Origin of the sequence: Zunongwangia sp. HGR-M22 (assembly GCF_027594425.1) — a bacterium.
Lineage (GTDB): Bacteria > Bacteroidota > Bacteroidia > Flavobacteriales > Flavobacteriaceae > Zunongwangia.
Genome location: NZ_CP115159.1, coordinates 288,358 through 346,028, shown reverse-complemented (window position 1 = coordinate 346,028; position 57,671 = coordinate 288,358). Strand labels below are relative to the sequence as shown.

Genomic DNA, 57,671 nt, shown 5'->3' with positions numbered 1-57,671 from the left:
ACATGGAAATTGGCTAAGTGGCATAACACCAATTGACGAATGGCACTTAGGGCCGCAGGATAATCTACCTGATGATGTTAAAGACAACCCGGCTAGAAATACCTATTATTTTCTACCATTTTTACTTGGTTTTATTGGTTTCTTTTTTCATTTAAACCGTGATAAAAAGAACTTCTGGGTATTACTTGTATTTTTCTTATTTACAGGTATAGCGCTTAAGATTTATCTGAATGAAAGACCATTTGAACCTCGAGAGAGAGATTACGCATTAGTAGGTTCGTTCTATGTATTTGCGATGTGGATAGGTTTTGGGGTTTATGCGATTTATGACAAACTGAAGCATTATCTATCACCAAAAATTGTGGCTCCGATTGTCATTTCTGCTTCGTTGATTGTACCCGTTATAATGGCAGCCCAAAACTGGGATGATCACGATCGTTCTGATAAATATTCGGCATTAGCGATGGCCAAAATGTATCTGGATTCTGTAGACGAAAACGGAATAATATTTACCATTGGTGATAACGACACCTTTGCGCTTTGGTATGCACAGCAGGTGGAGCGATACAGGATGGACGTTAGAGTTGTAAACACAAGTTTATTTGCGACCGATTGGTATATCGACCAGATGAAGCGAAAAGCTTTTGATAGCGACCCGATACCTTCGCAATTAGAACATGATTTCTATTCTGGGCAAAATGATATTGTGATCGGCAGAGAAATTACTCAGGATACGCTCAATATTAAACAATGGATGAATTACATTGAAAGCGACGATGCCAGAACCAAATTAGAATATTCTGAAAACGAAACTTTTAACACCTACCCTTCTAAACATGTTAGAATTCCGGTAAATAAACAAACTGTTATTGATAGCGGAATCGTAGATCCTAGCGAAGCCGACCAGGTTGTTGATCATATAGATATAGAAATAGGCTCCAACCTTATCTATAAAAACAGATTGCTAATGTTAGACATTATTGCTAACAACAATTGGGAACGTCCAATCTATTTTACAGGCGGAAGTTATGGCGATGACGATTATTTATGGATGAAAGACTACCTTCAACTAGAAGGAGTAGCTTACAAACTTGTACCGATTAAAACACCGGTTAATCCTAGAAACCCATTTGATATGGGAAGGGTAAATACCGATAAGATGTACAACTTGGTAAAAAACTGGGATTGGGGTAATATGGGAGATCCAAATATCTACCACGATCCAGAAACACGTAAAAACTCCATCACCTATAGAAGCAATCTTGCAAGACTAATAGAGAATCTTCTTAACGAAGGCGACCAGGAACGTGCAAAAGAAATTTTAGATTTAGGAATGGAAAATATGCCGGTAGATTATTACGGTTATTATACGCTTTTAGAACCGTTTATCAATGGCTACTATAAAGTTGGAGAAGACGAAAAAGCAAGAGATCTTTGGAATAAAGTTGCTGAAAAATATAAGCAAAATCTGGATTGGTACAGCACCTGGGATTTCCAGAGACAGCGAAGATATGCTGAAGATATTTTTACAGACGTAGAACGTTACCGCGGTCTGGTTGACATTTTGGTTAGAAATCAGGATGAAAAAATAATGAAAGAGAAAGCTGAAGAATTCAATAATTACCTAAAGAAATTCCAGCATTTCTATGCTGAGGATGAAGGTATCGAACCTGAAGCATCTCCGGCAAATCAATTACGCCAGCAAGAATTAGAGCAAGAATTAGAGCAGGAACTTAACCAGGGACAAGCAGCACAAGATTCCCTGCGGATTGATGCTGTCGAATAAACAAATAAAAAGGTCTTAAAATATCTAAATTCGATATTTTGAGACCTTCTTTTTATGAATCGTTTTATACTTAAATATCCCTGGATTCTAAAAAAGCTTTATCCAAAAAGACTTTCCAGAATTCCTTCGGAAAAAACACTATACCTAAGTTTCGATGACGGCCCTATTCCTGAAGTTACTCCGTGGGTACTAGAACAACTTGAAAAGTATGCCGCAAAGGCTACTTTTTTCTGTATAGGAGACAATGTTAGAAAACATCCTGAAGTTTTTCGCCAAATTGAAGCTAAGGGACATACCATAGGAAATCATACATTTAACCATTTGGATGGCTGGAAAACATCCACTTCAGATTATTTGGAGAATTTCAAAAAAGCAGAACAAATTATACAATCTCAGCTTCACAATTTATTTCCTTCCGAAGAAAAATTGTTTCGACCTCCCTACGGAAAGATTAAAAATAAACAAGCTTCTGAAATTACGAAACTTGGTTACAAAATTGTAATGTGGGATGTGATCACGGGAGATTTTGATGCCAAATATGATGAAGAAAAATGCCTTAAAAATGCAAAAAAACTAATACGTCCAGGCAGCATAGTTGTATTTCACGACAGTTTAAAAGCTGAAAAAAACCTGAAATACGTACTACCAAGACTATTGGAAGAATACACTAAAAAAGGCTGGAAATTTAAAGCGATCTATTAAGAATATTCTTCTAAGCGTGAAAGAATAGCCTCTGCCTTTTGTTCTCCACTTTTTCGCCACATCATTTCTCCATTTTTATAAATCATAAGTGTTGGCAGACCTTTTACACGAAGTGCCTCTGCCAATTGTGTATTTTTATCTACATCGATCTTAATCACTTTTGCTTTATCCCCAACAGCGGAAGCAACATCCCTCAAAATAGGATGCATATTTACAGAAGCTTCATTCCATTCCGTATAAAAATCGATAAGTACAGGTATATTAGACCCTACTAGTTCTCCAAATTTTGACATAAAATTGCGCTTTACTCGATAAACCGAGATATTATTTTTTTCAACATTCACCTTATTTCAAGGTGATTTCTTTAAACACTACTCCCAGACGCTAACCAAATATAATAATTAATCCTTATTATGAAGGCGCCTCTCCTTTTCGTAATTCTATTACACTAATCTCTGGCCATATCCCTACTCTACCGGGAAAAGCCAAATAACCAAATCCACGATTCACATTAATATACCGCTGATTCTCTTGGTATATCCCCGCCCAGTTTTTATAACGATATTTCGCCGGGCTCCACTTTATAAAACCGGGAATCTCTATTCCAAATTGCATACCATGGGTATGACCACTTAGCGTTAAGTGATAAAATTTATTATGATTCTTCACTTTTTCCTGCCAGTGCGAAGGATCATGACTAAGCAATATTTTGAAATCTTTATCAGCAACATTTTTACCCGCAAGATCTAAATCTCCGGCTTTTTTAAAATGTCCACCTCCCCAATTTTCCACACCTACAACGGCGATTTTCTCCCCGTTTTTTTCTAAATATCGATGTTCGTTAAGTAGCAGATCCCAACCCATTTCAGCATGCGTAGCTTTTAATTTTTCAAGATTTTGCGCTTTTGCATCCGCACTACTCCAATCTACATAATCGCCATAATCATGATTTCCTAATATGGAGTAAACGCCATCTTTCGCTTTTATTGTGCTGAAAAGTGATTTCCAATCATTCATTTCAGTAGCCATATTATTTACTAAATCTCCCGTAAAGAAGACCACATCGGTTTTTTGTTTATTAAGTAAATCTATTCCATAGGAAACCTTTTCATGATTATCAAAACTACCGCTATGTACATCACTAATCTGGGCTATTCGGTAACCGTCGAAAGCATCGGGAAGATCTTCAAAATGCAATGTGTAGTTTAATACTCTGAAATCGTATTTCCCTTTAAACATTCCATACAAAACAGAAACAAAAGGAATCGCAGCTAGACCAAGCGCGAGCTGACTCACAAATTTTCGCCTGCCGGGCGCGCTGTAACCACTTCCAGAAAATGCTTTAAAAACTCCAATAAAAAATCTAATAATATCCTCTCCAAAAAGAAAAAGTACGATAACAATTTTAGCCAATAAAAAAGCAAGAACGATCCCAAAAGCAAATCCAATTGCACTAAAAAAACCACCGCCTGCACTTTTCCATTGATAGATAAAATTACCAATCACAGCGACACTAACAAGGATATATATTATAGTAACCCACCAAGAACGGTTCAAACTTCTTAAAGCTTGGTAAGCATAAATATCAATAAGCAAATAGAAAGCAATAAATAGCAACCACCGCATAATTCTAGGAGATTTTCAACGAAGGTACTTTTAATCAATTCTTTATTATCCTTCTTTAAAATTAATTTAACGTAATAAGCCTTGTAAACACTAGCCTTAAAATCAAAATTCCTTAAAATTAACAGCGCTAACATTGTAAATTTACCCCGTAAAGTCTACCTTTCCAGCCTAATTCTCAGCTAAAACCTTATAGCTACGCACTATGAAACGTAGAAATTTTATAAAAAAGGCAGGAATCACGGGAGCTGCGATAAGTGCCACCCCTTCTATTTTCGCCCAGAATATTTCTGAAATCAAAACATCAAGAGAAGCATCTCTTCCCATTGCTATTGCAACATGGAATTTCCATGAAGCAACAAAAAAAGCCGGAGAACTTTTAAACAAAGGAACATCTGCACTTGACGCTGTAGAACAAGGCGTAATGGTTGAAGAAGCTAACTTAAAGAATACAACCGTAGGCAATGGAGGTGCTCCAGACCGTGACGGAAATGTAACTTTAGACGCCTGCATCATGGATCCAGAAGGAAATGCTGGATCTGTGGTTTATCTTAAAAATATTGAACACCCTGTCTCTGTAGCAAGAAAGGTTATGGAACAAACTCCGCATGTTATGCTAGCAGGAGAAGGTGCTCTACAGTTTGCTATCCAAAACGGATTTAAAAAGAAAAACTTACTAACTAAAAATTCTGAAAAAGCCTGGAAAGAATGGCTTAAGGAAAAAGAGTATAAACCAATCATCAACATCGAGAATCACGATACCATAGGCATGCTATGCATGGATAAAGATGGTGATATCGCAGGTGCATGCACCACTTCTGGCTTAGCTTATAAAATGAATGGCCGTGTTGGAGATTCCCCAATTATAGGCTCTGGTTTATTTGTAGATAACGAAGTTGGCGGCGCAGCTGCTACCGGTATGGGAGAAGCTATCATGAAAAGCGTAGGTAGCTTTTTAGTGGTAGAGTTAATGAGAAACGGTAGATCTCCACAACAAGCATGTAAGGAAGCTGTAGAGCGAATTGTAAAAAAGAATGCCAATCATAAAGATTTCCAGGCTTGCTTTATTGCTATAAACAAAAATGGAGAGGTTGGCGGATATGCCATTCACGACGGTTTTTCTTACGCCAAGTATCAGGACAATAAAAATGAAAATGTAAAATGTAAAAGCTTTCTTTAAAGGAAAGTCTTAATTAACTATGAGTAACAATACAAACAAGTCGCATCGTACCGCATTTATTTTCTTAACTATTTTATTTTTCCTTTGGGGATTTATTACAGTATTAGTAGACTCCTTAATTCCTAGATTAAAAGAAGTATTTACTTTAAGCTACTTTCAGGCAGGCATGGTGCAGTTTGCTTTTTTTGGAGCCTTCTTTTTGCTTTCTATCCCTGCAGGTTATATTCTATCCAAAATTGGTTATAAAAAGGGAATAATCTTAGGTCTAAGCACTATGGCCGCTGGTTGTTTGTTGTTTTGGCCGGCAGCGTCGTTTAGAGTTTTCTGGGTCTTTATGGTAGGTTACTTTGTTTTGGCAGGAGGAATTACGATTCTTCAAGTAGCAGCTAATCCATACGTAACTATTTTGGGTCCCGAAAAATCAGCGTCAAGTAGATTGAATCTTTCCCAGGCATTTAATGCCTTAGGAACTGCAATAGCTCCTGCAATTGGCGCATTATTTATTCTGAAAGATAAAGTAATGACCACTGCCGAAATTGAAGCATTATCTGCTACTCAGCAAAAAGCTTATTATATTTCTGAAGCGGGTGCTGTACAAAAACCATTTGTTGGCATTGCTATTTTTATAGCAGTAATCGCTTTAGTTTTTGCGTTTGTCAATCTACCCAAAGTAGGAGATAAAGCAGCTTCTAATGATTACAGAAATGTTCTAAAAAATAGAAATCTGGTGATGGGAGCTTTCGGGATATTTTTCTACGTAGGTGCCGAGGTAGCTCTGGGAAGCTATATGGTAAATTACTTTTTAAATCTGGAGTTATCTGAAATTATAAAATCCACTCCTTTTTTACGTAATATCGCTCAATGGATATTAGATTCTGGTCTAGAAGAGGCCAGCAATATGGCCGTAGTTGGTGTATTCGTCACATTCTACTGGACAGCCGCTATGATTGGCCGATTTATAGGGTCGTATCTAACCAAGAAATTTAATCCAGCATTAGTTTTATGTGCATTCGCACTTTGTGCTTTTTTAATGATTAATATTTCTAACCTTTCTGTTGGTATAGTTGCCATGGTTACGATAATATCTGTAGGATTATTTAATTCTATCATGTTCCCAACAATATTTAGTTTAGCACTAGATGGCCTGGGAGACGATAAACCACAAGGATCGGGTGTTTTATGTACCATGATCGTTGGTGGCGCAGTATTACCGCCTTCTTTCGGGTTTTTGACTGATAGATTTGGATTTGGTATCGCTTTCTTTTTAGTAATGATTGCGTATGCTTATATCTTCTTTTATGGTTTTATAAACCGCAAAAGACAAGTAGAAGTTTAAGACAAATAAGATCAACAACATATATAAAAACCGTTCATAAAAATGAACGGTTTTCTTTTTGTATAATATTATCTTCGTAGTTTTGGGAAGATACAGATAAATTTTTCAGTAAATATGGCTGCTCAAAAAAGACTTTTCTTAGTAGATGCATACGCATTAATCTTCCGCGGATACTATGCTTTTATAAAAAACCCCAGGATAAATTCTAAAGGATTCGACACTTCAGCAATAATGGGATTTATGAATTCTCTTTTTGATGTTATAAGAAGAGAAAAACCAGACCACCTGGCGGTGTGCTTCGACAAAGAAGGAAGCGAACTAAGAACCGAACTTTTTTCAGATTATAAAGCCAATAGAGATGCTACACCAGAGCCGATTCAAGAAGCTATTCCCATAATTCAGGATATTCTGAAAGCCATGCATATCCCCGTTGTAGAACTTCCCGGATGCGAAGCCGATGATATTATAGGTACTTTGGCAAAACAAGCCGAAAAAGAGGATTACCAGGTTTTTATGGTTACTCCCGATAAGGATTTTGCACAGTTAGTTTCAGAAAATATTTTCATGTATCGCCCGGCTAGAATGGGCAACGGTATCGAAATTTGGGGAATTCCAGAAGTTCAGAAAAAATTTGAAGTCGAGCGACCAGAACAGGTAATCGACTTTTTAGGAATGATGGGCGATGCTGTAGATAACATTCCTGGTCTTCCTGGTGTTGGTGAGAAAACCGCTAAAAAATTCCTGAAACAGTTTGGTTCTATGGAAGAACTTTTAGCGAATACCGATAAGCTAAAAGGCAAGATGAAAGAGAAAGTTGAAGCGAATGCTGAACAAGGAATTTTATCAAAGAAACTTGCCCGAATAATTATAGATTGTGATGTGAAATTTCATGCTGAAGACTACGAACTTTCAATGCCAGATTCAGAAAAAGTACAGTCAATTTTTGACGAACTGGAATTTAGAAGACTTAAAGATCAGTTTATAAAATTATTTAGCGGAGAAACCGAAAGCAACCAAACTCAGGTTACTAATTCTCCATCAGCCAAGAAAAATGCTAAAGTCGCAGGTGCGGGACAATTTTCTTTATTCGGAGGCGATAATTCAGAAAAAATAGAGGATAGCAATAGCAGAAAAACGCTAAAGGATACAGCGCACGTTTACCAAAAAGTAGACACCGGTTTGGCAATCCGATTGTTTCTTCAGAAATTAATGAAGCAAAAATCGGTTTGTTTTGATACTGAAACTACCAGTCTTAATCCGCTTGAAGCACAGCTAGTAGGAATTGCGTTTTCTTGGGAAGCCGGGAAAGGATATTATCTTCCGTTTGAAGAAGACACCGAAAAAGCACAACAACTTATTGAACTTTTACGCCCGTTCTTTGAAGATCCTGAAATTGAAAAAATAGGCCAAAACCTAAAATATGATATCAAAGTTCTAGATAAATATGGCATAAAGATTAAAGGAAAGACTTTCGACACCATGATCGCCCACTACCTAATTAATCCTGATATGCGCCATAATATGGATATTTTAGCCGAAACCTATCTAAATTATACTCCGCAACCTATTTCAGAATTGATTGGAAAAAAAGGCAAAAATCAAAAAAGCATGCGTGATGTTCCTTTAGCTGAACAAACGGAATATGCTTCTGAAGATGCCGATATCACCTTTCAGCTTAAAGAATTTTTTGAAAAAGAATTAGCTGAAGCGAATACTCGCAAATTATTTGACGAGATTGAAATGCCGCTAGTCGAGGTGCTTTCTGATATGGAAATTGAAGGAATAAACCTAGATTTAGATTTTCTGAACTCACTTTCTGAAGCTTTAGATCATGATATTAAAGAATTAGAGACTAAAATTTATGAAGAAGCAGGGGAAGAATTCAAAATAAGTTCTCCCAAGCAATTAGGGATTATCCTTTTTGAAAAATTAGCTTTAGTTAAGAAACCGAAGAAAACAAAAACCGGGCAATATTCTACCAGCGAAGATGTTCTTTCTTATTTAGCCGCAGAACACGATATTGTTCAATATGTTTTAGATTACCGCGGACTCGTAAAACTACAAAACACTTACGTTGATGCTTTACCTGGGCAGGTTGAAAAAACCGGCAGAGTGCATACCGATTACGTCCAAACTATCGCAGCTACCGGAAGACTAAGCTCCAATAATCCTAATTTGCAAAATATCCCAATTCGTACCGAACGCGGTAGACAGGTTAGAAAAGCTTTTGTTCCCAGAAACGAAGATTATATATTATTAGCTGCCGATTATTCTCAAATTGAACTACGCATTATCGCTGCACTTAGCGAAGAAGAAACCATGATCAAAGCATTTAAAGATGGCGAAGACATTCATGCTTCAACTGCATCGCAGGTTTTTAATGTTCCCTTAGATGAAGTTACACGAGAACAACGTAGTAACGCAAAAACCGTAAATTTTGGGATTATATATGGTGTTTCTGCTTTTGGTTTAAGCAATCAAACAAGTTTAAGCAGAGCCGAATCTAAAGACCTAATAGACACTTACTACAAAACCTACCCAAAACTTAGCAATTACATTGGAGATCAGGTAGCTTTTGCCAGGGAAAATGGATATGTTTCTACAATATTAGGCAGAAGAAGATATTTAAAGGATATCAACTCTCAAAATGCAGTAGTTAGAGGCGCTGCTGAACGTAATGCTGTGAACGCTCCTATCCAGGGAAGTGCTGCTGATATTATCAAAATAGCAATGATCAATATTCACAAAAAACTAAAAGAAGAAAAATTTGAAACAAAAATGCTTCTTCAAGTACATGATGAATTGGTTTTTGATGTCTATAAACCTGAATTGGAAAAAATAAAAACGCTTATTAAATCTGAAATGGAAAATGCCTATCAACTTGAAGTTCCTTTAGATGTTGATTTAGGAGTGGGGCAAGATTGGCTAGAAGCGCATTAAACAGCATTTAGAATTTATACAAGCATAGGTGTCTGGAACAAAACTTAAAGTTATTATCCGGCTATTGATGTCTTAAAATTAAGCATTCGTTAAGATAGTTGAGCCAAAACTTTGATAACTTGGAAGAAATTTCAATTCCAGACCAAAAAAAATGCCAGCCAACAAACCATCAGAACCACACTATTCTTTCGTTAAGAAAGTTTGGATTGTTGGTCTAATATTTTCTTTAATTGCTATTATCCTTCTTCTTTTAGAAGCAACATTCGACATCCTTATCTTAATACTTGCAGGAAGTCTTATCGCTTGCTTTTTCAGAGGTTTGGGAGACTTAATACATAAAAAAACTTCCTGGAGTTCTAAAATTTCGCTTTTAACAGCAGTTATTGGCGTGATTCTAATTGTCGCTGGCTTATCTTGGCTTATTGGAGCCACCGTTTCTTCTGAAATTGCAAAAATGGAAGAAACTTTCCCAAAGCTATTAGAAAATGCCCAAAATTCACTCAACGGAAGTAGGTTGGGACGCGAAGCTTCTCAGCAACTGGAACAAATTCAATCTTCAGAAAAAGTACCTGAATTTCTTTCCAGGTTTTTTATGACCACTTTTGGAGGGATTGGTGATATCTATATCATAATATTAATAGGTATCTTTTTTACGGTTTCTCCATACATTTATAAAGAAGGAGTAATTAAATTAATCCCTCCTTCACAAAGGGAAAGAGCAAATGACATCCTAGAACGGCTGGTAAACGGACTAACAAAATGGCTAGCTGGCAAATTTATTGCCATGTTTGCGGTATTTGTATTAACAGCAATTGGTCTGGCCATTTTGGGGATGCCTATGTGGCTAACTTTAGCGATTATAGCCGGAGTTCTAAATTTCATACCTAATTTTGGTCCTCTAGCAGCCATGATTCCTGCAGTGCTAGTTGCACTTACTGAAGACCCTACTACAGCACTTATCGTCGTGATTATGTATTCAGCAATACAATTGTTTGAAAGTAGCTTTATCACTCCAAGAGCTCAACAAAGACTTATTAAAATACCACCAGCTCTAATAATTATTTCTCAAATTTTTGTTGGAGCATTAACAGGTATATGGGGAGTTATATTTGCTACACCGCTTATGCTTATTATTATTATACTCGTTCAGGAACTATATGTTAAGCCAATGGAAAGATATGGTGAGAATTAGATTGCGAAAAATTTCAAAGTTTTTAGCTTTAACATCAAAAATCTATTTTTGAATAATCATTGTATCCTCCTTTTCAGAAGAGAGAGACAAGCACATTAGAGCTTAAAACGTATATCTTTGACTATCAAATCGCTTCCAATAAATTTTAGATAAAAATGATGTTTGCTATATAAATTTATAATTGTACATTTGCACCCCTGAATTTCCCCTTGCTACAACTTTGGGGTTCAGGAATGGAATGTTTAATAACAAGTAAATTTAATTAGTGTGGACACATTAAGCTACAAAACAGTATCAGCCAATAAGGCGACAGTAACCAAAGAATGGGTACTTGTAGATGCTGAAGGACAGACTTTAGGCCGCCTATCATCTAAGGTTGCAAAAATCATTAGAGGTAAGCACAAGGCAGACTTCACCCCACACGTTGATTGCGGAGACAATGTAATTGTTATCAACGCAGAGAAAATCAACTTAACTGGAAAAAAGTGGGATGCTAAAGAATACATCCGTCACACAGGTTATCCAGGTGGACAGAGAAGTCTAACTGCTTCAGAATTATTTACAAAAGCGCCAGAGCGTCTTATTGAAAAAGCAGTAAAAGGAATGCTTCCTAAGAACAAACTAGGATCAGCTCTTTTCCGTAATTTAAAGGTTTATTCTGGAACTCAGCACGATCATGAGGCTCAAAAACCGAAAACTATTAACTTAAACGATCTTAAGTAATGGAAGTTATTCACAAAATTGGCCGTAGAAAAACGGCTGTTGCACGTGTATATGTTTCTGAAGGAAATGGAAACATCACTGTAAACAAAAAAGATCTTAACGATTACTTCACCACAAGTACGTTACAATACAAAGTAAACCAACCTTTCAATCTTACTGAAACTGCTGGTACTTTTGATGTAAAAGTAAATGTATATGGTGGAGGAATCACCGGACAGGCTGAGGCTATCCGTCTTGCTTTATCTAGAGCAATGGTAGAGCTTAACGAAGAAAACAAAGGAGCACTTAAACCAGAAGGATTACTTACAAGAGATCCAAGAATGGTAGAGCGTAAGAAATTCGGTCAGAAGAAAGCTCGTAAGCAATTCCAGTTCTCTAAACGTTAATATTTACCGGGTTGTTACCCAAACAGTTTATTTAAATTAAAAATTTTGTTGTTATTCCAATTATGATTGGAAGTTAGTTTAGCATCTAAACAATCAGGGCCATACTTTAATAAGTAGCCACCTGAATGTTGCTATCTCAACAGAACGTAAACTATTACAAAAATGGCAAACAAAGTAGAAGTTAAAGAATTACTTGATGCAGGTGTACATTTTGGACACCTTACAAGAAGATGGAATCCAAATATGGCTCCTTACATCTATATGGAGCGTAACGGAATTCACATCATCAACTTATATAAAAGTGCTGCTAAAATGGAAGAGGCTGGTGAAGCCCTTAAGAAAATAGCAGCCAGCGGCAGAAAAATACTTTTTGTTGCTACCAAAAAACAAGCAAAAGAAATCGTAGCAGAGCAAGCTGAAAAAGCAAACATGCCTTACATCACTGAAAGATGGCCTGGTGGTATGCTTACCAACTTTGTTACTATCCGTAAAGCTATTAAGAAAATGGCTTCTATCGATAGAATGAAGAAAGACGGTACATTCAACACTCTTTCTAAAAAAGAACGTCTTCAGGTAGATCGTTTAAGAGCTAAGTTAGAGAAAAACTTAGGTTCTATTGCAGATATGACCAGACTTCCAGGTGCATTATTTGTGGTAGACATTACTCGTGAACACATTGCTATTAAAGAAGCTCAAAAATTAAACATTCCAATTTTTGCTATGGTAGACACGAATTCAGATCCTCGTGAGGTGGATTATTTGATTCCTGCCAACGATGATGCTTCAAAATCTATCAACAAAGTAGTTTCTTACGTTTCAGATGCTATCGTAGAAGGTTTATCTGATAGAAAATCAGGTAAAGATTCTAAGAAAGCTGATAAAGAAAGTAAAAGCGAAAAAGCGGCTCCTAAAATGCCAAAAGCTGAAGGAGAAGTGCCATCTAAAGATGCATCAGATCAAAAAGCCATGAGTGAGGCTAAGAATGATGTTAAATTAGAATCTAAGCAAGAAACTTTAAAGAAAGCATCTTCTAACGAAGAAGAATAAAATAACATTTTGGTAAATTCTATGAGTCGTTTAGTTTTTTTCTTTGCAGAATGAACTAAGCGACTTATTCATTAAAAACTAAAACAACTATGGCAAAGATAACCGCCGCTGAAGTAAATAAATTAAGAAAAGCTACAGGAGCAGGAATGATGGACTGTAAAAAAGCTCTTGTGGAAGTTGATGGTGATTTTGATAAGGCTATTGAAGTTCTTCGTAAAAAAGGACAAAAAGTAGCTGCTAAGAGAGCCGATAGAGATTCTGCTGAAGGTGCTGCAATTGCAAAAGTAAATGCAGACAATTCTAAAGGAGCTGTTATCTCTCTTAACTGTGAAACAGATTTCGTTGCTAAAAACGATGACTTCGTAAAATTAGCAAATGATTTCGCAGATCTTGCATTAACTGTTTCTACTAAAGAAGAACTTTTAGCTGCAGATTACAACGGAATTTCAGTTCAAGATAAATTAACTGAACAAACCGGTGTAATTGGAGAGAAAATCGAAATTGGTGCTTTTAAAACTTTAGAAGCTCCATTTGTAGGTTCTTACATTCACGCTGGTAACAAAATTGCTGTTTTAACAGGTCTTTCTAAAAATGTAGAAGGTGCTGAGGATGCTGCTAAAGATGTTTCTATGCAGGCGGCTGCAATGAATCCAGTTGCTCTTAATGAGGAAGGTATCGACCAGACTATAATTGATAAAGAAGTAGAAATTGCTAAAGATCAATTAAGAGCTGAAGGTAAACCAGAAGAAATGTTAGATAACATTGCTAAAGGAAAAATAAAGCGTTACTTTAAAGATAACACTTTAGTAAACCAGGCTTTTATTAAAGACAACAAACAATCTGTTGCACAATATGTAAAATCTGTAGATTCAGATCTTACTGTAGTTGCTTTTGAAAGAGTTGCTTTAGGAGAGTAATTTCTTTTTAAAATATTTTATCAAAAACCGCTTCAATTGAAGCGGTTTTTTTATTTTCAAACCATGTCCAAAAAATCATTCCAATTTAAAGAATTTGAAGTTCATCAGGATAGATGCGCAATGAAAATCGGCACCGATGGCGTACTTCTTGGCGCCTGGGTAGAACTTCCTGAAAATCTAAACAGCATACTAGATGTTGGTACAGGCACAGGCATTATCGCACTTATGCTTGCCCAACGCTCTCCCGCCCAACTTATAGACGCATTAGAAATCGACGAAAATGCATACGAGCAAGCTGTGGGAAATTTTGAAGCCAGCGATTGGGGCGATCGTCTTTTTTGCTACCACGCAGAATTTGGAGAATTTGTCGAAGAAATGCAGGATGAGGAAAAATACGATCTTATTATATCCAACCCTCCATTCTACAACGCAGACTATAAAACCACATCTAAAGAACGCGATATGTCACGTTTTCAGGATGCCCTACCTTTTGAGCTTCTACTTGAAGGCTCGACCTATCTACTTTCCGAAAATGGCACTCTAGCAGTTATTATTCCGAAGAATCAAGAAGAAAGTTTCCTAACTACAGCAGAAAACTTTCAATTATTCCCTAAAAAAATCACTTATGTAAAAGGCAACCAAGATTCAGAAATTAAAAGATGTCTGGTATTACTTGGTTTTGATAATACAAAAACTGAAAAAGACGAATTGACCATCGAAATAGACAGACATCAATACACTGAAGCTTATAAGAACTTAGTTAAAGATTTTTACCTTGCCATGTAGGTATTCATCTAAGATAATACCTTTGAATCATCCATAAAATAAATATCGCCGATTCGTTATTAATCTCTATTATAGCACAAAGCTATTTTTTGCCTCTCGGTTTCCTTCCAGAATTAGCTCTTGGCTTTTTTTGTGATTTGCCAGTACTTTGAGCAGCCTTTGCTTCCGCAGATATTTCTTTAAAAGCATGATCATCTATAACCGGTAATCGCTGATCGATAAGTTTTTCTATAGATTTTAAATAAGGTCGTTCTTCAATATCACAAAAAGCAATCGCACTACCGCTAGCTTTGGCACGACCTGTTCTCCCTATCCTATGTACGTACGTTTCTGCTACATTTGGCAAATCAAACTGCACTACAAGAGAAAGCTGAGATACATCTATACCTCTGGCAGCAATATCTGTCGCTACCAAAACTTTGATTTTCCCATCCTTAAAGTCATTCAACACATTTTGCCGTTGATTCTGAGATTTATTACCATGAATTGCTGCGGAATCAATACCAGCCTGACTCAATTTCTTTACAATTTTATTCGCCCCATGCTTAGTTCTAGAAAATACAATTACGGTATCAAAAGAAGCAGTTTTCAATAAATGAACAAGCAGCTTAACCTTATTTTGTTTTGGCACAAAATAAATTTCTTGATCTACACGCTCTGCCGTAGTTTGTTGAGGCGCGATCTTTACCCGCTCAAAATCACCTAAAATTTGTCTTGAAAGTTCAATAATAGACTTCGGCATGGTGGCAGAGAAAAACAGCGATTGACGCTCTTTAGGTAACTTTTTGAGAATTTTTTTTATCTCATGTACAAACCCCATATCCAACATCTGGTCGGCTTCATCAAGCACAAAATGCTCAATATTATTTAGCGATATAAAACCCTGATTAATCAAATCTAATAACCTTCCAGGGGTTGCTGTTAGAATATCTATTCCACTCTGTATTTTTCTTACCTGCTGATGTTGCTTTACTCCACCAAAAATTACCGTATTTCGAATGTCGGTATATTTTGAATACGTATCGATATTATCTGCTATCTGAATAGCCAACTCTCTTGTTGGTGTAATGATAAGCACTCTTATTTTTCTTTTACCCTTCGGCGGGACACCCTCTACCAACCTTTGTAATATAGGAATTGTAAAAGCCGCAGTTTTACCCGTACCTGTTTGAGCAGATCCTAGTAAGTCTTTTCCTTTTAATAAGATTGGAATAGCTTGTTGCTGAATGGGAGTAGGCTCAGAATAACCTTTATCTTCTAACGCCCTTGAGATTGAGTCTATAATACCCAGTTCTTTAAATGTCATATAGTAATATAATCTCCAAATATAAAGCTAATTATACAGATTAAGCAACAGCTTAACAATAACCTGCATATTGATTAGCTAAACTGTAATTATTATGGAATTAAAAAGAAACCTATTTACATAAATTATATCAATAAAATTTGTTCTATAGTAGTTATTCCGTAATTTCAATACTAATTTTATAATAGATAATAAGTCAACTAAAATGAAAACAGATCTTTTTACTGCTCCCGATTATTATAATATTGATGACTTATTGAACGACGAACATAAAATGGTTCGCGAAGCAACTCGTTCTTGGGTAAAAAAAGAAGTAAGCCCAATAATAGAAGATGCTGCACAAAAAGCCGAATTCCCAAAGATTTTATTAAATGGTTTAGCTGAAATTGGTGCTTTTGGACCTTATATTCCTGAAGAATATGGTGGTGCCGGCCTAGACCAGATCTCATACGGAATCATAATGCAAGAGATTGAAAGGGGCGATAGCGGAATACGATCTACGACATCTGTTCAATCTTCTTTGGTAATGCATCCTATTTTCACTTATGGATCTGAAGAACAAAGAAAAAAATACCTCCCTAAACTAGCCTCTGGCGAATTAATTGGCTGCTTTGGCTTAACTGAACCCGATTTTGGATCGAATCCTAGTGGAATGCTAACCAATTTTAAAGATAAAGGAGATCACTATTTGCTTAACGGAGCAAAACTATGGATCTCTAACGCTCCTTTTGCAGATATTGCTATTGTATGGGCCAAAAATGAAGAAGATCGAATTCACGGACTTATTGTTGAACGTGGGATGGATGGATTTTCTACACCAGAGACTCATAATAAGTGGTCGTTAAGAGCAAGTGCTACCGGAGAATTGATCTTTAATAATGTAAAAATACCAAAGGAAAACCTCTTGCCAAATAAAAATGGATTGGGTGCACCACTTGGTTGTCTCGATTCTGCTCGTTACGGTATCGCTTGGGGTGCCATTGGTGCCGCTATGGATTGTTATGATACAGCATTGCGCTATGCAAAAGAGAGAATCCAGTTTGGTAAACCCATCGCTGTAAAACAACTTCAGCAGAAAAAGCTGGCAGAAATGATCACTGAAATTACAAAAGCTCAATTACTAGCCTGGCGCCTTGGAACACTCAAAAATCAAGGAAAGGCAACTTCAGCCCAAATATCCATGGCTAAAAGAAATAACGTTGATATGGCTTTAAAAGTAGCTCGTGAGGCCCGCCAGATCTTAGGCGCTATGGGAATTACCGGGGAATACAGTATAATGCGGCATATGATGAATCTAGAAAGCGTCGTTACCTATGAAGGCACACATGACATACATCTTCTTATCACAGGATTGGATATCACAGGACATTCAGCATTCTAAAAATATATGCTGAAATTCGATAAAACTAGCTAGTATTTAATGGATTTTAATTTTTTACTAAAGATCGAAGCAAGGGCAGCGTTTACACCGATTGCCCTTTTTATATTTCTCGCAACACTTCTTTTTTAGCTTCATTTCCTTTTTGGGCACAACACCTTCTACTCTAAGAAAATCCTTAGATTTTTCGGAGTAAAAAACAATAATATTTAAATGCAGGAAACCAATCATAATAGCAACGAATTTAAAGAGATTTAATGAAAATCGATACTAAGATTATTTAAAAAGACTGTTATTATTTTAAAATCCGAACCTAGCTAGTATTTTTGTGGGAAATTTAAGCTTAACCATGATTAAAGACATCAATAAAGTTTTAAAGCCTAAGGTAGAAACTTTACTAAATCACTCGCTATATTCAAAGATCACTTCCCCTAAAGAATTGCAGATCTTTATGGAACATCATGTTTTTGCAGTATGGGATTTTATGTCTTTACTTAAAGCTTTACAGCAAAGTTTAACAAAAACCACTAATCCATGGTTTCCCGTAGGAAATCCTGAAACACGCTATTTAATTAACGAAATTGTACTTGCCGAGGAAACCGATATTAATTTCTACGGAAAGCACCAAAGTCACTACGAAATGTATATTGACGCCATGCAAAAAGCTGGTGCAGATAATACAAAGATTTATAAATTTATAAATCAGGTAATTCATGGTACAGATATCTATTTAATTATCGCTACCAGTGAGCTACCTTGGAGCATTAAACAGTTTCTAAAATTTACTTTTGAGTTAATTTCTGAAGGAAAACCCCACAAAATCGCCGCTGCTTTTACCTTTGGAAGAGAAGGACTAATTCCCGGAATGTTCACTTCTATAATCAGCAATATCCAGCAGAATTTCCCAGAAAAGGATTTGGAGCTTTTTAAATATTATTTTGATCGCCATATAGAATTGGATGATGATGAACACGGGCCGATGGCTTTTGAAATGATTGAACATTTATGCGCCTTCGACGGCAAAAAATGGGAAGAAGTAGAAACTGTGGCCAAGCAAGCTTTAGATGCGCGCATAGAGCTATGGGATGGAATAGAAAAAGAAATAGTACAATTATAACAATAAAGCCGATTGGTTTCCCATCGGCTTTGTTGCTATATATTTTCAGATAGAATTAATTAAGTAGACTCTGGAGCTAATTTAACTTCAAGGCCATCCAAGTCTTCTGTAATTGGAATTTGACAGCTTAATCGGCTGTTACCTTCAACAAAAAATGCCTGGTCTAACATATCTTCTTCTTCGAAACTTTGTTCGGGCAACATATGTTCTAAATTCATAACATAGCATTGGCAGGATGCACACATTGCCATTCCTCCGCAGATACCAATAGTTCCTTCAGGCGCCAACTCGTAAGAACGAATCACTTCCATTAAATTCATATTCATATCTGTAGGGGCATCTACCGTATGAGCCTCTCCTTCTCTGTCGATGATGGTAATCTTTATATCAGACATTTCTTTATTTTTTGAAGCTAACGCTTCGCTTGTACTATTAACTTATACTTTTAACTACTTCTTTTTTTGCCTCTTTCTTACTTCCATCAAAGCCATTAACACCACTAACGGTGGTATATTTCATCACGTACTTTTTATCCGGAAAAATACGTTGGTAGGCACTTTGGCACATAATCGCTGCCTCATGAAAACCACATAAAATAAGCTTTAATTTACCAGGATAGGTATTTACATCCCCAATGGCATACACCCCGGGAATATTGGTTTGATAATCGTAAGAATTATTTACTTTAATCGCATTTTTTTCGATCTCTAATCCCCAATCGCCAATAGGCCCAAGTTTTGGAGACAGTCCAAATAAAGGAATAAAATTATCTACTTCTTTAATTTCTTCACCCAGAGCTGTATCCTTGTGCCGAATAACCACAGCTTCAAGATTGTCCTTACCCTTTAGATCTACAACCTCTGCATTGGTTATCATTTTTATTTGTCCAATTTTAGAGAGTTCTTCAACTTTTTCTACGGAATCTAGAGCACCTCTAAATTCTTGTCGGCGATGAACTAAAGAAACTTCTGAAGCAATATCGGCAAGATAAATAGCCCAATCTAGTGCTGAATCTCCACCACCTGCTATAACCACTTTTTTATCGCGATAAATTTCTGGTTCCTTAATTATATAAGCCACTCCCTTATCTTCAAACTCATTTATTGAAGGAATAGGCGGTTTTCTAGGCTCAAAGCTACCCAAACCTCCGGCAATAACAACTACAGGCGCATGATGCTTTGTCCCTTTATTTGTAGTAACGATAAAACTGCCGTCTTCTTGTTTATCGATAGTTTCTGCTCGCTCTCCCAAGGTAAAACCAGGCTCAAAGGATTTTATTTGCTCCATCAGATTATTCACAAGATCACCAGCAAGAACCTCTGGAAAACCCGGAATATCATAAATAGGCTTTTTAGGATAAATCTCTGAACATTGACCACCAGGTTGCGGCAATGCATCGATTAGATGGCATTTCAATTTCAGCAATCCTGCTTCAAAAACAGTAAAAAGTCCAGTTGGCCCGGCACCAACAATAATCATATCTGTTTTAATCATGTTGTTTGGGTTAATTCGAAAGTCTACTTCTGGATATTTATTACTTCTTCAATCTGTGGCACATACTTTTTAATAGTCATTTCTACGCCAGATTTTAAAGTCATTTGATTTACAGAGCAACCTACGCAAGCACCCTCTAACTGTACTTTTACAAGGCGGTCGTCTTCAATCGCAACCAAAGATATATCTCCGCCATCGCTTTCTAGAAAAGGACGGATTTCGGCCAATGCCTTTTCTACATTAAGTTTTACTTCTTCGCTTGTCATTTACTTAGTTTTAACCGCACTACATCCAGCCATTGTGGTGATCTTAATCGCCTCGGTTGGAGGTAAGCTTTTATTTCTTTTTACCGTTTCTTGCACCATATTTCGGGTTAACTCCTTAAAAGATTCTTCTAAGGGGGTATCTTCCTGAAGTGCAGCAGGACGACCTATATCTCCAGATTCTCTAAGACTTTGAACCAATGGAATTTCTCCTAAAAATGGTATTTGCAAATCTTCGGAAAGGTTTTTAGCTCCCTGTTCACCAAAAATATAATATTTATTTTCTGGCAATTCTTGCGGAGTAAAATACGCCATATTTTCTACAATACCCAGCACCGGTACATTTATACTTTCCTGCTGAAACATTGCTACTCCCTTTCTCGCATCTGCTAAAGCCACATTTTGCGGTGTACTTACCACAACAGATCCCGTAATTGGAAGGGATTGCATGATGGAAAGATGAATATCTCCTGTTCCCGGAGGAAGATCTACCAATAGAAAATCTAATTCTCCCCATGCTGCATCGAAAATCATCTGATTCAATGCCTTTGCTGCCATTGGTCCTCTCCAAATTACAGCCTGGCTAGGTTTAGTAAAAAATCCTATGGAAAGAATTTTAACACCATAGTTCTCTACCGGCTTCATTTTAGATTTACCAGCTACAGTAACCGATAGTGGTCTTTCTGCTGCTACATCAAACATGATTGGCACCGAAGGACCATAGATATCTGCATCTAAAACTCCTACTTTAAAGCCCATTTTTGCCAAAGTGACTGCTAAATTAGCAGTTACGGTAGATTTACCAACCCCACCTTTTCCAGAAGCTATAGCAACTACATTCTTTATCCCAGGAATTGCTTTTCCTTTTATTTCAGGAGCTTTTTTTTCAGGCTCGGGAGTTTCGACTTTAATATTTACCTTAATCTTGGCTTTTTCGTAGACCTTTTCGTGAATAGTTTTCATCACATCAACTTCAGCACGCTTTTTAATATGTAAAGCGGGAGAACTTAACACCAGATCCACAACAACCTCGTCACCAAAGGTCATTACATTTTGTAATGCACCACTATCTACAATATTTTTGCCTTCTCCGGCGATACTGATAGTTTCTAATGCACTTATGATTTCTTTTCTATCTAATTTCATAAAATTTTTTAGTAAGAATATCCTCTAATTAGACCGATTCTAAATGCAAATATAGCTTGAAATGCTAAGAACACGAAGCATTTATATAGAATTGATCTACCCTAATATTTCCAAAACCAATTCAGTTTTTCTAAATTGGTATATTCATAAATTCAGTATGATAAGTATGTAAAACCTTACAAATATTAGCTACTTATCTTCCTTAAAAAGCGCTTTCATAGGATCCCAAAAAATAGATTTGAAATTTACAATCTTAAGATCTTTCACCTCTACGCCTTCTGCCTCCAAAAGCTGTTGCATGGCATTAGTACCTCCAAAATGAATTTTACCAGTTAGCACACCATTTCTATTAACTACACGATGGGCGGGAACCTCATCTCTATCTTTTGAAGCATTCATCGCCCAACCAACCATCCTTGCACTTTTAGCCGCTCCCAAATATTTAGCTATAGCACCGTAAGAGGTCACACGACCTTCTGGGATTTGAGATGCAACTTTGTAAACTTTTTCGAAAAAACCGGTATTAGAACTCATGAATTATAGATCCTAAAAATCGTAACAATCACTAGAATAAGCATCAAACCAGCCATAAAGTAGTTTGAATATTTAGCGAATTTCTCTGCTTTACTTTCAATTTTAATAAAAGAAAGCACGTATAAATATAGGCTCGTAAAACTACCCAGAGATGCTGCTGCTGCAAATGCTATAATTTTAAACCAATTATAGCTTACACCAACCCCAACATTAAAACCACCGGCGATAGCGCAAAAATAAGGAATGGGAAAAATATTGAGGGCTGCTATCAACATACCCTTATACAAACTGTTTTTATTTTTTTTCTTGGAATGAGAGGGAGCGCCCTTTTTATTTTTAGCCTGAATAAAGAAATAAACTCCTAAAATAATAAAGATTACTAAAGCAGCTCTAAGCATTACGCGCTGAACAAAGGGATGATCGAATATATATTTGGCTAAAAGAACGGCTACAAATGCCTGAATTAAAATCACTATCGAAGCACCAATAGCAACCAGCATTCCATTTTTCTTACCACGCTCTATACAGGTTTTCGCCACAGTCATGTTCACGAGACCGGGCGGTAAAACTCCAAAAAGAGCTGCAAAATATACGATAAGAAAAATCCTTGCTTCTTCCAAAAACCTTTTATTTTATTCTGAATTTAATATATGTAATGGGTTTTCCTTTTTCAAGATACTGTTTTTCGTAGAAAGTTTGGATATCTGTTACTTCTTTTGGCGCTCCTTCATTTTTGTAAACATGATGATTAGCATAAATTACCTCGTGGCCTGCCCCATGAAGCAAGCCTAAAGTATAACCATGCATAAATTCACTATCTGTTTTTAAATTTACTTCGCCATTTGGCTTAAGAATTTTTTTATACTTCTGTAGAAATTCTGCATTCGTCAAGCGATGCTTTGTTCTCTTATATTTAATCTGAGGATCAGGAAAGGTAATCCAGATTTCACTAACTTCATTCTCTGCAAAAGCATGATCGATAAGTTCTATTTGAGTTCTCAAAAAACCAACATTCTCCAATCCGTCTTCTAAAGCTGTTTTCGCACCTCGCCAAAATCGAGCCCCTTTAATATCTATACCAACAAAATTTTTATCGGGATACGCTTCTGCAAGACCAACGCTATATTCACCTTTACCACAACCCAATTCTAATACTATAGGCTTATCATTCTTGAAAAAATCACTGGCCCATTTTCCTTTATATTCAAACTGAGCTTCGATTAAATCTTCTCTTTTAGGCTGAATTACATTAGAAAACACCTCGTTCTCTTTAAAACGCTTTAATTTATTCTTACTTCCCACAGTTAAAAATTGAGTTTCGACAAATTTATAGAATATTATTTGAGTTTTCAGCAAAGCCATGGTTACAATTGAACATTTCCGGTTTAAAACAAAATTGCTAAAAACCGATAGAGCTTATTTAAAGCTTTGATGATGTTTTTTTAATCGGGAAAAAGATGCTGTTCTCTGCGTAAGTATATATTTGTTATATGCAAAAAGGAAGAATTTTAGTTGCTGCTTTAAATTGGGGGCTTGGCCACGCCGCAAGGTGTGTTCCTATAATTAAAGCATTATTAAAAAATGACTACGAACCTATTCTAGCATCCGATGGTGATGCGCTAAAATTATTGCAAAGAGAGTTTCCACATATTACCTGCTTAAGTTTGCCTTCTTATAATATTAAATATACCGAGGATCCCTCAAATTTGAAATGGAAATTACTTTTTGACAGTCCACATATTTTAAGAACGATAAAGGCTGAAAAAAAAGTAACTAAGCAAATAATTAAGGATTATCAGATTATTGGAATAATTTCAGATAATCGTTGGGGTGTACGGCACAAAAATTTAAAAAGCGTCTTTGTAACGCATCAATTAAATGTACTCTCTGGTAACACCACATATTTTAGTAGTAAAATTCAGCAAAATTACATCGAAAAATTCGATGAATGCTGGGTTCCCGATTATCCCGGAAGAAAAAACCTAAGCGGTATTTTGGGACATTTAAAAAAAGAAAATTCAGCTATAAAATATATTGGACCTCTAAGCCGAATTGAAAAACGCTCCTGGCCTAAAATATATGATTTTTTGATTATTCTCTCTGGTCCAGAACCTCAACGAACTTTTTTAGAGAAGAAATTATTAAATACTTTTAAAGATAGTAAGGAGAAAATTCTATTTGTAAGAGGCGTTTTTTCTTCGGAAGAAATTAGTGTAAAAAACACCAATATTAATATAAGAAACCATCTTTATGGAGCTGTTCTACAGCAAGCCCTTAACAGTTGTAAATATATAATTGCAAGATCTGGCTATACAACTATTATGGATTTAAATAGTATTGAAGCAAAGGCTTTCTTTATCCCTACACCGGGACAATACGAGCAGGAATATCTTGCTGAAAGACTTCATAAGCTAGGAGTTGCCCCATTCTGCACTCAGCAAGATTTCACTTTGGAAAAATTGAATGATTTAGAAGAATTTTCAGGATTCAGAAGTATCCGTTTCGATCACTCTTTTCGGGATCTCTTTACTCTTTTCGAGCGTAAATGAAAACTCACTTCCTACACCAAAAACACTTTCTACATAAATTTTTTCCTGGTGGGCTTCTATAATATGTTTTACAATAGATAAGCCTAAGCCAGACCCTCCTTCTTTTCGAGAACCACTTTTATCTACGCGATAAAAACGCTCAAATAAACGAGGAATATTTTCTTTTTCTATTCCTTCACCATTATCTGTTACCCGAACGATAACTTTATTTTTAATCAGGTTTTCTATACTAATTTCTGTTGTACCGCCTTCTTTACCGTATTTAACTGAGTTCACAACGAGATTCGTAATTATCTGCTGAATTCTCTCTTTATCGGCCTTCACGAAAATAGCTTCGCGATACGGCATATCAAATGTAAGCGTGATATTCTTCTTGGCCGCTTTCATCTCTAAAAGATCAAAAGTATTTTGGATTAGCTCTACGATATTAAAGTCCTCAATATAAAGATGTAAATCACCAGTTTCTAATTTGGTGATCATATCAAGATCTTTTACAATGTAGATTAGACGCTCAACCCCTTTACTGGCACGTTGCAAATATTTTTTTCGCACCGTTTTGTCTTTCATTGCCCCGTCCAATAAAGTTAAAATATATCCCTGTACCGTAAAAAGTGGTGTCTTTAACTCGTGAGAGACATTTCCCATAAATTCCTTACGGTAATTCTCACGTACTTTTAATGTTTCTATCTCCAGCTTTTTATGTTCGGCAAACTTCTCTACTTCTTTAGTTAAGGTTGCCATATCTGTTGTCACCTGATTAGGCCTTAAGGTTGAAGAATCCAATAAAGAGACATCATCGTAGATCTTTTTTATCCTTTTGTAAATAAAATTTTCTACACGATACTGAATTATAAAAAAAGAAAAAGTATAACTAACAATTATAAAACCAAGTAAAGCCCACCAGTGAAAGTCTCCTGATAAATAAGAAAAAGCAGCCCAGAGACCGCTTAAAAATAAAGTTAGATATAAAGAGGTCTTTATTGCGAATGTGTAGGACTTCTTAAATTTTTTTGCCATTAAACTACGAACTTATAACCAACGCCTTTTACGGTTTTAAAGCTGTCGTCTCCAATTTTTTCTCTTAGTTTACGAATATGAACATCTATAGTACGTCCTCCTACAACAACTTCGTTACCCCAAACTTTGTCTAAAATATCTTCTCTTTTAAAAACCTTACCCGGTTTGGAAGCTAATAATGAAAGTAATTCAAATTCTTTACGAGGCAAAATCATCTCCTCTTTATTTCTCACTACTTTATATTCATCTCTATTAATAACAATCTCCCCAACCTTTACAATGTTAGAAGTTGCTTCTTCATCTCTAAACCTTCTTAATAAAGCTTTCACTTTACTAATTAAAACTTTTGGCTTTATTGGTTTAGTAATATAATCATCAGCTCCGGCATCAAAACCTGCCATTTGAGAATAATCCTCACCCCTGGCCGTTAGAAAAGTTATAATTGTTTCGTCTAACTCAGGGATTTTTCTCATTTGCTCACAAGCTTCAATACCATCCATACCCGGCATCATTACATCTAGTATAATAAGATGCGGAGTTTTCTTTTTTGCCACTTTTACCGCATCTGCGCCATTATCGGCTGTAATTACCTGATATCCTTCAGCAGAAAGGTTATAGCCAACAATCTCAAGAATATCTGGCTCATCGTCTACTAGAAGGATACGGATGTCTTTTTTCTTCATTTTATTGTATAGATTTTAACAAATACGGGGTAAATGTAATTATTAATTTCAACCTACAATTTAAGCATTTATTTAGTAACCTTTACATAACACTAAAATGACAAAGCGTTAATTTGCCGTTAACACAAGCTTTACATACCCCCCTTTAATTTGCACTCAAGAATCAAACAAAGGGATGAATAAATTTTTAGTACTCATTGCATTTTTACTTACTATCGTAGTAAATGCTCAAGAAACAACAGGTTCGATCGCAGGAAAGCTTACCGACCGCGAGATGAACGGCGAACCACTAGCGTTTGCCAATGTAACAATTAAAGGAACTTCTAAAGGAACAACCTCAGACTATGACGGTTTGTATGTTCTAAACAAATTAGAACCCGGTACTTATACGGTGGTTTTTAGCTTTGTAGGTTACGAGACCTTAGAAATACCAAACGTACAGGTTGTTGTAGATAAAGTTACAGAAATAAATACAGATTTAGGCGCCAGTGCTGCATCTTTAGATGAAGTTGTAATTACTACAGTTTCCAGAAGAGATAGTGAAGTTGCGCTTTTATTAGAACAAAAGGGTGCCATTGAAATGATCGAAAACATTAGCGCACAGGAATTAGCGAGAAAAGGTGTTGGTGATGCGCAAGGCGCTTTAACAAAGATGGCTGGTGTAAGTAAACAAGAAGGAGTTAAAAATGTCTTTGTAAGAGGTCTTGGTGACCGTTACAACTCTACCACTCTAAATGGATTACCTCTTCCTTCTGAAGATCCAGAATACAAAAACGTCGCTTTAGATTTTTTTGACAGCAATATTATTAATAGTGTTGGAATAAATAAAACATTCCAAAGTTCTTTGTATGGAGATTTTGCTGGAGCAAATATTGATATCATTTCAAAAGAATTATACGGCAAAGAAACCATAAAAGTTGGTTTTGGTTCTGGTGTAAACACTAGAGCTGTAAACGCTGATTTCGAAACTGTAGACGGAGCTTCTTGGTTTGGCTATGGATTATCTTCAGACAGCCCAATAACCAGCTTGGATACTTACGGTTTTGAAAATTCTATGGCTTCTAACAATCAAAATTCTCAGATCAATGTTAATGGAAATTTTCAACTTGGTAAAAGGTTTGATGTTGGAGAAAATTCTTTAAAAGCATTATTAATAGGCTCTTTCGATAGCAAATACAGCTATAACGAAGGTAATACCAAAGAAATCAATGCGCAGGGATTACCTTTAAGAGACCTGGATTTTCAAAAATCACAATATAATGTTTCCCAAATATTGATGGCTAATTTGGATTATGGGTTTGGAGAAAATAATTTAAGTTTCAATTCTTTGTATATCCATAATAATACCCAAAGTGTAGGAAACTATTTTGGCCAGTCTGCAAATATATCTGAGGAAACAGACGATTCTGCATATATAAAAAGACAGCAGGTTAATGACAATACGGTATTCGTTAATCAGTTGCTAAGTGAATTTGCCTTAACCGAAAGGATTAGTTTACAAGCTAGTGTAGGTTACAACATGACAAGAGCAAATGAACCAGATCGTAGACAAAATACTTTTGTTTATAACCAAACCAATGATAATTACCGTGTTGCCGTAGGTACACCTGGATATAATTTACGATTTTTTTCAGACCTAAAAGAGGATGAGATTGTAGGTCGCTTGAATGCTTCATATGATTTTGGAAAGACAACTAACGATGAAGAAGCCAAGGGAAAAATAAACATTGGTTACGATTATAGAAATACCGATAGAACATTTAACTTCTTACAATTTAATCACGATTTTGGTTCCCCTGTTACCGTAGATCCTAACAATCCAGATTTAGTTTTCAATCAAGAAAATCTTTCAAATGGCACTTTTAGGTTAGTAACCAACAGTGGCTTTGGAGATGATTTTGATCCTTTGGACCCTTTCTTCTACGAAGGAGAAAAAGACATACATGCCGGTTTCGCAAGTGCTTTTTATCAATTTAGTGAAGCATTTACCTTTAATGCCGGTTTGCGTGTAGAACATATTAATCAATATGTAAACTGGGACACTAACTTATCGAGTAGTGAAAATAATAGAAACACAGATCCTTCTGAAATTCAAAACACTTATTTGCTACCTAGTTTTACCGGTAAATATAATTTTAACGAAAATAGTATCGTAAGACTTACCGGTAGCAAAACCTACACCTTTCCTCAATTTAAAGAAGTAGCTCCATTTGTTTATGAAAACGTAAACTTTTCGAGCTTTGGTAATCCAGATTTAGAAGCTTCAGATAACTACAATCTTGATCTGAAATACGAATTCTATTTTGGCGGTAACCAAATAATATCTATAACAGGATTTTACAAAAAAATTAAAAATCCTATCAACAGAGTACAGGTAAATTCTGCAGCTAACCAACTTTCTTACATTAATTCCGGAGATGAAGCTGATGTTGCGGGAGCCGAATTAGAAGTTCGTAAAACTATTTTTAATGTCGAATCTACCGAAAGCAAAAAACACGAATTGGCTTTTGGCTTAAATACCTCGTATCTATACTCAAGACAAGATTTATCAAATCCTAGCACGAACTTTACGAATAGTGAAGATGAGCTAGAAGGTGCATCTCCATGGGTTTTAAATACAGACCTTACTTATAATTACGACAGCAATAATTTTAATTTAATGTCTTCTATAGTGCTAAATTACTTTAGTGACCGAATTTACTCTTTAGGTGTTCAGCAACAATCAAATATTGTGGAAACCGGAATCCCGACATTAGATTTTATCGCCACAGGCACTATTTCAAAACATTGGGGAATAAATGCGAAGATTAAAAACATTTTAGATCCTGAATTCAAATTAACTCAAGACGATTTAAACGGAAATACCAACACAATAAATAACTTTAAAAAAGGTATGGTCTTTTCGCTAGGACTAAGTTATAGTCTCTAATAAATTATTAAACACTCTTTTATAAATTAAATCTTAACTAAACACAAACACTTATGAAAAAATCAAAATTATTTCTATCGATTTTGACCATTGCAGCTTTATTAGGAAGTTGCTCTGATGACGACGATAATGTAACTCCAGGTACAGATGACGATGGAGGCGTAGTCGAACAAAAAGACGATGTTATCGATTCACAGGATGATCCAGATTTAGATCCCGAAGATCTTAAAGGTGAAGTTCGTGCTGATGTAACTATTACAGCCGATTCTGAATGGATGCTTACAGGAGCATTGAGAGTAGTAGATGGCGCCACATTAACCATAGAGCCTGGCGTTACTATAAAAGCTCAAGCAGGAGGCACTGAAGTTTACATGGCCATTCTACAAGGTGCAAAAATAGATGCACAGGGAACAGCTGAAGAACCTATCACGATTACTTCAGCAGCAGAGAACCCACGTTCAGGAGACTGGGGAGGACTTATTTTAGCCGGGTACGCAAATATTAACACCGGTGAGTTTGCTCAAACTGAAGTTGCGGAAATAACTTATGGTGGTGATAATAATGAAGATAACTCAGGAATTATTGACTACATGATCGTAGAATATACCGGTGCAAGAATCGGTGGAACGCAAGAATTTAATGCTATTACATTCTATGGTGTAGGTAGCGAAACTTCTATTAGCAACATCATGGTAAGATACGGTGATGATGATGGTCTCGAATGGTTTGGAGGTACAGTTAATGTCACCAATGCACTTGTTGTAAACGCCAAAGACGATTGGTTTGATTGGACACATGGATGGACAGGTAATGGGAAAAACTTCTATGGAATTAGGGAGTTTGGTTTTAACGATGTAACTGAAGATCCTAGAGGTATTGAAGCAGATAGCAATGAGAGTAATAACGACGCTTCTCCAAGATCAAACCCAACTATCGATGGTCTTACTCTTTACCACCAGTCTACCGCAAATATGTCTGATATGATTAAAATTAGAAGAGGAAGTTCTGCGACTATAACTAATGCTGTTGTTGCGATTTTTGCAGCAGAAGATGAAAATGCAGGTACTGCATCTGATTTTATCGATCTAGAAGATGGCTCCGGAAACGGATCTAGCGAAACATCAATTAGTGTATCTGCTTTAGGAGGTATCGATGCTACTGCTATTAAAAATGTTGGTGCTACTATTACAGTAGAAGATGGCAACACAGGAGCTGATACTTCTGTATTCGCTTGGACAGGATATGATTTCCCTTCTTTAGGAACAGAGTCTGAAGATTAATCTATTTAATTCTGTTAGAATTTAAAAAAAACGGCTGCCAATGGCAGCCGTTTTTTGTTACCATTTTAACTTCTTAAAATAAACATAAATACATCTCTTTTAATTATGCAAATTTTAGATAAACTTTTTCAATATTTATTGTAAGTTTGCAATAACCGACTAAGAAAGAATGAAACAAAAATATCTCTACAGTCTTATCATGGTTCTATTTTTACTGATAGCTGCTCCTGCAGCTGCTCAGGAAAATGATCTACGCCTTAACAAAAGGACTGAAGAGACAATTGATGGTCTTAGTATGTATCCAAATCCGGTTTCTGGAGATAAAGTTTATATTACCAGCACGAAGAATCTTGAAAAAGAAATCGAAATTTACAACGTTCTGGGAAAAGCCATCAAGAAAACTAAACTTATCGGTAAAGAGCTTGACATTTCTTCTTTAGATGCTGGCATTTACATCGTGAAAATCAAAGAAAAGAACGAGATTGCTACGCGCAAGCTTATCGTTAAATGAAGAGGAGAGGCTTCGGCCCACGACGCTCTTCCCCAAGAGGCAGATAAACTTTATTCTTGCGATTAATTATTCCTTTATTTTTTATTCTTTCTAACTTTGCTTAAAAATTGCAGACAATGCAGAAAAGCAAAATTTTTGATATTCAGTCTAAAACTGATTTTGAAAAAATAAGTCTTGAAATCTTCGAATTTCAATATAAGAATAACAAAACCTATCAGGATTTCTGCAATCACTTAAATAAAACTCCAGGTAACGTTCAGCAATTAGAAGATATTCCTTTTCTACCTATCGAGTTTTTTAAGAGTCACCGCATACTTTCAGAAAATAAACCAATAGAGATCACTTTTACCAGCAGCGGAACTACTGGAAATAAAACCAGTAAGCATTTGGTTACCGATTTGGATATCTACGAACAAAGTTTCGAAAAAGCATTTCAAAAATTTTACGGTGCTGCCGAAGACATCACTATTTTAGCACTTTTGCCATCCTACTTAGAACGCGAAGGTTCTTCGCTTATCTACATGGCCGAGCATCTTATTCAGAAAAGTCAAAAAAAAGAAAGCGGCTTCTATTTACACAATCTCGAAGAACTAAAATACAAGCTCATCGAGCTCGATAAAAAAGGCGAAAAAACGCTTTTAATTGGTGTTTCTTTTGCTTTGTTGGATCTTGTAGAAAACCACCAATTTGAGCTTAAAAATACCATTGTAATGGAAACTGGTGGAATGAAAGGTAGGCGTAAAGAAATGATTAGAGAAGAACTGCACAGCATACTTGCCAAAGGTTTTGGTGTTTCGTCGATACATAGCGAGTATGGTATGACCGAGTTACTTTCACAGGCTTATTCTAAAGGCAATGGCGTGTTTGAATGCCCGCCTTGGATGGATCTTATTATTAGAGATCCTGAAGATGCTTTAACGACAGTAAAATCGGGAAAAACCGGAGGAATAAATGTAATCGATCTTGCGAATATTAATTCTTGCTCGTTTATTGCTACTCAGGATTTGGGAAAAATAAATAAAGATGGAACGATTGAAATATTGGGGCGTTTTGACAATAGCGATATTCGTGGGTGCAACCTAATGGTTTTATAATCAAATATTTTTAAAACTAATTGTAAGTTTAAAACTCTAATTACGACTTATCTTCAGCAAAATATATGATTGTGGTAATCATAGGTTTTCGCAAATAAAATTTTTCATATTAGATTGGTTAGTTAGTTGAAAAGCCCCTTCTGAAAATTCAAAAGGGGCTTTTTTATAATCATGTTTAGGTTTATAATTTATACCACAACCAAAATGTAGGTATTCTTTTTACCTTTATTCAGAATAACATATTTATTATTGATAAGATCATTATTGGTGATCTTGTAATCTTCTTTTACCTTTTCTTTGTTTACAGAAACCGAGTTTTCTTTTAAAGCTCTTCTGGCTTCTCCGTTAGATTTCAAAAAATCGGTTTTAGCAGAAAGTGCTCCAATCATATCCAAACCTTCTTCAACATCCGCTCTAGAAACTTCAGCTTGTGGCACTCCTTCAAATACATCTAAAAAAGTTGCTTCATTTAAAGATTTCAGATCTTCCGCAGTACTTTTTCCAAATAAAACTTCAGAAGCTTTTACGGCATTGTTATAATCTTCTTCCGAGTGTACCATCACGGTAACTTCCTTCGCTAAAACTTTTTGAAGTTCTCTTAAATGAGGTGCTTCCTGATGTTTTGCAATTATCTCAGAAATCTCCTCTTTACTCAAAAATGTAAAGATTTTGATATATTTTTCAGCATCCGCATCACTGGTATTTAACCAATATTGGTAAAATTTATAAGGCGAAGTTCTATTGGCATCCAGCCAAATATTTCCGCCTTCAGTCTTTCCAAATTTTGTACCGTCTGCTTTAGTGATTAATGGGCAGGTTAATGCGTATCCTTTGCCTTCGCCAATTCGACGAATCATCTCTGTGCCGGTTGTGATATTTCCCCACTGGTCGCTACCTCCCATTTGCAAAGTACATTGATGTTCTCTAAACAAATGTAGAAAATCATAACCTTGCACTAATTGATAAGTAAATTCAGTAAAAGACATCCCTTCTGAAGCATCGGAAGATAAACGCTTTTTAACCGAATCTTTGGCCATCATGTAGTTCACACTTATGTGCTTCCCAACATCACGAATAAATCCAAGAAAAGAAAATTCCTTCATCCAGTCGTAGTTATTCACCAAAACTGCAGTGTTCTCCTCTGCTCCTTCAAAATTTAAAAATCTTGAAAGCTGTTCTTTAATCGAATTTTCGTTATGTCTTAAAGTCGCTTCATCTAACAAATTACGTTCTGCCGACTTTCCGGAAGGATCACCAATCATTCCAGTAGCACCACCAACCAAAGCATAAGGTTTATGTCCCGCTAATTGAAAATGACGCAACATCATAACTCCTACCAAGTGACCAATATGTAAAGAATCTGCTGTTGGGTCGATCCCAACATAAGCAGCGCGCATTTCTTCGTTTAGATGTTCCTCTGTTCCCGGCATCACATCGTGAATCATACCGCGCCAGGTAAGCTCTTCAACAAAATTTTTGTTCATAATTAACAATTTGTTCTTAAAACAGCTGTAAAGATACCATTTACTATTATTTTTCCTAAGTGCTTTAATTATATTTACAGCATGATTTTAGTAACAGGAGGCACTGGTCTAGTGGGAGCTCATTTGCTTTTAAAATTAGCAGAAGAGCGGCAACATATAAGAGCAATCCATCGTGTGACAAGCGATTTACATAAAACGCTAGAGGTATTTTCGTACTACCACACGAGGGAAGAAGCAGAACGATATTTCAAAAAAATCGAATGGGTGATTGCTGAAATCACTAATATTCCTCAATTAAATGAGGTTTTTAAAGATGTGACCCAGGTTTATCACTGTGCAGCTCTGGTCTCGTTTAATCCTAAAGATGAGAAAGACCTACGAAAAATTAATATCGAAGGAACCGCAAATATCGTTAATCAATGCATTGCCAACAAAGTTGACAAACTATGCTATGTAAGCAGTATTGCTAGTTTGGGAAAACCAGTAATTTCTTCGGAACCTACTACAGAAATAACAAATTGGAATCCTGAAACAAACAATAGCGATTACGCGATATCTAAATATGGTGCTGAAATTGAGGTTTGGCGAGCTTCCCAGGAAGGCGTAAAGGTCATTATAGTAAACCCAGGGGTGATTATAGGTCCGGGATTTTGGAAAAAAGGAAGTGGGCAGATTTTTAGTCGCATTCAAAACGGCTTAAACTATCATTTCCCTAAAGTGACTGGTTTTGTAGGCGTAAAAGATGTTATTGATGTGATGATCAAGTTAATGACTTCTGAAATTTTCAATGAAAGATTTATTTTAGTTGCTGAAAATCTAAGCTTTAAAACGATTTTTGATGTAACTGCGGAAAGCATCAACAAACCCAAACCAACAAAACCTCTAAAAAAATGGATGATATCTTTGGGATGGTTTTTTCAGAAAATAGCCTCTGTTTTTGGATATAATCAAAATATCACTAGAAGCGATATTTCTGGCATTTTCGAAAAATCTGAATATGATAACAAGAAAATAAAAAAAGAATTGAATTTTAAATTCACGCCAATCGAAGAAGTAATTAAGGAAACCGGAAAGTACTTCTTAAAAGACAAGGCTAAATAAATTCTAAAAGCGTTATAAATAATCTATTGTACTTCACGCAACTTTAAGCTATCCGCTCTATTTTTTTGCACTGAAGTTCTTTTATCCTCTTTAATAGATTCGATTGTATCTTCTATTTCACGCGCTTCTTTATCTAATTTTTTCTCTTTAATAGAGTCCTTAACGGCTTTTTCCTGTTCTTCTAATTTGTTATAATGCTCTTTAAGGGTATCTAAAGTATCTTTTACCCTATCAAAAATACCGACATAGTCATTATAATTTTCAGAATAATAAGCGTTGCTTTTCTGAAACTGCACACTATCTATAGAAAATTTTTCATAGATATACTTATCAGGTTTTAAGCCGGTCTGCTCCAGCTTAATCTTATTATAATTTCGTGCAGAATTCACCAGAACAATTTCAGTAAGAATATCAACCATCTTATCCATGGGAATAAGATTATCGGGTTTACTCACATGTTTTACGTCCTGGCAGGAAAAACCAATGAAAATTAGAAAAATAAGGCTGTTTTTTAAAAATCTCATTACCTATCGAACTCCAATTGCTGTGCCACATTTGCAAAAGGCTGATGCTTAAAATTCTTGTACACCAGTTTTCCGTTTACAAAAGTATGGGTAATCCTAGATTTAAAAGTAACTCCTTCAAAAGGAGACCATCCGCATTTATAAAGCATATTATCAGATTTTACCTGCCATGGTGCATTAAGATCTACAAGAACTAAATCTGCTTTATAACCTTCGCGAATATATCCACGATCTTTAATATTAAAAAGGATTGCAGGGTTATGGCACATCTTTTCGACAATCTTCTCTAAAGATATTTTTTCCTGATGATAAAACTGAAGCATTGCTGGTAATGCATGCTGCACCAAGGGACCTCCACTTGGGGCTTTGGTGTATGGATTTTGTTTTTCTTGTTTAGTATGCGGGGCATGATCTGTGGCCACAACATCTAGCCTGTCATCGTTTAACGCTTTCATTAAAGCTTCCTGATCGTTTTCTGTTTTCACAGCAGGATTCCATTTAATAAAGGTGCCCTTTTTTTGATAATCATTATCATTAAACCAAAGATGGTGGATACAAACCTCGGCAGTGATCTTTTTATCCTTTAAAGGTTTTTTATTGCTAAAAAGCGCTAATTCTTTAGCAGTAGAAACATGAAAAACATGTAATCTTGCCCCTGTTTTTTTAGCTAATTTTACGGCATTAGAAGACGATTTATAACATGCTTCTTCACTTCGTATTTTGGGATGAAGTTCTATTGGAATATCATCACCATAACGCTCTATACATTCCTTTAAATTATTCTGTATGGTTTCTTCATCTTCGCAGTGAACTGCAATCATTAATGGAGATTTGGAAAATATTTCCTCTAAAACCTTTTGATCGTCCACTAGCATATTTCCCGTAGACGATCCCAAAAATAATTTTAAGGCTGCTGTCTTTTTAGGATCAACTTTTAAAATTTCTTCTAAATTGTCGTTCGTACCACCAAACATAAATGAATAGTTGGCATAAGATTTTTCAGCAGCTAACTGAAATTTCTTCTCTAATTCGTCTATTGTGGTAGTTTGTGGCAATGTATTAGGCATCTCGATAAAAGAAGTAATACCACCAGCAACGGCTGCTTTACTTCCGTTCTCAATATCTTCTTTATGAGTTAAACCAGGTTCTCTAAAATGTACCTGATCGTCTATAACCCCGGGTAAAAGATGGCTTCCTTCCGCATCAAAAATCTGCACATCTGGCGACTTTGCACTTATGGTTTCAGCAATCTCTACTATTATTCCATCTTCAATAAAAACGTCACCTTCAGTAATTTTGCCTTCATTTACAATTTTGGCGTTTTTTATCAGGACTTTCTTCATCACTATTATCTTCTGTTAAACAGACTTTTTACTTTCATTTTTATTACTCCAAAAACAGCTTCATAAATAATAGAGCCGCTCATTTTAGAGGTTCCTCTAGTTCTATCTGTAAAAATAACCGGCACTTCGGTTACCTTAAAACCAAATAGATGAGATTTAAATTTCATCTCTATTTGAAACGCATAACCTACAAATTGAATTTTATCCAAATTTATACGTTTTAGAACTTCTTTTTTATAACAAACATAACCGGCAGTGGTATCATGAATATCCATCCCTGTAATCAATCTAACATATTTAGATGCTAACCAGGACATTAATACACGATTCATTGGCCAGTTAATTACGTTAACTCCGGTTACATACCTAGATCCTATTGCTACATCTGCATCTTCTCTTTTGCAGGCATTATATAAACGTATAAGATCGTTGGGATTATGGGAAAAATCGGCATCCATTTCGAAAATATAATCGTATTCTCGTTGCAAGGCCCATTTAAACCCGTGTATGTAAGCAGTTCCCAAACCTGTTTTTTCTTTACGCTCTTCTAAAAAAAGTGCTTCAGGAAACTCTGCTTGTAAAGTTCTTACTCTGGTTGCAGTACCATCTGGTGAACTATCATCTACTACCAAAATATGAAATTTGCGTGGTTGAGAAAAAATATTTCTTACCAGACGCTCAATATTTTCAATTTCATTGTACGTGGGTATAATTATAAGCCCATGAACCATTCTATCAAATTTTGCACAAATGTAGGGATTTTAAACCATGCTTTTGCTTTCTTTTGTTTTTAAGCTTAGTTTTTATCACATTGCTTTAAATTTGCAGAAAAAATAAATTGCAGACTATAGAACGTTACACCGAACCTTTAGATTGGATCACTATCATATTCTTGATCTGCTTTGTAATGATTGTAATCGTTAGAAACCTTTACAACCAGCGTTTTAACGATTTTCTTTCTATTCTCACTTCCAACAAATTTATGCTGTTTAAAGGAAAAGAGAACAATCCTTTTCATGGATTTAACATTTTGCTATTCAGCGTAAATGCGCTTTCAATATCGGTGCTTATCTTTTGGGCTTACAAGTTTTACCACACTCCTCCTACTGAGGATTTTGCCCTCATTTATATTAGAATTCTTACTGCTTACGTGTGTTTTATACTTTTAAAATTCGGAGTTGAAAAAATTATTTCCAACATTTTCGATATGGATCAGGCAATAGACCTCTATCTATTTCAGAAATTAAGCTATAGAAACTATATCGCCCTTCTGGTTTTACCGGTAACACTTTTATTAATTTACACCGTAAATATTAATGATTTTTGGGTTTATGGTTTGGGTAGCGCTATACTTCTAGCAAATTTAACAGGAATATTTAACATCTTTAAGCAATATCAAAGGTTAATTACAGACAACTGGTTTTATTTTATTTTGTACCTTTGCGCTCTCGAAATTGCCCCTTATTTTATTTTATATAAACTGATAGTAGTTTATCAAATGATCTGATAAAGAATTGATATATGAAAGTGAAAACAATTTTGGTTTCTCAACCAGAACCTAAAATAGAAAACTCTCCATATTTTGAACTGGAGGAAAAACAAAAGGTTAAAGTTGATTTCGTTCCTTTTATACACGTAGAAGGTGTTTCTTCAAAAGAAGTTAGACAGCAAAAAGTAGATCTTTCTAAACATACCGCTATAATCTTAACCAGTAGAAATGCCGTAGATCACTTTTTTAGAGTAGCTGAGGAAATGAGATTTAAAGTTCCAGATTCTCTTAAGTATTTCTGTCTTAGTGAGGCAGTAGCCTACTATTTACAAAAATATGTGGTTTATAGAAAAAGAAAAATTTACGTAGGTAAACGTACATTTGAAGAATTATCGCCTCTTATTAAAAAGTATAAGAACGAAAAGTTTTTATTACCATCTTCAGACATGCTTAAACCTATTATACCTAAAACTTTAGATAAATTAGGTGTACAATGGAAACAAGCAGTTTTTTACAAAACGGTAGTAAGCGATCTTTCGCATCTTAGTGAGGTGACTTATGATATTCTGGTATTTTTTAGCCCTAGCGGTATTAAATCTCTATTTGAAAACTTTCCAGACTTTAAACAAAATAATACAAGAATTGCTGTTTTTGGAAACACCACCATTAAAGCAGCAAAAGACCACGGTTTAACAGTAAATATTAAAGCGCCAACATCAGAAACCCCTTCTATGACGATGGCTCTTAGTAAATATATAGCAGAAGCGAATAAGAAATAAAGGCTTACCTTCTATTAAATTAAAATCCGGTGCTTTGTCTATCAAACACCGGATTTTTTGTTCAAAAAAGCAACTAATTAAAAAGACTAAAAATTACATTCATAATTTACGGGAGCTCCTGAAAGAATTTCAGAATCAGCATACTCCTCAAATTTTTTGAAATTTTGTATAAAGCTATCGGCTAAATATTGTGCTTTTGCATCGTAAGCTTCTTGATCCCTCCATGTATTTTTGGGATTTAAAATATTAGATGGAACATTAGGACAGTACTTGGGAATTTTCAAGCCAAAATATTCTTCTTTTTCAAAAGTAATTTTTTCAAAGTCTCCTGCTAATGCTGCATCGATCATCGCTCGGGTAAAACCTAATTTCATTCGTTTTCCAGTTCCGTAAGGACCACCTGTCCAGCCCGTATTAACAAGCCAAACATTTACTTTCGCTTTTTTCATTTTTAGGCTTAGCATTTCAGCATATTTTGTTGGATGTAACGGCATAAAAGGTGCACCAAAACAAGCTGAAAAGCTGGGCAATGGCTCATGCACACCTTCTTCAGTTCCTGCAACTTTTGCGGTATATCCGCTTATAAAATGATAAGCAGCTTGTCCCGGGCTAAGCTTACTTATTGGTGGTAGCACGCCAAAGGCATCTGCAGTTAAAAAGAAAATATTCTTAGGATTTTCCCCAATAGATGGTTGCTGAATATTATGAATATGATCTATTGGATAACTTACGCGCGTGTTCTGAGTGATACTTGTATCTGTATAATCTACTTCACCATTTTTAAAGACAATATTCTCTAAAATCGCACCTGGTTTTATCGCGTTATAAATGTCGGCTTCATTTTCTTTCGATAGATTAATAACTTTTGCATAACAACCACCCTCAAAGTTGAAAATTTTATCATCTGGCGACCAACCATGCTCATCATCTCCTATTAACTTCCGCTTAGGATCGGCAGAAAGCGTAGTCTTTCCCGTACCGGATAATCCAAAAAATATAGCGGTATCACCTTCCTCTCCTACGTTTGCAGAGCAATGCATCGGCAGCGTATTTTTATCGACTGGTAAAATAAGATTTAATGCTGAAAAAATACCTTTTTTAATTTCCCCGGTATAACCAGTCCCTCCTATTAAAGCAATTTTTTTACTAAAATTCAAAATTGCGAAGTTTGGCTGGCGCGTACCGTCTTCTTCAGGATTTGCTTTAAAACCGGGAGCATTTATTATAATCCAGTCTTCCTTAAAATTTTGCAATTCTGCTTCCGTAGGTCTTAAAAACATATTGTAAGAAAACATATTAGACCAAGGATATTCGTTTATAACTCTAATGTTTAATTTATAATCCTTATCAGCGCAGGCATAAGCATCTCGAACAAAAACTTCTTTTCCAGACAGGTAACTAGCTACTTTATCATATAATTTATCGAATTTCGACGCATCAAAAGGAATATTAATATCTCCCCACCAAACGCGATCTTTAGTTACTTCATCTTGAACGATAAATCGATCTTTGGGCGACCTCCCAGTGAATTTTCCTGTTTTAATAGCAAGCACGCCATTTCTAGTTTCCTCTCCCTGTTTATTCTCAATGGTTATCTGTTGAAGTTCTTCAGGTGATAATTGGTAATTCACTTTGCCATTTTCGATTCCGTATTTATTTAACGAAATCGTTTTCGTGATAATGCCTTTTAAAGCCATAATTTATCTATTTATGTCTTATACAGCAAATTTAGGAATCTTCAACAAAAGACCTAATTTTAAAAAATAAATTACTGATATTTTAACTTAAATGCTCTAAATATAAGAAGTGTCCAACCAACAATTAATAAAGCACCTCCTAAGGGAGTTATCAATGCGATGCTACTAAGATCTAATCCAGCTAACTGATCTAGGCTCAATAAATAAATAGATCCACTAAAAAATATAACACCTACGCAAAAAAACCAATATAAAACAGCACTTTGTATTTTTTGGAGATTGGCCAAAGCAAGAAATAAAAGTGCATGGTACATTTGATATTTAACTCCGGTTTCAAACGAGTTCAGCGTTTCTACATCAAGCACGCTTTTCAATCCATGGGCTCCAAAAGCACCTAGAATTACGGCTAAAAGTCCAAATATTCCTCCTGTCACTAAAAATCTGCGCGTCATACTAGAAGTTTTAATATCTTAGTTAACATTACACAAAATTAGTTGAATTATGCAACAAATCCTGTTAATTGGGGCGGGAAAATCTACCGCTGTTCTTATAAAATATCTTTCAGAAAAATCTTCTGAAGAAAACTTTACACTTCTTGTTGCAGACAGAGATTTATCGCTTGCAAAAAAAGCAGTCCAAAATCACCAAAATTGTCATGCTATTAGCTTTGATATTTTTGATGCTGAAAGTTGCGAAACTTATATCGCACCTGTAGCTATTGTAATCTCTATGCTCCCAGCAAGATTTCACATAAAAATTGCAAAAGTCTGTCTGAAATTGAAAAAGAACCTGGTAACGGCATCTTACATTACCGCAGAGATGAAAGCTTTAGATGTTGAAGTGAAAAAGGCCGGACTTATATTTATGAATGAAATTGGCGTTGACCCGGGAATAGATCATATGAGCGCCATGCATATAATTGATAGAATTAGAGATAATGGTGGAAAAATAATAATGTTTGAGTCTTTTTGTGGCGGACTTGTAGCTCCAGAAAATGATACTAATTTGTGGAATTATAAATTTACCTGGAACCCGCGTAACGTTGTAGTTGCCGGGCAAGGTGGTGTTGCTGAATTTATTCAGGAAGGAAAGTACAAATACATTCCTTATCACCGCTTGTTTAGAAGAACAGAATTTTTAGACATTGAAAATTATGGCCGATTTGAAGCTTACGCTAATCGAAACTCTTTAGATTATCGCAAAGCTTACGGGCTGGACGATGTTCTAACACTTTACCGCGGTACGATACGCCGGGTAGGTTTTAGCAGAGCGTGGAATATGTTTGTACAATTAGGAATGACCGATGATAGTTTTACAATGGAAAACTCGGAGGACATGACTTATAGAGAATTTGTAAATTCTTTTTTACCTTATTCCCCTACAGATTCGGTCGAACTAAAATTAAGACACAACCTAAAAATAGACCAAGACGATAGCATGTGGGAAAAATTAATAGATATAGATCTCTTTAATTCTAAAAAAACCATTGGAATAAAAAATGCCACACCAGCACAAGCCCTTCAGAGAATTCTTGAAGAGCAGTGGAAACTAGCCCCGGAAGATAAAGACATGTTGGTAATGTACCATAAACTTGGCTACGAAATAAAAGGCAAGAAAAAACAAATTGATGCTACCATGGTTTGTATAGGTAAAAACCAAACAGAGACAGCAATGGCGAAGACCGTTGGATTACCTGTTGGTATTGCTACAATAAAAATTTTAAAAAAAGAAATTACCACTCCTGGTGTGCATTTGCCAATTTCAAGGGAAGTTTACGAGCCGATTTTGAGAGAACTTCAACAAAACGGTATCAATTTTAAAGAAAAACAAACTACTTACTTAGGTTACAACCCTATAGGTGGTGTAAGTAATTAGGAAATGAAATCTTTTTTCCTATTTTAGCTTTATAACTACAACCAAATGAAGATTATAGATCAAAATGTTGTTATCGATGGTATCGATAAAACCATTCTTAACTTTCTTATGGAAGACGCCAAAAGGCCAATTTTAGAAATTGCTAAAAACATAGGAATTACTGGAGCAGCAGTACACCAAAGGCTAAGAAAACTAGAGAAATCTGGGCTAATAGAAGGTTCCAGACTTATTATAGAACCAAAGTTATTAGGCTATAAAACCATGGCTTATGTTGGAGTCTACTTAGACAAAGCCGTAAGTAATCCACTTGCTGTTAATAAACTTAAAGAAATTCCTGAGGTTATCGAATGCCACTACACCACCGGAAACTGGTCTATTTTTATAAAAGTACTTTGCAAAGACAACGAACACTTAATGAAAGTGCTGAATAAAAACATTCAAGGTATCGAAGGTGTTTCCCGTACAGAAACCTTTATTTCGTTAAATCAACAAATTAGTCGACAAATTAAGATTTGATATTTGGATTTATTCTAAATTAAAATTAATTTTGGCCACAAATGAATACGATTTATACATCCAAATTCTTTGTTGCAAGCCAATGCGACCATAACCGAAAGTTTTACATAGACTTTGGGCATAAAACGGTAAAGTTTACCTTTTGCCAATTACTAGCTTTTCGACATAAGTTGAATGCAATCCAAATCGAAAATCATTTAAACGGAATAAATCCACATGGGCTGGAAGTATTAAGCCTTTGTAATCGCGAACATCTTTTTGTCTTCAATACATATGAGGTCCTCGATTTGAGAGATTTAATCAGCGGAACTTTCGCTATGATGGAAATCAACTCAGTTCTTGCTTAATATTAGACTACTTCTAAATTAACTCTCCTATTAGCTAATTACTTCTTTTTTAGGTATTTTTACATAAAATTTAAACCTATGAAAGACCTTGTAAGACAAAATCTACTAATACATGTAGATGTTTTAGATCTATTAAATAAACAGATCAAACAGGAAGCGCAATCTTCTGCCGCTTATCTTGCAATGGCCTCTTGGTGCGATCACAACGGACTAGTATATAGTGCTGAATTCTTCTATGAGCAATCTAAAGAAGAACGTGACCATATGATGAAAATATTTCACTTTATAAATGATAATGGTGGAACAGCATATTCTCCTGAAGTAGCAAATATTAATCACGATTTTACTTCTTTAGAAGAAATTTTCGAAACCGCATTAGATCAAGAGATCGCCATTACAAAAAGCATTCACAATATTATTTATGAATGTAGAAATAAGCGTGATCTTACTACTGAAAACTTTTTACAGTGGTATGTAAAAGAGCAGATGGAAGAAGAACAAACGATGCGTAGAGCGTTAGAATTGTTTGATCTTATTAATACTGAAAATGTTGGACTTAGATTCTTAGATGAAAGAATCAAAGAAATTAGAGAAGAAGCAAATCCTGAATAATTTCAGAAAACAAAAAAGCATAAAAAAAGACGGTCAAAACCGTCTTTTTTATTTTATAATAATAACTTATTTACTTCGCATTTTTCAACCAGTGTTTAAAATTCACTTCTTGATCGATAATCGAAGCTAATTCTGAAATTGGAACTCGTTTTTGTTCCATCGTATCACGATAACGTACCGTAACCGATTTATCTTCCAAAGAATCGTGATCTACAGTAATACATAATGGCGTTCCTGCAGCATCCTGGCGACGATAACGTCTACCCACAGCATCTTTCTCATCATATTGCACTCTAAAATCCCACTTAAGCTCTTCTACAATTTCTTGCGCTAATTCTGGCAAACCATCTTTTTTAACCAATGGTAAAATCGCTGCTTTTGTTGGCGCTAAAACCGCCGGTAACTTAAGAACTGTTCTCGATTTTCCATCACCAAGATCTTCTTCTTGCAATGAAGCAGAAAATACGGCTAAGAACATACGATCTAAACCAATAGAGGTTTCGATTACATATGGCACATAATTCTCTTTCAGCTCTGGATCATAAAAACGAAGTTTCTTACCAGAATGTTCTTCGTGCGCTTTAAGATCGAAATCGGTTCTTGAATGTATTCCTTCTAATTCTTTAAATCCGAAAGGAAAATCAAACTCAATATCGGTAGCTGCATTGGCGTAATGTGCTAACTTCTCGTGATCGTGGAAGCGATATTTATCATCTCCTAGACCTAAAGAAGCATGCCATTTTTGACGCGTCTCTTTCCATTTTTCGAACCAACTAAGTTCTTCTCCAGGACGTACAAAAAATTGCATCTCCATTTGCTCAAACTCACGTTGGCGGAAAATAAACTGTCTCGCAACAATTTCATTTCTAAAGGCTTTACCAATTTGTGCAATTCCGAAAGGGATTTTCATTCTTCCGGTTTTTTGAACATTAGCAAAATTCACAAAGATACCCTGTGCCGTTTCAGGTCTTAAATACAGATCTGTTGCGCTGTCTGCTGAAGCTCCAAGCTTAGTTCCAAACATTAGGTTGAACTGTTTTACATCAGTCCAGTTCTTAGAACCACTCTCTGGGCAAGCAATTCCCAACTCTTCAATCAAAGCTTTTACATCAGCGAGATTTTCTTCAGTTAAAGATTTTGCCAAACGCTCCAAAATTTCTTTTTCTTCAGCTCTGTAGCGTTGTACTCTTGGATTGGTTGCTACAAATTGGGCTTCATCAAAATCATCACCAAAACGCTTTTTAGCTTTCGCAATTTCTTTTTGTGCTTTTTGATTGATTTTTTCAGCATAGTCTTCCACCAAAACATCGGCTCGATAACGCTTCTTAGAGTCTTTATTATCTATTAGCGGATCATTAAATGCATCTACGTGCCCAGAAGCTTTCCAGGTTGTAGGATGCATCAAAATTGCAGCATCGATGCCTACAATGTTTTGATGCAATTGCACCATGCTTTTCCACCAATATTCTTTAATATTTTTCTTTAATTCTGCACCGTTTTGACCATAATCATAAACAGCACTTAATCCGTCATATATTTCACTAGACGCAAAAATATACCCATACTCTTTAGCATGGGATATTACGTTTTTGAATAAATCTTCTTGTTTTGCCATACAGCAAAAATAAAAAAACCGCCATGATATAACTCATGGCGGTCTGTAAAATTTTGAGTTTCTTATCTTAAGCTAAAAGAAGCGGTGCCAATTAATGCTGCATCGTTATAAACATAAACTTTGTAGTTTCCTTCTAGCAATTTTTCTTCAACAGTATTAGCTAGAATACATACGTCTAATTCTTCATTCTCATAATACACCGTACTCTGCGCACTATATACCATTACTCCACCATCATGGGCCACCGGAATCTTATCGCCAACCAAATCATTTTCAGGATTATAAACCTGTACATAAAGATTTTTCTCTCCAGCTTCAGCAAGATCGTTTGCTGTAATAGTGAAACATGTTCTTATTTGATCGATCCTTCTTGTACGGTCATTTTCCACAATTTTACCGCTATTTCTAACAATTACACCTTCTCCTCGCAAACTTGTTATTTTTAATTGTGAAGCTCTGTCTACTTTGTTAGCTAAACTCTGATTGCTGGTTTGAAGGGAATCAGAAAGTCTTGTTTTTTGTGAAAGCTCGGTTTGTGTACTATCGATGGTCATGGCCATACGCTGATTTTGCGCACTTAGACTATCCACTACCCTAAATAATCTCTCTTTTTCTGCTTTAAGGTTGCTAATCTCTCTTCGATATCTGGTAATCAATACAAGATTTGCCTCATAATCTTTAACCGAATCTAATAAGCGATTAATCCGCTCTCTAGCATTCACTAGATTTTGATCCATGATTTCATTTTCATCGATGGCCTGATCATACTTAACTATAAGTTCATTCAGCTCGTTTTCTATCGCCGCTTTTTCCTTCTGAAGAATTACCTTATTTTCCTTTTCTTCATTATAGAATCTAACTGTATAAATAGTAAGCGCCACCAAGGCAACCGCTAAAACACCAATAAGAATCTTCAATGCAGTATTATTCTTCTTTTCAGTCATCATAAAGTTTTTAATATTTTATAAATTTAGAGGTTTAAGGCTTTTCACCACAACCGCTTAACAAATGTTTCACGATTTTATAAACCTGTTCTATCCAATCACCTGCAATTGCTGTGACAGGCCATTATTAAATAATGAAAAAGTGATTTGCACCTCTTGCTTACATCAACTTCCCGTAACAAATTACCAACCTAATAACGTGAATCAGGCCGATAAAGTATTTTATGGTAGAGCTGAAATTAACGCTGCGTATTCACTACTGCTTTTTCGTAAAAAGGGCATGGTGCAAACCTTGCTTCATAACCTCAAATATAAGAGACAATTTGAAATAAGCCATTTTTTAGGACGATGGACAGGCGAAATTCTTAAAAACACGCCAAGATTTAAGCAAATTGACCTGGTGATTCCAGTACCGCTACACAAAAAACGTTTAAAAGAACGCGGTTACAATCAGGTAGAAGGTTTTGGTAAAGAAATCGCAAAAAGTCTGGGTGCAGTTTATCGCGAAGATATATTACTGAAAACAAGTTTTTCAAAAAAGCAAGCACTAAAAAATCGAATATCAAGATGGAATCTTATGGAAGAATCTTTTCAGCTTAAAGAGCCATCAGTAATTTCAGGAAAGCACATTCTTTTAGTAGATGATATTCTAACCACCGGAGCCACTTTAGAAGCTTGTATTAATTGTTTACGCTATTCAGAAAAAATAAAGATCAGTATCGCTACTATGGCAATTACCGTATGATTGTTACGTTTAAATTTAAAATAATCGTTTCTTTGCGGGACGATTTTTAATCTAATTTTTGAAGAAATTATAGCTCTTTTGAAGATGAATAGGAAGCTTATCAACTTTATTCTTTTTATAATTATAATCACATCTGTAGTGCGATGTGCTAAAAAAGGAATGCCAGAGGGTGGCCCTATAGATGAAGAACCGCCACGTTTTATAAGAGCTAATCCCGAAAATTATACCACTAATTTTAAGGCTGAAGAAATTAGAATTTTGTTCAATGAATATATAAAGCTTGAAAATCCTCAGCAACAAATCATCATTTCTCCACCAATGGATCCTAAACCAAATATTCTTCCCTTGGGGCAGGCAAGAAAAGATGTAAGAATTGAAATTGGTGACACGCTAAGAGAAAATACCACTTATGCTATTAACTTTGGGAAAAGCATTGTTGATAATAACGAAGGAAATCCTTATCCATATTTCAAATATGTTTTTAGTACCGGAGATTACATAGATTCTCTTGAGGTTTCAGGGTTTATTGAAGATGCTTATTTAAAAGAAACGCCTGAATTTGTTTCCATTTTTCTTTACGAAATGGATAGCACGTATACAGATTCTGTAGTTTATAAAGATATTCCCAGATATGTAAGTTATACCAGAGATAGCAGCGTAAACTTTGATTTAGAAAACCTAAAAGCCGGAAAATATCAAATGGTCGCTATTCTTGATGATAACGATAACTACAAATTTAACCCGGGAAAAGACAAAATTGGATTTTTAGAACACCCAATCACAATACCTACCGATAGCGTTTATACGCTTTCTATTTTTCAGGAAGAATTAGCTTTCGAGGTTAAACGACCTAAACTTTTTAAAGGAAGGCAATTACTAATTGGCTATCAAGGCATGCCGAATTTGGATGATTTGGAGCTTAATTTTCTTTACCCTCCAATAGATCCACCGGTGTCCAGAATTACACGCGATGCCAAAACCGATACGCTTTACTACTGGCTTAGAGATCCTATAGAAACCGATAGTGTTTCTTTAGAAGTTGTAACGCCACGCCAGCGCGACACTGTTTATATAAGAATGGCGCAATTGGAAAGAGATTCTTTAAATGTAAGTCCAGAGCCTTCTGGAAACATAGAATACAAGCAACCATTTTTACTGAAAGCAAATACGCCTTTAGTTGAAAAAAACGATGCGCTAATTACGATTCTCAATAAAGATTCTATTGAAGTTCCTTTTACTTCTGAAATTCGATATTTAGAAAACCAATTAGAAATTAATTTTGAAAAGGAACCGGAAGACACGTATTATTTCAAAGCTTTACCGGGAACTTTAATCGATCTATTTGGAGATCAAAACGATACTATAAATCAGAAGTTAACCACCAAACCTTTATCAGACTACGGAAGCCTAATCATGTCGCTTCGCAATGTAAGAAGCTATCCTATTATTATAGAGCTTACTACTCTAAAAGGAGAATTGGTAAAAAAGCAAACCTTAACTGAAGGCACAAATTTTACTTTTGAACATCTAAATGCCGGAGATTATTTTCTAAGAATTATCTACGATAAAAATGAAAATGGATATTGGGATACCGGTAGCTGGTTAGAAAGACGAAAGCCTGAAAAAATTAGTTACTATCCTGATACACTTTCGGTTCGTGCAAGTTGGGACAAAGTTATTCCTCCGTTCTATTTAGATTAACTTAAATTGATCACGGTCATTTAAAAACTTAAACTGTTTTCTGGTATCTTGAAGATAAGATTTATCTAAACAGATTTCTTTCGAGAATTCAGTTTCGGCATTTTCTTCGGTTAAAATCTTTCCAAGGCAATCATAAACTGCGCTGTGACCATTGTAAAAAGCATCGTTACCATCTTCCCCTATTCGGTTTACACCGATGCAAAAACTCATATTTTCTATGGCTCTAGCTTTCAAAAGTGCATCCCAGGCTGCCACTCTTTTTTCAGGCCAGTTGGCTACGTAAATTAACAAATCGTAATCTTCAGTATTTCTTGCCCAAACTGGGAATCGAAGATCATAACAAATAAGCGGACAAATTTTCCAGCCCTTATACTCAACAATCAAACGATCATTACCTTTTGAATAAATTTTATCCTCTTTAGCTAAAGTAAACGTATGGCGTTTATCGTACTTTTGGTAGGAACCATCGGGAAAAACAAAAAGTAATCGATTATAAAAATCACCATTTTCAGTAATTATTACGCTTCCGGTAACTGCTGCATCTTTCTTTTTTGCATATTCCTTCATCCAAAGTAAGGTTTCCCCATCTATTTCTTCAGCAAGATTTTCAGCATTCATACTAAAACCTGTGGTAAACATTTCGGGTAAAACAATAAGCTCTACGGAATCGCTTAAAGCTTCAATCTTTTTACTGAAAAGATTTCGATTAGCGGCGGCATCTTCCCATTCAAGATTTGCCTGAAGTATCGCTACATTCAAATTTTCCTTTGTACTCATATCCTAAATGTAAAACATTTTAAGCAGTTGTTGTCAAATGATTGTTAAATGATTGCAGAAGCGCCACTTATTAGATAGCTTTATTATCTTAATATTGAAGAGCCTTTATTGAAGTTCGGCAGTAGAGCAATAAAACCAATTTTATGTTTTTAGATACGATCAAAAATAACCCTACAATAAATAATCCAACAACCAGAAGTGTCGTAGCAGGAGCTATTGGCGGACTCGCAGGAGGTGCGGTTAAAAGTTTGGTTGAATATTTTTTACCAGTTAGAAAAGCTGAAAATCGAAGTGCTCAACTTAAAATTATAGACGATCTATCTACCAAGATTACGGGAACGCCAATTAGCGTTCAGAATGAAGAACTTGCTGAACAACTGGTAAATTTCCCTGTAGGAGCCAGCGTTGGAGCCGCCTATGGTTACGGAAAAAAGAATAAAGACGGATTGAATATCGCTGAAGGCATTATAATGGGAACCTCAACATGGATTTCTACCCACCAAACTTCTTTGCCGCTTATGGGGCTTAAAGACAAACCAACCGATGTACCAATGAAAATGCAAGCGAACGAATTTATAGCGCATCTTTTATTCGGAATTACTACAGAATTGGTTAGAAATAAGGTAAATCAAAGTTTGAAGAAGTAAGCCAAAGTTTACAGTTTGAAGGTTTACGACGGACAGTATTTTTAGCCTTCAGCGGTTAGATATAGTAATTACAAAATTGTGATGAGATGCTGAAACAAGTTCAGCATGACGTCGAGGCAAAACAGAACAAAAATAATCTTCTTAAAATTCAGTATTTCAATCCTGATTCTTGACTCGTGATTCTTTCGTCTATATTCTATTCTCTTTTGTCTAATATCTCAATTCTAAAAGCACAGCGGTCTAATATCTAACTAGGCTTCCAAACTTTTCATCATTCTTCGAATTCGATCTTCTAATTTTTCTGAAGACAGTTTTTCCCGTAATCGATCGGTAATAATTGGAAAAGAAAATGGCGTTGGTTTTTCGCAATTTCGCCACACGATTTTTTGATGATGGATTCGTTCTAAAGCTTCTCGCAATCGTCCTTCTTCTAATTGATGCTCAAAAGTTTCTCTAAACGATTGTAAATAGAGTAAATTATCTTCTTCGTAATCTTTAAAAACACTAAATAGTAATTGCGAGCTAGATTGTAGATGTTTGCTCTTAACTACTTTATTAGGATAACCGGTAAATACTAAACCTGCAATTACAGCAATGTCTCTAAATTTTCGGCGCGCCATTTCTGTTGCATTTAAACTTTTGTACAGATCGTCCATTAAAAATTCTGCAGAAAAAAGATTATTATCCAACACCTGTTGCATATCAATTTCCTGATCACTCAGCAATTCAAATCCATAATCGTTAAAAGCAATCGAAAATGAAATAGGTGACAATAAACTGATCCTATAGGCTAGCAAACTTCCTAAAGCTTCATGTACAAATCTTCCTTCAAACGGATAAAAAATCGCATGATAACCTTCGCGAGTTTTAAAGGTTTCAATTAAAAATTCATCACTTTTGGGGATTATCGATTCTTTTTTCTGGCGATCGAAAATCCCTGTTAATGCTGAAAGTTCTTCAGATTTTCCAGTAGCCGGATCATATTCTGAAGCCAAATACATTTCTTCCCGTAGCAGTTCACTCATCTGGGCAGAGAAGGTCATACGACCGCCCATCCAACTGGGTACTTTTGCCGTTTTCTTTTTCGATTTTTTTACTAAAACCTGCATGTTTTTAATCCGAACCAATTCCAGATTCCGACCGGCAAAGGTAAATACATCACCGGGCGTTAATTTCGAAATAAACCATTCTTCGATCGTTCCAATATAACCGCCTTTCATATATTTTACACTCAGCATTGCATCGCTGACGATTGTACCAATCTGTAATCGGTGACGCATGGCCACACCACGATGATTCACTTTAAATTTACCATCATCTTCAATTTCAATCTTTTTGTATTCATCATAAGCTTGCAAGCTCTGACTGCCTTTTGTGATGAAATTAAGAATCCATCGCCAATCGTCTTCAGTAATTGCCTGAAAGCAAAAAGTCGATTTTATTTCAGGATAAATATCTTTCGGAAAAAATCCGTTAGAAACCGCCAAAGTCGTTAAATACTGCACCAAAACATCGAAACTTAGTAAATACGGAATCCGATCTTCTACCGCTTTTTTCTCTACCGCTTTCTGTAAGGCTGATGCTTCAATCAATTCGATTGCGTGGGTTGGCAGAAAATAAATTACACTTTCTTTCCCGGGTTGGTGACCGCTACGCCCGGCACGCTGTAAAAATCGAGCCACCCCTTTTGGACCGCCAATCTGGATTATCGTTTCTACCGGCGCAAAATCGACCCCCAAATCTAAACTCGACGTACAAACCACCGCTTTTAGACTTTCGTTTCTAATTGCCTGTTCTACCCACAATCGAGTTTCTTTATTTATGCTTCCATGGTGCATGGCCAGCTCGCCCGCAAATTCCGGATATTTCCCTATTAACTTCTGAAACCATAATTCGCATTGCGATCTTGTATTGGTAAAAAGCAATGTTGTTGTTGAATTTTTGATGATCGGCACCACCTCATCGATTAAATGCAGTCCCATATGCCCCCGCCACGGAAATTTCTCCATGGTTTCCGGGATTATCGATTTTATCTTTATCTGTTTTTGAAGATTCGCCTTGACCAACTCTGAATGTTGAAGCGCTTCAGATTCCGGTCCCAATAAAACTTCTCGAGCTTGCCGAAGGTTCCCGATAGTTGCTGAAATTCCCCAAATTCGAAGCTTTTTTGAAACCGTTTTTAATCGTGACAAAGCCAGTTCTACCTGTACGCCACGTTTACTACCTAAAAGTTCATGCCATTCGTCAACTACAATGGCTTCCAGATCTTTGAAGGTTTTATCATAATTTTTGGATGATAATAAAAGATGTAAACTTTCTGGTGTGGTAATCAATAAATCGGGCATCGCTTTTTTCTGTGCTGCCCGTTCTTTTTGCGATGTATCGCCGGTTCGAATCCCGACGGTTAAATTTGTTCCTAGTTCATTAGCAAATCGCTCAGCAGCTTGTTCAATTTCTACAGAAAGTGCACGAAGTGGTGTAATCCAAATGGCTTTTAGCCCTTTTTTATGTTTTGTTTTATAATCCGGATTATTTTTAATGTAGTTCAGCACAATGGGCACCCACAGCGCGTAGGTTTTTCCACTTCCGGTAGGTGCATTTAAGAGTCCGTTTTTTTGTTGCAGATAAGCTTTCCAGGTATCCTTCTGAAATTTAAATGGTTTCCAATTCTGACCGGTAAACCAATCTTCAGCAATTTTCAAAAGTTCCTGTCTCTTCATTCTAAAGTCTATCCTGAAATTATCTAATTTCGACTATCTATCGCTACGGGATTAAAGCTTTTAAATCTTCCAACGTATTTGCTTCTTCAATTTTTTTATCGGTTCGCCAACGCAGAATTCTTGGAAATCTTGTGGCCACACCACTTTTATGACGTTTCGATTCGGCTATTCCTTCAAAAGCAACTTCAAATACGTGATGTGGAGTCACGCTTCGAACCGGGCCAAAACGTTCTAAAGTATTTTTCTTAATCCAGGCATCTAATTTTCGAAATTCAGCATCGGTTAAACCGCTATAGGCTTTGGCAAAAGTGACCAATTCTTCCTTCTCTTCGTCCCATAATCCAAATGTATAATCGGTAAACAAATTACTTCGCCTACCGTGACCTCGCATTGCATAAGTAAGCACAGCATCGATGGTTAATGGATCGACTTTCCACTTCCACCAATCGCCTTTTTTACGCCCAACCAAATACGGCGAATCTAAGCGCTTCAGCATTAATCCTTCCGATTTCACTTCTCGAGATCGTTCTCTTTCTTCAGCGGCTTCTTCCCAAGTTTTAAACTGAATGGTATGCGATAAATGCAAGGGTAATTCATCCGATTTTACTTCGGTATGTAATTTTTCTAAAATCACTCTACGATCCTGAAAAGCTTTTTGCCGAATATCTTCACCTTTCCATTCTAAAACATCATAAGCTTTTAAAATTACCGGTGTTTTTTTCAGTAGATTTTTTGAAATGGTTTTTCGACCAATTCGAGTCTGCAAATCTTTGAAAGTTCCTATTCCACCATCTGGAAAGGGCAAAATTTCACCATCAATCACCGTTCCGTTTGGGATAATGCCTACAAACTTTTCAAACTCGGGATATTTATCGGTTACCAGTTCTTCCCCGCGACTCCACACAAATAATTCGTCATTTCGAACAATTACCTGCGATCTTATGCCGTCCCATTTATGCTCGGCACTCCACTCCGCCACATCCCCTAAATCTTCCGGCTTATCTTCAATAGCATAAGCTAGATAAAATGGATAGGGTTTCGATAAAAAATCCTCTTCATTTTCTTCTAAAATCAGTTTGGTGTATGTCGTTTTCGCCGGATTCCAATCGCCCATTAATTTATAAGCTAAAATATCTTCGTCGATACTGGTCGCTTTAGAAAGCGCACGCGTCATTAACTTCTGACTTACTCCAATTCGAAAACTTCCGGTGATCAGTTTGGTAAACACAAAACGTTCGTAATAATTTAAACTGAGCCAATTTTCTTTTAGATATTCTTTTTTTTCTTCTTCAGATCTTGGTTTTAAATCGATGATTTCCTGTAAAAACTGACTTAAACTTTTTTCTGAAGATGCCTCAGAAGGCGGAATAACCAGTGATATAGTTTCCGCTAAATCTCCCACGATATGATAAGATTCTTCAAACAACCAAAGTGGAATATTTGCAATTTCTGAAGCCCAACCGCGCATTAAAGTAGTATTTACTGGCCTTGGTGGTCTACGATGTGCAAGAATTGCAATTGTCCAAACTTTGTCTCGATCGGGAGCATTATTGAAGTATTTGGTTAATGCTTCAACTTTTAGCGTTGTTTTATTAGTGGTATCTAATGTTTTTATCAATTCTGCAAACTGTTTCATTCGTCTTCGGTTTTAGAAGTTTGCTCAGCATTTTCTTCCTCATACTGCGTTTGCTCGGTTCTTGCATCATACCCAAGCTCTCGAAGATATTTTGAAAATATATCGGTATATCCGTGCGTACAAATAATTTTTTCGGCTCCTGTTTCTTTAATTGAAGATAATAAACCTTGCCAATCACAATGGTCTGAAAGCACAAAACCACGATCGATAGCCCTACGCCTTCTAGCTCCCCGAAAGGTCATCCAACCACTCGCCGATGCAGTAACATAGGGTACCATTTTTTTGATCCACGGGGTTCCGTGCGCGCTAGGTGGTGCCACTACTATATTTCCTTTAATTTCTTCTTTTTTTACGTCACGAGTTATTCTGGTAGTTTCTGGCATTTCAAGTTGTGGGCGTAATACTTCTGTCATATTTTCGATGGCTCCATGCGTATAAATTTTACCAATCGAAGTATCTAAATACTTCAACAATCGTTGTGCTTTCCCTAACGAATAACCAAAAATTACCGATGTCTTTCCTTCCGATTGATTTTGTTGCCACCAGTTATTAATTTCAGCAAAAACTTCTTCTTGCGGTTGCCATTTAAAAGCCGGTAATCCGAATGTACATTCGGTAATAAAAGTGTGGCATTTTACGGGCTCGTACGGAGTTGCCACGCCATCATCTTCGGTTTTATAATCACCGGTAAATACCCAAACCTCTCCTTTGTGTTCTACTCTAATTTGAGCCGAACCTATAATATGACCAGCAGGATGGAAAGAAAACTTTACGTTATTAATCGTAAAAGTTTCATTCCAATCTTTTCCGCTAACGTTAATATCACCTAATCGATGTTTTATAATCGGGATATTACTATGGTGGGTAATATATTTTTTATGTCCCCAACGGGAATGATCTGCATGCCCATGCGATATAATTGCTTTATCTACTGCTCGCCACGGATCCAGATATACATCGGCTTGGGCGCAGTAAATTCCGTTATCATTAAAAGCTAGTAAAGGTGTGGACATTTAATTTTTATTTTTTAAAACAGCACCTAACTTTATTTAAAAGCTCCTAATTACTTTAGAAGAAGTGCCGTAATAAATGAAATTAGTTAAATTTTGAACCTCAAAAAAACGATTAGGAAAAGATTAGGAAATGTTCGGTTTGTGAAAAAACTAATTTTTCAGCTAAATTTTAAAGCCTTTATTTATATTTGCTGGCAAAATCCCTAAATATGTCATTTTCAGATTTATTCGGCTCGGGAGAGCATTTAAGAAATTTAAGCCATTTTGCTGCAATTGTAAACCTTGCAGCTATAGACGGTGATATTAACGCTGAAGAAGAAGAGTTGCTAAAACGTTTCGCTAGAAAGCTAGATATCACAGAGAGTGAATACCAAAAAGTATTAGAAAATCCCAAAGCTTACCCTCTTACTCCTTCGCACGATACCGAGCGAAGACTGGAACGCCTTCACGATTTATTCAGAATCATTTTTGCAGACCATTTAATAGATGAGGAAGAAGCCGAACTGATTAAACGTTACGCTATTGGTCTTGGTTTTTCCAGCCAGGCTTCAGAAACTATAATTAAAAGATCTATCCAAATTTTTAGTGGGCAGCTTTCTTTTGATGATTACCAGTATTTGTTAGATAAGCAGGATTAATCCTCATATTCTTTCATAAATTCTTCTGCTTTTTCTACCATTTTTTTGCTTCCGCAGAAAATTGGCGATCGCTCATGCAATTCTGTAGGCATAATATCCATTACGCGTTGGTAGCCATCACTGGCTTTTCCACCAGCTTGTTCTACAATAAAAGCCATAGGATTGCATTCGTATAGTAATCGAAGTTTTCCTTTTTCGTGTTTAGAGCTTTTTGGATAAATATAAATACCACCTTTAATCATGTTACGGTGAATATCTGAAACCATCGAACCAATGTATCTTGAAGTATAAGGACGATCGCCTTCTTCTTCCTGGCAGTACTTGATATATTTTTTTACACCCGTTGGGAAATGGGCATAATTTCCTTCGTTGATGGAATAAATATTTCCCTTTTCAGGAAATTTCATATTTGGGTGCGAAAGATACCAAGATCCTAAAGCCGGGTTTAAAGTAAAACCATTTACTCCGTGTCCAGTGGTGTACACGAGCATTGTTGAAGTTCCGTAGATAATATATCCTGCAGCCACCTGTAAATTTCCGGGCTGTAAAAAATCTTCAGAAGTTACCGGAGTTCCAATCGGCGTTACCCGGCGATAGATAGAAAATATCGTTCCTACAGATACATTTACATCAATATTAGAGCTTCCATCAAGAGGGTCCATCAGCACCACATATTTATTCTTGTGATCCTTTCGGCTACCCGCAATTGTAATGTATTCGTCGTTTTCTTCAGAAGCAATTCCGCAGACAATTTCTCTATTGGTAAGAGTTTGGATAAAGGTTTTGTTGGCGAAAACATCCAACTTTTGCTGATCTTCACCCTGAATATTTTGCTCTCCTACCGCTCCGGTTATATCTACAAGTCCTGCTTTATTTACCTCGTGATTTACTACTTTTGCAGCTAGACGAATGGAACGTATTAATCTTGATAATTCTCCCGTAGAGTATGGGAAATCTTGTTGATTGTCGATGATAAATTCACCGAGCGTTGGTCTGGTTTTAGTCATTTTGATTTACAGTAGTTTGTTATCAAATTTATTGAAAAAATGCCACCTTACAACGTTTTCGTAAACGTTTTAACACAAATAAAAACTTTAACCAAAAAATCTCTAATATGAAAATTGAAGTTAGAAAGGCTGCAAAGGAAGATATGCCAGCGGTACTTAGACTAATTAAAGAATTAGCAGAATTTGAAAAAGAGCCAGATGCTGTCGAAGTTTCTGTAGCAGATCTAGAAAGAGATGGATTTGGTGAGCATCCGCTTTTTGAATGCTTTATAGCTGAAACCGATGGTAAAATTGAAGGAATGGCTTTGTTCTATTATCGATATTCTACCTGGAAAGGGAAAACTATTCATTTAGAAGATCTGGTAGTTAGTGAAGCATATCGCGGAAAAGGACTTGGTAGCGCCTTATACAACAAAGTAATCGAATATTCTAAAGCGCAGGGTTGCAAAAGAACAGAATGGGTAGTATTAGATTGGAATACTAATGCAATTGAATTTTATAAAAACAGCGGCGCAACTGTTTTTGATGAGTGGAGAACCGTG

General features: G+C 35.9%; 55 protein-coding genes (2 of these 55 only partly in view). 30 read left to right on the top strand and 25 right to left on the bottom strand.

Annotated elements, in window-relative coordinates:
* Positions 1–1,786, top strand: the 3' portion of a protein-coding gene (locus PBT91_RS01520; RefSeq protein WP_270060051.1) for a glycosyltransferase family 117 protein. 1,532 nt of this gene lie to the left of the window's left edge; only the last 1,786 of its 3,318 coding nucleotides appear in the window; its start codon lies off the left edge, out of view; it ends in the stop codon at positions 1,784–1,786.
* Positions 1,787–1,840: 54 nt separating this feature from the next.
* Positions 1,841–2,488, top strand: coding sequence for a polysaccharide deacetylase family protein (locus PBT91_RS01515; protein ID WP_270060050.1), 648 nt, complete (start codon positions 1,841–1,843; stop codon positions 2,486–2,488).
* Here PBT91_RS01515 and PBT91_RS01510 read toward each other — a convergent pair.
* Together PBT91_RS01510 and PBT91_RS01505 are read right to left on the bottom strand one after the other, a co-directional pair.
* The gene (locus PBT91_RS01510; protein WP_270060049.1) at positions 2,485–2,781 is read right to left on the bottom strand and encodes a thioredoxin family protein; all 297 of its coding nucleotides are present in this window, start codon (positions 2,779–2,781) and stop codon (positions 2,485–2,487) included. The genes PBT91_RS01515 and PBT91_RS01510 overlap by 4 nt on opposite strands.
* Before the next feature lie 118 nt (positions 2,782–2,899).
* Positions 2,900–4,114, bottom strand: coding sequence for a metallophosphoesterase (locus PBT91_RS01505; protein WP_270060048.1), 1,215 nt, complete (start codon positions 4,112–4,114; stop codon positions 2,900–2,902).
* A 202-nt stretch (positions 4,115–4,316) separates the two neighbouring features.
* Between PBT91_RS01505 and PBT91_RS01500 the strand changes: the two genes are divergently transcribed.
* From PBT91_RS01500 to PBT91_RS01460, 9 genes are all read left to right on the top strand, one after another.
* Positions 4,317–5,291 carry an isoaspartyl peptidase/L-asparaginase family protein gene (locus PBT91_RS01500; protein WP_270060047.1) on the top strand — a complete coding sequence of 325 codons (975 nt, stop codon included), beginning with the start codon at positions 4,317–4,319 and terminating at the stop codon, positions 5,289–5,291.
* Positions 5,292–5,310: 19 nt separating this feature from the next.
* Positions 5,311–6,627, top strand: a complete 1,317-nt coding sequence (locus PBT91_RS01495; RefSeq protein WP_270060046.1) for a sugar MFS transporter — start codon at positions 5,311–5,313, stop codon at positions 6,625–6,627.
* 114 nt (positions 6,628–6,741) lie between these two features.
* Positions 6,742–9,567, top strand: coding sequence for a DNA polymerase I (gene polA, locus PBT91_RS01490; protein ID WP_270060045.1), 2,826 nt, complete (start codon positions 6,742–6,744; stop codon positions 9,565–9,567).
* A 151-nt stretch (positions 9,568–9,718) separates the two neighbouring features.
* Entirely contained in the window at positions 9,719–10,759 is a 1,041-nt protein-coding gene (locus PBT91_RS01485) for an AI-2E family transporter (RefSeq protein WP_270060044.1), read from the top strand.
* 267 nt (positions 10,760–11,026) lie between these two features.
* Positions 11,027–11,482: a 50S ribosomal protein L13 gene (gene rplM / locus PBT91_RS01480; RefSeq protein ID WP_270060043.1), complete on the top strand. Its 456-nt coding sequence runs from the start codon at positions 11,027–11,029 to the stop codon at positions 11,480–11,482.
* Positions 11,482–11,868: a 30S ribosomal protein S9 gene (rpsI, locus tag PBT91_RS01475; protein WP_270060042.1), complete on the top strand. Its 387-nt coding sequence runs from the start codon at positions 11,482–11,484 to the stop codon at positions 11,866–11,868. The genes rplM and rpsI overlap by 1 nt, the downstream gene beginning before the upstream one ends.
* Before the next feature lie 162 nt (positions 11,869–12,030).
* Positions 12,031–12,915, top strand: a complete 885-nt coding sequence (rpsB, locus tag PBT91_RS01470; RefSeq protein ID WP_270060041.1) for a 30S ribosomal protein S2 — start codon at positions 12,031–12,033, stop codon at positions 12,913–12,915.
* A gap of 89 nt (positions 12,916–13,004) precedes the next feature.
* Positions 13,005–13,832: a translation elongation factor Ts gene (gene tsf, locus PBT91_RS01465; protein ID WP_270060040.1), complete on the top strand. Its 828-nt coding sequence runs from the start codon at positions 13,005–13,007 to the stop codon at positions 13,830–13,832.
* A 63-nt stretch (positions 13,833–13,895) separates the two neighbouring features.
* Positions 13,896–14,618, top strand: a complete 723-nt coding sequence (locus PBT91_RS01460) for a tRNA1(Val) (adenine(37)-N6)-methyltransferase (protein ID WP_270060039.1) — start codon at positions 13,896–13,898, stop codon at positions 14,616–14,618.
* An 82-nt stretch (positions 14,619–14,700) separates the two neighbouring features.
* Here PBT91_RS01460 and PBT91_RS01455 read toward each other — a convergent pair whose 3' ends face one another.
* Entirely contained in the window at positions 14,701–15,924 is a 1,224-nt protein-coding gene (locus PBT91_RS01455) for a DEAD/DEAH box helicase (RefSeq protein WP_270060038.1), read from the bottom strand.
* A 205-nt stretch (positions 15,925–16,129) separates the two neighbouring features.
* On the opposite strand from PBT91_RS01455, the gene PBT91_RS01450 reads away from it, so the two are divergent.
* Both PBT91_RS01450 and PBT91_RS01445 read left to right on the top strand, forming a co-directional pair.
* Positions 16,130–17,305 (top strand): acyl-CoA dehydrogenase family protein, encoded by a 1,176-nt coding sequence (locus PBT91_RS01450; protein WP_270060037.1) that lies wholly within the window; start codon positions 16,130–16,132, stop codon positions 17,303–17,305.
* A 346-nt stretch (positions 17,306–17,651) separates the two neighbouring features.
* Positions 17,652–18,419, top strand: coding sequence for a DUF3050 domain-containing protein (locus tag PBT91_RS01445; protein ID WP_270061407.1), 768 nt, complete (start codon positions 17,652–17,654; stop codon positions 18,417–18,419).
* Positions 18,420–18,478: 59 nt separating this feature from the next.
* Here PBT91_RS01445 and PBT91_RS01440 read toward each other — a convergent pair whose 3' ends face one another.
* From PBT91_RS01440 to trmB, 7 genes are all read right to left on the bottom strand, one after another.
* Positions 18,479–18,814 (bottom strand): 2Fe-2S iron-sulfur cluster-binding protein, encoded by a 336-nt coding sequence (locus PBT91_RS01440; RefSeq protein WP_270060036.1) that lies wholly within the window; start codon positions 18,812–18,814, stop codon positions 18,479–18,481.
* Between the two features lie 37 nt (positions 18,815–18,851).
* Positions 18,852–19,913 (bottom strand): NAD(P)/FAD-dependent oxidoreductase, encoded by a 1,062-nt coding sequence (locus PBT91_RS01435; RefSeq protein ID WP_270060035.1) that lies wholly within the window; start codon positions 19,911–19,913, stop codon positions 18,852–18,854.
* 23 nt (positions 19,914–19,936) lie between these two features.
* A complete protein-coding gene (locus PBT91_RS01430) occupies positions 19,937–20,179 on the bottom strand; it encodes a NifU family protein (protein WP_084842358.1) in 243 nt (80 codons plus the stop codon).
* A complete protein-coding gene (locus PBT91_RS01425; RefSeq protein ID WP_270060034.1) occupies positions 20,180–21,322 on the bottom strand; it encodes an Mrp/NBP35 family ATP-binding protein in 1,143 nt (380 codons plus the stop codon). It lies immediately after the preceding gene.
* A 189-nt stretch (positions 21,323–21,511) separates the two neighbouring features.
* A complete protein-coding gene (locus tag PBT91_RS01420) occupies positions 21,512–21,856 on the bottom strand; it encodes an MGMT family protein (protein ID WP_270060033.1) in 345 nt (114 codons plus the stop codon).
* Positions 21,853–22,476, bottom strand: coding sequence for a LysE family translocator (locus PBT91_RS01415; protein ID WP_270060032.1), 624 nt, complete (start codon positions 22,474–22,476; stop codon positions 21,853–21,855). The genes PBT91_RS01420 and PBT91_RS01415 overlap by 4 nt, the downstream gene beginning before the upstream one ends.
* A gap of 7 nt (positions 22,477–22,483) precedes the next feature.
* Positions 22,484–23,158 carry a tRNA (guanosine(46)-N7)-methyltransferase TrmB gene (gene trmB, locus PBT91_RS01410; protein ID WP_270060031.1) on the bottom strand — a complete coding sequence of 225 codons (675 nt, stop codon included), beginning with the start codon at positions 23,156–23,158 and terminating at the stop codon, positions 22,484–22,486.
* Positions 23,159–23,346: 188 nt separating this feature from the next.
* Between trmB and PBT91_RS01405 the strand changes: the two genes are divergently transcribed.
* A complete protein-coding gene (locus tag PBT91_RS01405) occupies positions 23,347–24,405 on the top strand; it encodes a glycosyltransferase (protein ID WP_270060030.1) in 1,059 nt (352 codons plus the stop codon).
* Here PBT91_RS01405 and PBT91_RS01400 read toward each other — a convergent pair.
* Both PBT91_RS01400 and PBT91_RS01395 read right to left on the bottom strand, forming a co-directional pair.
* A complete protein-coding gene (locus PBT91_RS01400; RefSeq protein WP_270060029.1) occupies positions 24,337–25,422 on the bottom strand; it encodes a sensor histidine kinase in 1,086 nt (361 codons plus the stop codon). The two genes, PBT91_RS01405 and PBT91_RS01400, sit on opposite strands and share 69 nt — an antisense overlap.
* Entirely contained in the window at positions 25,422–26,105 is a 684-nt protein-coding gene (locus tag PBT91_RS01395; RefSeq protein ID WP_270060028.1) for a response regulator transcription factor, read from the bottom strand. Before PBT91_RS01395 ends, PBT91_RS01400 begins: the two co-directional genes overlap by 1 nt.
* A gap of 175 nt (positions 26,106–26,280) precedes the next feature.
* Between PBT91_RS01395 and PBT91_RS01390 the strand changes: the two genes are divergently transcribed.
* The 4 genes from PBT91_RS01390 (at position 26,281) to PBT91_RS01375 (ending at position 31,919) form a co-directional block, all read left to right on the top strand.
* Positions 26,281–29,034, top strand: coding sequence for a TonB-dependent receptor (locus tag PBT91_RS01390; protein WP_270060027.1), 2,754 nt, complete (start codon positions 26,281–26,283; stop codon positions 29,032–29,034).
* A 53-nt stretch (positions 29,035–29,087) separates the two neighbouring features.
* Positions 29,088–30,314 (top strand): hypothetical protein, encoded by a 1,227-nt coding sequence (locus tag PBT91_RS01385; protein WP_270060026.1) that lies wholly within the window; start codon positions 29,088–29,090, stop codon positions 30,312–30,314.
* Between the two features lie 169 nt (positions 30,315–30,483).
* Positions 30,484–30,825: a T9SS type A sorting domain-containing protein gene (locus PBT91_RS01380; protein ID WP_270060025.1), complete on the top strand. Its 342-nt coding sequence runs from the start codon at positions 30,484–30,486 to the stop codon at positions 30,823–30,825.
* 116 nt (positions 30,826–30,941) lie between these two features.
* Positions 30,942–31,919: a LuxE/PaaK family acyltransferase gene (locus PBT91_RS01375; protein ID WP_270060024.1), complete on the top strand. Its 978-nt coding sequence runs from the start codon at positions 30,942–30,944 to the stop codon at positions 31,917–31,919.
* Between the two features lie 188 nt (positions 31,920–32,107).
* On the opposite strand, the gene tyrS is transcribed toward PBT91_RS01375, so the two are convergent.
* Positions 32,108–33,403: a tyrosine--tRNA ligase gene (gene tyrS / locus PBT91_RS01370; RefSeq protein ID WP_270060023.1), complete on the bottom strand. Its 1,296-nt coding sequence runs from the start codon at positions 33,401–33,403 to the stop codon at positions 32,108–32,110.
* Positions 33,404–33,484: 81 nt separating this feature from the next.
* Between tyrS and PBT91_RS01365 the strand changes: the two genes are divergently transcribed.
* Positions 33,485–34,504: an NAD-dependent epimerase/dehydratase family protein gene (locus PBT91_RS01365; RefSeq protein WP_270060022.1), complete on the top strand. Its 1,020-nt coding sequence runs from the start codon at positions 33,485–33,487 to the stop codon at positions 34,502–34,504.
* 23 nt (positions 34,505–34,527) lie between these two features.
* Here PBT91_RS01365 and PBT91_RS01360 read toward each other — a convergent pair whose 3' ends face one another.
* From PBT91_RS01360 to PBT91_RS01350, 3 genes are read right to left on the bottom strand one after another with little or no spacing between them, the layout of a single operon-like run.
* Positions 34,528–35,028 carry a DUF4296 domain-containing protein gene (locus PBT91_RS01360; RefSeq protein WP_270060021.1) on the bottom strand — a complete coding sequence of 167 codons (501 nt, stop codon included), beginning with the start codon at positions 35,026–35,028 and terminating at the stop codon, positions 34,528–34,530.
* Positions 35,028–36,371, bottom strand: coding sequence for a dihydroorotase (locus PBT91_RS01355; protein ID WP_270060020.1), 1,344 nt, complete (start codon positions 36,369–36,371; stop codon positions 35,028–35,030). The genes PBT91_RS01360 and PBT91_RS01355 overlap by 1 nt, the downstream gene beginning before the upstream one ends.
* A 5-nt stretch (positions 36,372–36,376) precedes the next feature.
* Positions 36,377–37,102, bottom strand: coding sequence for a polyprenol monophosphomannose synthase (locus PBT91_RS01350; RefSeq protein ID WP_270060019.1), 726 nt, complete (start codon positions 37,100–37,102; stop codon positions 36,377–36,379).
* A gap of 176 nt (positions 37,103–37,278) precedes the next feature.
* Between PBT91_RS01350 and PBT91_RS01345 the strand changes: the two genes are divergently transcribed.
* Positions 37,279–37,878 carry a DUF4271 domain-containing protein gene (locus PBT91_RS01345; protein WP_270061406.1) on the top strand — a complete coding sequence of 200 codons (600 nt, stop codon included), beginning with the start codon at positions 37,279–37,281 and terminating at the stop codon, positions 37,876–37,878.
* A 14-nt stretch (positions 37,879–37,892) separates the two neighbouring features.
* On the top strand, positions 37,893–38,639 hold the full coding sequence (locus tag PBT91_RS01340; RefSeq protein WP_270060018.1) for a uroporphyrinogen-III synthase: 747 nt from the start codon (positions 37,893–37,895) through the stop codon (positions 38,637–38,639).
* Positions 38,640–38,725: 86 nt separating this feature from the next.
* Here the strand turns inward: PBT91_RS01340 and pckA are convergent, their stop codons facing one another.
* Together pckA and PBT91_RS01330 are read right to left on the bottom strand one after the other, a co-directional pair.
* Complete coding sequence (gene pckA / locus PBT91_RS01335; protein ID WP_270060017.1) at positions 38,726–40,336, bottom strand: phosphoenolpyruvate carboxykinase (ATP); 1,611 nt, start codon at positions 40,334–40,336, stop codon at positions 38,726–38,728.
* Between the two features lie 71 nt (positions 40,337–40,407).
* Positions 40,408–40,788, bottom strand: coding sequence for a DUF423 domain-containing protein (locus tag PBT91_RS01330; protein ID WP_270060016.1), 381 nt, complete (start codon positions 40,786–40,788; stop codon positions 40,408–40,410).
* Between the two features lie 49 nt (positions 40,789–40,837).
* On the opposite strand from PBT91_RS01330, the gene PBT91_RS01325 reads away from it, so the two are divergent.
* The 4 genes from PBT91_RS01325 (at position 40,838) to PBT91_RS01310 (ending at position 43,686) form a co-directional block, all read left to right on the top strand.
* Positions 40,838–42,211: a saccharopine dehydrogenase family protein gene (locus PBT91_RS01325; RefSeq protein WP_270060015.1), complete on the top strand. Its 1,374-nt coding sequence runs from the start codon at positions 40,838–40,840 to the stop codon at positions 42,209–42,211.
* 45 nt (positions 42,212–42,256) lie between these two features.
* Entirely contained in the window at positions 42,257–42,727 is a 471-nt protein-coding gene (locus tag PBT91_RS01320) for an Lrp/AsnC ligand binding domain-containing protein (RefSeq protein WP_270060014.1), read from the top strand.
* Between the two features lie 41 nt (positions 42,728–42,768).
* Entirely contained in the window at positions 42,769–43,074 is a 306-nt protein-coding gene (locus PBT91_RS01315; protein WP_270060013.1) for a hypothetical protein, read from the top strand.
* Positions 43,075–43,152: 78 nt separating this feature from the next.
* Complete coding sequence (locus tag PBT91_RS01310) at positions 43,153–43,686, top strand: ferritin (protein ID WP_270060012.1); 534 nt, start codon at positions 43,153–43,155, stop codon at positions 43,684–43,686.
* 70 nt (positions 43,687–43,756) lie between these two features.
* On the opposite strand, the gene PBT91_RS01305 is transcribed toward PBT91_RS01310, so the two are convergent.
* Both PBT91_RS01305 and PBT91_RS01300 read right to left on the bottom strand, forming a co-directional pair.
* Entirely contained in the window at positions 43,757–45,301 is a 1,545-nt protein-coding gene (locus PBT91_RS01305) for a glycine--tRNA ligase (RefSeq protein WP_270060011.1), read from the bottom strand.
* Positions 45,302–45,363: 62 nt separating this feature from the next.
* Positions 45,364–46,248, bottom strand: coding sequence for a hypothetical protein (locus PBT91_RS01300; RefSeq protein ID WP_270060010.1), 885 nt, complete (start codon positions 46,246–46,248; stop codon positions 45,364–45,366).
* Between the two features lie 61 nt (positions 46,249–46,309).
* Between PBT91_RS01300 and PBT91_RS01295 the strand changes: the two genes are divergently transcribed.
* Positions 46,310–46,990, top strand: coding sequence for a ComF family protein (locus PBT91_RS01295; protein ID WP_270060009.1), 681 nt, complete (start codon positions 46,310–46,312; stop codon positions 46,988–46,990).
* 84 nt (positions 46,991–47,074) lie between these two features.
* On the top strand, positions 47,075–48,691 hold the full coding sequence (locus PBT91_RS01290) for an Ig-like domain-containing protein (protein WP_270060008.1): 1,617 nt from the start codon (positions 47,075–47,077) through the stop codon (positions 48,689–48,691).
* Here PBT91_RS01290 and PBT91_RS01285 read toward each other — a convergent pair.
* Positions 48,683–49,468, bottom strand: coding sequence for an amidohydrolase (locus PBT91_RS01285; protein ID WP_270060007.1), 786 nt, complete (start codon positions 49,466–49,468; stop codon positions 48,683–48,685). The two genes, PBT91_RS01290 and PBT91_RS01285, sit on opposite strands and share 9 nt — an antisense overlap.
* 143 nt (positions 49,469–49,611) lie before the next feature.
* Between PBT91_RS01285 and PBT91_RS01280 the strand changes: the two genes are divergently transcribed.
* Entirely contained in the window at positions 49,612–50,115 is a 504-nt protein-coding gene (locus tag PBT91_RS01280) for a DUF1440 domain-containing protein (RefSeq protein WP_270060006.1), read from the top strand.
* Between the two features lie 251 nt (positions 50,116–50,366).
* Here the strand turns inward: PBT91_RS01280 and PBT91_RS01275 are convergent, their stop codons facing one another.
* The 3 genes from PBT91_RS01275 to PBT91_RS01265 are packed head-to-tail and all read right to left on the bottom strand — an operon-like array spanning position 50,367 to position 55,484.
* A complete protein-coding gene (locus PBT91_RS01275; protein ID WP_270060005.1) occupies positions 50,367–52,835 on the bottom strand; it encodes a ligase-associated DNA damage response DEXH box helicase in 2,469 nt (822 codons plus the stop codon).
* A 43-nt stretch (positions 52,836–52,878) separates the two neighbouring features.
* Positions 52,879–54,471, bottom strand: coding sequence for an ATP-dependent DNA ligase (locus PBT91_RS01270; protein ID WP_270060004.1), 1,593 nt, complete (start codon positions 54,469–54,471; stop codon positions 52,879–52,881).
* Positions 54,468–55,484, bottom strand: coding sequence for a ligase-associated DNA damage response exonuclease (locus PBT91_RS01265; protein WP_270060003.1), 1,017 nt, complete (start codon positions 55,482–55,484; stop codon positions 54,468–54,470). The genes PBT91_RS01270 and PBT91_RS01265 overlap by 4 nt, the downstream gene beginning before the upstream one ends.
* Positions 55,485–55,693: 209 nt before the next feature.
* Between PBT91_RS01265 and PBT91_RS01260 the strand changes: the two genes are divergently transcribed.
* A complete protein-coding gene (locus PBT91_RS01260) occupies positions 55,694–56,122 on the top strand; it encodes a TerB family tellurite resistance protein (RefSeq protein WP_270060002.1) in 429 nt (142 codons plus the stop codon).
* On the opposite strand, the gene fbp is transcribed toward PBT91_RS01260, so the two are convergent.
* On the bottom strand, positions 56,119–57,129 hold the full coding sequence (gene fbp / locus PBT91_RS01255; RefSeq protein WP_270060001.1) for a class 1 fructose-bisphosphatase: 1,011 nt from the start codon (positions 57,127–57,129) through the stop codon (positions 56,119–56,121). The two genes, PBT91_RS01260 and fbp, sit on opposite strands and share 4 nt — an antisense overlap.
* 107 nt (positions 57,130–57,236) lie before the next feature.
* Here fbp and PBT91_RS01250 point away from each other — a divergent pair, with 107 nt between their 5' ends.
* Positions 57,237–57,671 carry the 5' portion of a GNAT family N-acetyltransferase gene (locus PBT91_RS01250; protein ID WP_270060000.1) on the top strand. Its footprint extends 48 nt past the window's final position, so the window shows 435 of its 483 coding nt (coding positions 1–435); its start codon is at positions 57,237–57,239; its stop codon lies beyond the right edge, outside the window.

Bases quoted from the DNA above. Each gene is read 5' to 3' on its own strand.
- PBT91_RS01395 (WP_270060028.1), bottom strand. From the start codon at position 26,105: ATGAAGAAAAAAGACATCCGTATCCTTCTAGTAGACGATGAGCCAGAT.
- PBT91_RS01285 (WP_270060007.1), bottom strand. From the start codon at position 49,468: ATGAGTACAAAGGAAAATTTGAATGTAGCGATACTTCAGGCAAATCTT.
- tyrS (WP_270060023.1), bottom strand. From the start codon at position 33,403: ATGAACAAAAATTTTGTTGAAGAGCTTACCTGGCGCGGTATGATTCAC.
- PBT91_RS01330 (WP_270060016.1), bottom strand. From the start codon at position 40,788: ATGACGCGCAGATTTTTAGTGACAGGAGGAATATTTGGACTTTTAGCC.
- PBT91_RS01380 (WP_270060025.1), top strand. From the start codon at position 30,484: ATGAAACAAAAATATCTCTACAGTCTTATCATGGTTCTATTTTTACTG.
- pckA (WP_270060017.1), bottom strand. From the start codon at position 40,336: ATGGCTTTAAAAGGCATTATCACGAAAACGATTTCGTTAAATAAATAC.
- PBT91_RS01460 (WP_270060039.1), top strand. From the start codon at position 13,896: ATGTCCAAAAAATCATTCCAATTTAAAGAATTTGAAGTTCATCAGGAT.
- PBT91_RS01390 (WP_270060027.1), top strand. From the start codon at position 26,281: ATGAATAAATTTTTAGTACTCATTGCATTTTTACTTACTATCGTAGTA.
- PBT91_RS01495 (WP_270060046.1), top strand. From the start codon at position 5,311: ATGAGTAACAATACAAACAAGTCGCATCGTACCGCATTTATTTTCTTA.
- PBT91_RS01435 (WP_270060035.1), bottom strand. From the start codon at position 19,913: ATGATTAAAACAGATATGATTATTGTTGGTGCCGGGCCAACTGGACTT.
- PBT91_RS01360 (WP_270060021.1), bottom strand. From the start codon at position 35,028: ATGAGATTTTTAAAAAACAGCCTTATTTTTCTAATTTTCATTGGTTTT.
- PBT91_RS01305 (WP_270060011.1), bottom strand. From the start codon at position 45,301: ATGGCAAAACAAGAAGATTTATTCAAAAACGTAATATCCCATGCTAAA.
- PBT91_RS01485 (WP_270060044.1), top strand. From the start codon at position 9,719: ATGCCAGCCAACAAACCATCAGAACCACACTATTCTTTCGTTAAGAAA.
- PBT91_RS01295 (WP_270060009.1), top strand. From the start codon at position 46,310: ATGTTTCACGATTTTATAAACCTGTTCTATCCAATCACCTGCAATTGC.
- PBT91_RS01385 (WP_270060026.1), top strand. From the start codon at position 29,088: ATGAAAAAATCAAAATTATTTCTATCGATTTTGACCATTGCAGCTTTA.
- PBT91_RS01375 (WP_270060024.1), top strand. From the start codon at position 30,942: ATGCAGAAAAGCAAAATTTTTGATATTCAGTCTAAAACTGATTTTGAA.
- PBT91_RS01430 (WP_084842358.1), bottom strand. From the start codon at position 20,179: ATGACAAGCGAAGAAGTAAAACTTAATGTAGAAAAGGCATTGGCCGAA.
- PBT91_RS01405 (WP_270060030.1), top strand. From the start codon at position 23,347: ATGCAAAAAGGAAGAATTTTAGTTGCTGCTTTAAATTGGGGGCTTGGC.
- PBT91_RS01420 (WP_270060033.1), bottom strand. From the start codon at position 21,856: ATGAGTTCTAATACCGGTTTTTTCGAAAAAGTTTACAAAGTTGCATCT.
- PBT91_RS01355 (WP_270060020.1), bottom strand. From the start codon at position 36,371: ATGAAGAAAGTCCTGATAAAAAACGCCAAAATTGTAAATGAAGGCAAA.
- tsf (WP_270060040.1), top strand. From the start codon at position 13,005: ATGGCAAAGATAACCGCCGCTGAAGTAAATAAATTAAGAAAAGCTACA.
- PBT91_RS01350 (WP_270060019.1), bottom strand. From the start codon at position 37,102: ATGGTTCATGGGCTTATAATTATACCCACGTACAATGAAATTGAAAAT.
- PBT91_RS01325 (WP_270060015.1), top strand. From the start codon at position 40,838: ATGCAACAAATCCTGTTAATTGGGGCGGGAAAATCTACCGCTGTTCTT.
- PBT91_RS01515 (WP_270060050.1), top strand. From the start codon at position 1,841: ATGAATCGTTTTATACTTAAATATCCCTGGATTCTAAAAAAGCTTTAT.
- PBT91_RS01265 (WP_270060003.1), bottom strand. From the start codon at position 55,484: ATGTCCACACCTTTACTAGCTTTTAATGATAACGGAATTTACTGCGCC.
- PBT91_RS01315 (WP_270060013.1), top strand. From the start codon at position 42,769: ATGAATACGATTTATACATCCAAATTCTTTGTTGCAAGCCAATGCGAC.
- rpsI (WP_270060042.1), top strand. From the start codon at position 11,482: ATGGAAGTTATTCACAAAATTGGCCGTAGAAAAACGGCTGTTGCACGT.
- PBT91_RS01300 (WP_270060010.1), bottom strand. From the start codon at position 46,248: ATGATGACTGAAAAGAAGAATAATACTGCATTGAAGATTCTTATTGGT.
- PBT91_RS01320 (WP_270060014.1), top strand. From the start codon at position 42,257: ATGAAGATTATAGATCAAAATGTTGTTATCGATGGTATCGATAAAACC.
- PBT91_RS01365 (WP_270060022.1), top strand. From the start codon at position 33,485: ATGATTTTAGTAACAGGAGGCACTGGTCTAGTGGGAGCTCATTTGCTT.
- PBT91_RS01340 (WP_270060018.1), top strand. From the start codon at position 37,893: ATGAAAGTGAAAACAATTTTGGTTTCTCAACCAGAACCTAAAATAGAA.
- PBT91_RS01400 (WP_270060029.1), bottom strand. From the start codon at position 25,422: ATGGCAAAAAAATTTAAGAAGTCCTACACATTCGCAATAAAGACCTCT.
- PBT91_RS01290 (WP_270060008.1), top strand. From the start codon at position 47,075: ATGAATAGGAAGCTTATCAACTTTATTCTTTTTATAATTATAATCACA.
- PBT91_RS01345 (WP_270061406.1), top strand. From the start codon at position 37,279: ATGATTGTAATCGTTAGAAACCTTTACAACCAGCGTTTTAACGATTTT.
- PBT91_RS01505 (WP_270060048.1), bottom strand. From the start codon at position 4,114: ATGCGGTGGTTGCTATTTATTGCTTTCTATTTGCTTATTGATATTTAT.
- PBT91_RS01425 (WP_270060034.1), bottom strand. From the start codon at position 21,322: ATGAAATTAGATAGAAAAGAAATCATAAGTGCATTAGAAACTATCAGT.
- PBT91_RS01450 (WP_270060037.1), top strand. From the start codon at position 16,130: ATGAAAACAGATCTTTTTACTGCTCCCGATTATTATAATATTGATGAC.
- PBT91_RS01270 (WP_270060004.1), bottom strand. From the start codon at position 54,471: ATGAAACAGTTTGCAGAATTGATAAAAACATTAGATACCACTAATAAA.
- PBT91_RS01260 (WP_270060002.1), top strand. From the start codon at position 55,694: ATGTCATTTTCAGATTTATTCGGCTCGGGAGAGCATTTAAGAAATTTA.
- PBT91_RS01455 (WP_270060038.1), bottom strand. From the start codon at position 15,924: ATGACATTTAAAGAACTGGGTATTATAGACTCAATCTCAAGGGCGTTA.
- PBT91_RS01310 (WP_270060012.1), top strand. From the start codon at position 43,153: ATGAAAGACCTTGTAAGACAAAATCTACTAATACATGTAGATGTTTTA.
- PBT91_RS01280 (WP_270060006.1), top strand. From the start codon at position 49,612: ATGTTTTTAGATACGATCAAAAATAACCCTACAATAAATAATCCAACA.
- PBT91_RS01500 (WP_270060047.1), top strand. From the start codon at position 4,317: ATGAAACGTAGAAATTTTATAAAAAAGGCAGGAATCACGGGAGCTGCG.
- rpsB (WP_270060041.1), top strand. From the start codon at position 12,031: ATGGCAAACAAAGTAGAAGTTAAAGAATTACTTGATGCAGGTGTACAT.
- PBT91_RS01510 (WP_270060049.1), bottom strand. From the start codon at position 2,781: ATGTCAAAATTTGGAGAACTAGTAGGGTCTAATATACCTGTACTTATC.
- PBT91_RS01275 (WP_270060005.1), bottom strand. From the start codon at position 52,835: ATGAAGAGACAGGAACTTTTGAAAATTGCTGAAGATTGGTTTACCGGT.
- PBT91_RS01440 (WP_270060036.1), bottom strand. From the start codon at position 18,814: ATGTCTGATATAAAGATTACCATCATCGACAGAGAAGGAGAGGCTCAT.
- PBT91_RS01445 (WP_270061407.1), top strand. From the start codon at position 17,652: ATGATTAAAGACATCAATAAAGTTTTAAAGCCTAAGGTAGAAACTTTA.
- fbp (WP_270060001.1), bottom strand. From the start codon at position 57,129: ATGACTAAAACCAGACCAACGCTCGGTGAATTTATCATCGACAATCAA.
- polA (WP_270060045.1), top strand. From the start codon at position 6,742: ATGGCTGCTCAAAAAAGACTTTTCTTAGTAGATGCATACGCATTAATC.